General features: G+C 67.2%; 54 protein-coding genes, 1 tRNA gene and 1 riboswitch (1 of these 56 only partly in view). Of the genes, 24 read left to right on the top strand and 31 right to left on the bottom strand.

What is annotated here, in order from left to right; translation table 11 throughout:
* Positions 1–1,346, top strand: the 3' portion of a protein-coding gene (locus VFY73_RS03990; protein WP_329716617.1) for a M3 family metallopeptidase. The gene continues 685 nt to the left of window position 1, outside the view; the window shows 1,346 of its 2,031 coding nt (coding positions 686–2,031); the start codon falls outside the window, past its left edge; it ends in the stop codon at positions 1,344–1,346.
* A gap of 45 nt (positions 1,347–1,391) precedes the next feature.
* Positions 1,392–2,036, top strand: a complete 645-nt coding sequence (locus VFY73_RS03985; RefSeq protein ID WP_329716616.1) for a glutaredoxin family protein — start codon at positions 1,392–1,394, stop codon at positions 2,034–2,036.
* A 6-nt stretch (positions 2,037–2,042) separates the two neighbouring features.
* On the opposite strand, the gene VFY73_RS03980 is transcribed toward VFY73_RS03985, so the two are convergent.
* The 6 genes from VFY73_RS03980 to VFY73_RS03955 form a co-directional block, all read right to left on the bottom strand.
* Positions 2,043–3,161, bottom strand: coding sequence for an MFS transporter (locus VFY73_RS03980; protein WP_329716624.1), 1,119 nt, complete (start codon positions 3,159–3,161; stop codon positions 2,043–2,045).
* 71 nt (positions 3,162–3,232) lie between these two features.
* A complete protein-coding gene (rmuC, locus tag VFY73_RS03975) occupies positions 3,233–4,585 on the bottom strand; it encodes a DNA recombination protein RmuC (protein WP_329716615.1) in 1,353 nt (450 codons plus the stop codon).
* 81 nt (positions 4,586–4,666) lie between these two features.
* Entirely contained in the window at positions 4,667–5,653 is a 987-nt protein-coding gene (locus VFY73_RS03970) for a D-glycerate dehydrogenase (protein ID WP_329716614.1), read from the bottom strand.
* A gap of 120 nt (positions 5,654–5,773) precedes the next feature.
* On the bottom strand, positions 5,774–6,475 hold the full coding sequence (locus VFY73_RS03965; protein ID WP_329716613.1) for a nitroreductase: 702 nt from the start codon (positions 6,473–6,475) through the stop codon (positions 5,774–5,776).
* 4 nt (positions 6,476–6,479) lie between these two features.
* A complete protein-coding gene (locus tag VFY73_RS03960) occupies positions 6,480–6,938 on the bottom strand; it encodes a thioesterase family protein (RefSeq protein ID WP_329716612.1) in 459 nt (152 codons plus the stop codon).
* Entirely contained in the window at positions 6,935–7,897 is a 963-nt protein-coding gene (locus VFY73_RS03955; RefSeq protein ID WP_329716611.1) for a histone deacetylase, read from the bottom strand. The genes VFY73_RS03960 and VFY73_RS03955 overlap by 4 nt, the downstream gene beginning before the upstream one ends.
* A 255-nt stretch (positions 7,898–8,152) precedes the next feature.
* Between VFY73_RS03955 and VFY73_RS03950 the strand changes: the two genes are divergently transcribed.
* On the top strand, positions 8,153–8,713 hold the full coding sequence (locus tag VFY73_RS03950) for a phasin family protein (RefSeq protein WP_329716610.1): 561 nt from the start codon (positions 8,153–8,155) through the stop codon (positions 8,711–8,713).
* A 279-nt stretch (positions 8,714–8,992) separates the two neighbouring features.
* Here the strand turns inward: VFY73_RS03950 and VFY73_RS03945 are convergent, their stop codons facing one another.
* On the bottom strand, positions 8,993–9,892 hold the full coding sequence (locus VFY73_RS03945; protein WP_414654388.1) for a patatin-like phospholipase family protein: 900 nt from the start codon (positions 9,890–9,892) through the stop codon (positions 8,993–8,995).
* Positions 9,893–10,053: 161 nt separating this feature from the next.
* Here VFY73_RS03945 and VFY73_RS03940 point away from each other — a divergent pair, with 161 nt between their 5' ends.
* The 8 genes from VFY73_RS03940 (at position 10,054) to VFY73_RS03905 (ending at position 18,291) form a co-directional block, all read left to right on the top strand.
* Positions 10,054–11,796: a nitrite/sulfite reductase gene (locus tag VFY73_RS03940; protein WP_329716608.1), complete on the top strand. Its 1,743-nt coding sequence runs from the start codon at positions 10,054–10,056 to the stop codon at positions 11,794–11,796.
* A 2-nt stretch (positions 11,797–11,798) separates the two neighbouring features.
* A complete protein-coding gene (locus VFY73_RS03935) occupies positions 11,799–12,287 on the top strand; it encodes a DUF934 domain-containing protein (RefSeq protein WP_329716623.1) in 489 nt (162 codons plus the stop codon).
* Positions 12,284–13,090: a phosphoadenylyl-sulfate reductase gene (locus tag VFY73_RS03930; RefSeq protein WP_329716607.1), complete on the top strand. Its 807-nt coding sequence runs from the start codon at positions 12,284–12,286 to the stop codon at positions 13,088–13,090. The genes VFY73_RS03935 and VFY73_RS03930 overlap by 4 nt, the downstream gene beginning before the upstream one ends.
* Before the next feature lie 12 nt (positions 13,091–13,102).
* Positions 13,103–13,873, top strand: a complete 771-nt coding sequence (gene cobA / locus VFY73_RS03925) for a uroporphyrinogen-III C-methyltransferase (RefSeq protein ID WP_329716606.1) — start codon at positions 13,103–13,105, stop codon at positions 13,871–13,873.
* Positions 13,874–13,994: 121 nt separating this feature from the next.
* Entirely contained in the window at positions 13,995–14,318 is a 324-nt protein-coding gene (gene fdxA / locus VFY73_RS03920; protein ID WP_329716605.1) for a ferredoxin FdxA, read from the top strand.
* 160 nt (positions 14,319–14,478) lie between these two features.
* Positions 14,479–14,587, top strand: a riboswitch (TPP riboswitch).
* A 62-nt stretch (positions 14,588–14,649) separates the two neighbouring features.
* Complete coding sequence (locus VFY73_RS03915) at positions 14,650–16,764, top strand: TonB-dependent siderophore receptor (RefSeq protein WP_329716604.1); 2,115 nt, start codon at positions 14,650–14,652, stop codon at positions 16,762–16,764.
* A 37-nt stretch (positions 16,765–16,801) separates the two neighbouring features.
* Positions 16,802–16,877 (top strand) — tRNA-Asn (locus VFY73_RS03910).
* A 493-nt stretch (positions 16,878–17,370) separates the two neighbouring features.
* Positions 17,371–18,291, top strand: coding sequence for an acyltransferase (locus tag VFY73_RS03905; RefSeq protein WP_414654390.1), 921 nt, complete (start codon positions 17,371–17,373; stop codon positions 18,289–18,291).
* Positions 18,292–18,375: 84 nt separating this feature from the next.
* Here the strand turns inward: VFY73_RS03905 and VFY73_RS03900 are convergent, their stop codons facing one another.
* The 5 genes from VFY73_RS03900 to VFY73_RS03880 all read right to left on the bottom strand — a co-directional run bounded on the left by VFY73_RS03900 (position 18,376) and on the right by VFY73_RS03880 (position 22,610).
* Positions 18,376–18,765: a copper-binding protein gene (locus tag VFY73_RS03900; protein WP_329716602.1), complete on the bottom strand. Its 390-nt coding sequence runs from the start codon at positions 18,763–18,765 to the stop codon at positions 18,376–18,378.
* Positions 18,762–19,262 (bottom strand): cupredoxin family protein, encoded by a 501-nt coding sequence (locus VFY73_RS03895; protein ID WP_329716601.1) that lies wholly within the window; start codon positions 19,260–19,262, stop codon positions 18,762–18,764. Before VFY73_RS03895 ends, VFY73_RS03900 begins: the two co-directional genes overlap by 4 nt.
* Before the next feature lie 12 nt (positions 19,263–19,274).
* Positions 19,275–20,642, bottom strand: coding sequence for a copper oxidase (locus tag VFY73_RS03890; RefSeq protein ID WP_329716600.1), 1,368 nt, complete (start codon positions 20,640–20,642; stop codon positions 19,275–19,277).
* Positions 20,643–20,656: 14 nt separating this feature from the next.
* The gene (locus tag VFY73_RS03885) at positions 20,657–22,099 is read right to left on the bottom strand and encodes a TolC family protein (protein WP_329716599.1); all 1,443 of its coding nucleotides are present in this window, start codon (positions 22,097–22,099) and stop codon (positions 20,657–20,659) included.
* Positions 22,100–22,196: 97 nt separating this feature from the next.
* Entirely contained in the window at positions 22,197–22,610 is a 414-nt protein-coding gene (locus VFY73_RS03880) for a DUF2946 family protein (RefSeq protein WP_329716598.1), read from the bottom strand.
* A 125-nt stretch (positions 22,611–22,735) separates the two neighbouring features.
* On the opposite strand from VFY73_RS03880, the gene VFY73_RS03875 reads away from it, so the two are divergent.
* The 3 genes from VFY73_RS03875 to VFY73_RS03865 all read left to right on the top strand — a co-directional run bounded on the left by VFY73_RS03875 (position 22,736) and on the right by VFY73_RS03865 (position 24,037).
* Positions 22,736–23,119 carry a hypothetical protein gene (locus VFY73_RS03875; RefSeq protein ID WP_329716597.1) on the top strand — a complete coding sequence of 128 codons (384 nt, stop codon included), beginning with the start codon at positions 22,736–22,738 and terminating at the stop codon, positions 23,117–23,119.
* Between the two features lie 160 nt (positions 23,120–23,279).
* On the top strand, positions 23,280–23,543 hold the full coding sequence (locus VFY73_RS03870) for a heavy-metal-associated domain-containing protein (protein WP_329716596.1): 264 nt from the start codon (positions 23,280–23,282) through the stop codon (positions 23,541–23,543).
* Positions 23,531–24,037: a hypothetical protein gene (locus VFY73_RS03865; RefSeq protein ID WP_414654389.1), complete on the top strand. Its 507-nt coding sequence runs from the start codon at positions 23,531–23,533 to the stop codon at positions 24,035–24,037. The genes VFY73_RS03870 and VFY73_RS03865 overlap by 13 nt, the downstream gene beginning before the upstream one ends.
* Positions 24,038–24,278: 241 nt before the next feature.
* Here VFY73_RS03865 and VFY73_RS03860 read toward each other — a convergent pair whose 3' ends face one another.
* The 9 genes from VFY73_RS03860 to VFY73_RS03820 form a co-directional block, all read right to left on the bottom strand.
* Positions 24,279–24,662, bottom strand: a complete 384-nt coding sequence (locus VFY73_RS03860; protein ID WP_329716594.1) for a hypothetical protein — start codon at positions 24,660–24,662, stop codon at positions 24,279–24,281.
* A 165-nt stretch (positions 24,663–24,827) separates the two neighbouring features.
* The gene (locus tag VFY73_RS03855; protein WP_329716593.1) at positions 24,828–27,134 is read right to left on the bottom strand and encodes a hypothetical protein; all 2,307 of its coding nucleotides are present in this window, start codon (positions 27,132–27,134) and stop codon (positions 24,828–24,830) included.
* Positions 27,135–27,220: 86 nt separating this feature from the next.
* Entirely contained in the window at positions 27,221–29,794 is a 2,574-nt protein-coding gene (locus VFY73_RS03850) for an ATP-binding protein (RefSeq protein WP_329716592.1), read from the bottom strand.
* A 110-nt stretch (positions 29,795–29,904) separates the two neighbouring features.
* Positions 29,905–30,285, bottom strand: a complete 381-nt coding sequence (locus VFY73_RS03845) for a cupin domain-containing protein (protein WP_329716591.1) — start codon at positions 30,283–30,285, stop codon at positions 29,905–29,907.
* A 25-nt stretch (positions 30,286–30,310) separates the two neighbouring features.
* Positions 30,311–30,514 carry a hypothetical protein gene (locus tag VFY73_RS03840; protein WP_329716590.1) on the bottom strand — a complete coding sequence of 68 codons (204 nt, stop codon included), beginning with the start codon at positions 30,512–30,514 and terminating at the stop codon, positions 30,311–30,313.
* Between the two features lie 158 nt (positions 30,515–30,672).
* Positions 30,673–31,470 (bottom strand): YoaK family protein, encoded by a 798-nt coding sequence (locus VFY73_RS03835; protein WP_329716589.1) that lies wholly within the window; start codon positions 31,468–31,470, stop codon positions 30,673–30,675.
* Positions 31,471–31,558: 88 nt separating this feature from the next.
* Positions 31,559–31,801 (bottom strand): CopG family transcriptional regulator, encoded by a 243-nt coding sequence (locus VFY73_RS03830; protein WP_329716588.1) that lies wholly within the window; start codon positions 31,799–31,801, stop codon positions 31,559–31,561.
* 78 nt (positions 31,802–31,879) lie between these two features.
* Complete coding sequence (locus tag VFY73_RS03825) at positions 31,880–32,632, bottom strand: fused MFS/spermidine synthase (RefSeq protein WP_329716587.1); 753 nt, start codon at positions 32,630–32,632, stop codon at positions 31,880–31,882.
* Positions 32,633–32,774: 142 nt separating this feature from the next.
* Positions 32,775–33,335: a hypothetical protein gene (locus VFY73_RS03820; RefSeq protein WP_329716586.1), complete on the bottom strand. Its 561-nt coding sequence runs from the start codon at positions 33,333–33,335 to the stop codon at positions 32,775–32,777.
* 155 nt (positions 33,336–33,490) lie between these two features.
* On the opposite strand from VFY73_RS03820, the gene VFY73_RS03815 reads away from it, so the two are divergent.
* A complete protein-coding gene (locus VFY73_RS03815) occupies positions 33,491–33,850 on the top strand; it encodes a PilZ domain-containing protein (protein WP_329716585.1) in 360 nt (119 codons plus the stop codon).
* A gap of 29 nt (positions 33,851–33,879) precedes the next feature.
* Here the strand turns inward: VFY73_RS03815 and VFY73_RS03810 are convergent, their stop codons facing one another.
* The 3 genes from VFY73_RS03810 to pssA form a co-directional block, all read right to left on the bottom strand.
* The gene (locus tag VFY73_RS03810) at positions 33,880–34,413 is read right to left on the bottom strand and encodes a hypothetical protein (protein WP_329716584.1); all 534 of its coding nucleotides are present in this window, start codon (positions 34,411–34,413) and stop codon (positions 33,880–33,882) included.
* A 27-nt stretch (positions 34,414–34,440) separates the two neighbouring features.
* Positions 34,441–34,659, bottom strand: coding sequence for a DUF1161 domain-containing protein (locus tag VFY73_RS03805; protein WP_329716583.1), 219 nt, complete (start codon positions 34,657–34,659; stop codon positions 34,441–34,443).
* A gap of 558 nt (positions 34,660–35,217) precedes the next feature.
* Positions 35,218–35,835 carry a CDP-diacylglycerol--serine O-phosphatidyltransferase gene (pssA, locus tag VFY73_RS03800; protein ID WP_329716582.1) on the bottom strand — a complete coding sequence of 206 codons (618 nt, stop codon included), beginning with the start codon at positions 35,833–35,835 and terminating at the stop codon, positions 35,218–35,220.
* Positions 35,836–35,987: 152 nt separating this feature from the next.
* On the opposite strand from pssA, the gene VFY73_RS03795 reads away from it, so the two are divergent.
* Complete coding sequence (locus VFY73_RS03795) at positions 35,988–36,590, top strand: DUF938 domain-containing protein (RefSeq protein ID WP_329716581.1); 603 nt, start codon at positions 35,988–35,990, stop codon at positions 36,588–36,590.
* A 5-nt stretch (positions 36,591–36,595) separates the two neighbouring features.
* A complete protein-coding gene (locus VFY73_RS03790; protein WP_329716580.1) occupies positions 36,596–37,513 on the top strand; it encodes a pseudouridine-5'-phosphate glycosidase in 918 nt (305 codons plus the stop codon).
* Positions 37,514–37,519: 6 nt separating this feature from the next.
* Here VFY73_RS03790 and VFY73_RS03785 read toward each other — a convergent pair whose 3' ends face one another.
* Positions 37,520–37,915, bottom strand: a complete 396-nt coding sequence (locus tag VFY73_RS03785; RefSeq protein WP_329716579.1) for a VOC family protein — start codon at positions 37,913–37,915, stop codon at positions 37,520–37,522.
* Positions 37,916–38,126: 211 nt separating this feature from the next.
* Here VFY73_RS03785 and VFY73_RS03780 point away from each other — a divergent pair, with 211 nt between their 5' ends.
* A complete protein-coding gene (locus tag VFY73_RS03780; RefSeq protein WP_329716578.1) occupies positions 38,127–38,537 on the top strand; it encodes a hypothetical protein in 411 nt (136 codons plus the stop codon).
* Positions 38,538–38,921: 384 nt separating this feature from the next.
* On the opposite strand, the gene VFY73_RS03775 is transcribed toward VFY73_RS03780, so the two are convergent.
* Genes VFY73_RS03775 through VFY73_RS03760 form a run of 4 tightly spaced genes read right to left on the bottom strand, consistent with a single transcriptional unit; the run spans position 38,922 to position 45,741 of the window.
* Positions 38,922–40,355 (bottom strand): efflux transporter outer membrane subunit, encoded by a 1,434-nt coding sequence (locus tag VFY73_RS03775; protein WP_329716577.1) that lies wholly within the window; start codon positions 40,353–40,355, stop codon positions 38,922–38,924.
* Positions 40,352–43,600 (bottom strand): efflux RND transporter permease subunit, encoded by a 3,249-nt coding sequence (locus VFY73_RS03770; protein WP_329716576.1) that lies wholly within the window; start codon positions 43,598–43,600, stop codon positions 40,352–40,354. Before VFY73_RS03770 ends, VFY73_RS03775 begins: the two co-directional genes overlap by 4 nt.
* A 28-nt stretch (positions 43,601–43,628) precedes the next feature.
* The gene (locus VFY73_RS03765) at positions 43,629–44,867 is read right to left on the bottom strand and encodes an efflux RND transporter periplasmic adaptor subunit (protein ID WP_329716575.1); all 1,239 of its coding nucleotides are present in this window, start codon (positions 44,865–44,867) and stop codon (positions 43,629–43,631) included.
* Positions 44,868–44,889: 22 nt separating this feature from the next.
* Complete coding sequence (locus VFY73_RS03760) at positions 44,890–45,741, bottom strand: alpha/beta hydrolase fold domain-containing protein (protein ID WP_329716574.1); 852 nt, start codon at positions 45,739–45,741, stop codon at positions 44,890–44,892.
* Positions 45,742–45,854: 113 nt separating this feature from the next.
* Here VFY73_RS03760 and VFY73_RS03755 point away from each other — a divergent pair, with 113 nt between their 5' ends.
* The 5 genes from VFY73_RS03755 to VFY73_RS03735 all read left to right on the top strand — a co-directional run bounded on the left by VFY73_RS03755 (position 45,855) and on the right by VFY73_RS03735 (position 52,037).
* Positions 45,855–46,850 (top strand): LysR family transcriptional regulator, encoded by a 996-nt coding sequence (locus tag VFY73_RS03755; protein WP_329716573.1) that lies wholly within the window; start codon positions 45,855–45,857, stop codon positions 46,848–46,850.
* 128 nt (positions 46,851–46,978) lie between these two features.
* Positions 46,979–47,485, top strand: coding sequence for a pyridoxamine 5'-phosphate oxidase family protein (locus VFY73_RS03750; RefSeq protein ID WP_329716572.1), 507 nt, complete (start codon positions 46,979–46,981; stop codon positions 47,483–47,485).
* A gap of 84 nt (positions 47,486–47,569) precedes the next feature.
* The gene (locus tag VFY73_RS03745) at positions 47,570–49,972 is read left to right on the top strand and encodes an ATP-dependent DNA helicase (protein ID WP_329716571.1); all 2,403 of its coding nucleotides are present in this window, start codon (positions 47,570–47,572) and stop codon (positions 49,970–49,972) included.
* Positions 49,969–50,943, top strand: coding sequence for an amino acid ABC transporter substrate-binding protein (locus VFY73_RS03740; protein ID WP_329716570.1), 975 nt, complete (start codon positions 49,969–49,971; stop codon positions 50,941–50,943). The genes VFY73_RS03745 and VFY73_RS03740 overlap by 4 nt, the downstream gene beginning before the upstream one ends.
* Positions 50,944–51,050: 107 nt before the next feature.
* Positions 51,051–52,037 carry a hypothetical protein gene (locus VFY73_RS03735; protein ID WP_329716569.1) on the top strand — a complete coding sequence of 329 codons (987 nt, stop codon included), beginning with the start codon at positions 51,051–51,053 and terminating at the stop codon, positions 52,035–52,037.
* 63 nt (positions 52,038–52,100) lie between these two features.
* Here the strand turns inward: VFY73_RS03735 and VFY73_RS03730 are convergent, their stop codons facing one another.
* Both VFY73_RS03730 and VFY73_RS03725 read right to left on the bottom strand, forming a co-directional pair.
* On the bottom strand, positions 52,101–53,435 hold the full coding sequence (locus VFY73_RS03730; RefSeq protein WP_329716568.1) for a sigma-54 dependent transcriptional regulator: 1,335 nt from the start codon (positions 53,433–53,435) through the stop codon (positions 52,101–52,103).
* A complete protein-coding gene (locus VFY73_RS03725; protein ID WP_329716567.1) occupies positions 53,428–55,293 on the bottom strand; it encodes a sensor histidine kinase in 1,866 nt (621 codons plus the stop codon). Before VFY73_RS03725 ends, VFY73_RS03730 begins: the two co-directional genes overlap by 8 nt.
* A gap of 306 nt (positions 55,294–55,599) precedes the next feature.
* Here VFY73_RS03725 and VFY73_RS03720 point away from each other — a divergent pair.
* On the top strand, positions 55,600–55,794 hold a 195-nt coding region (locus tag VFY73_RS03720; RefSeq protein ID WP_414654385.1), incomplete at its 3' end, for an ABC transporter permease subunit.

Below are 55,794 nucleotides of genomic sequence, written 5' to 3'. Positions count from 1 at the left end.
ATCGGCCGCTGCGCGAAAAGCTCTACACGGCCTACGTCACCCGCGCCAGCGAGCAGGGCCCGACCGAGCTCGACAACTCGCCGGTGATGGCCGAGCTGCTGACGCTGCGCCAAGAAGAAGCTCAGTTGCTGGGTTACGCCAACTACGCCGAGGTGTCACTGGCCCCCAAGATGGCCCGCACGCCGACCGAGGTGATGGCCTTCCTGCGCGACCTGGCTACCAAGGCACGGGCCAGCGCAGAGCATGACCTGGCCGAGTTGCGCGAATTCGCCGCCCGCGACCTGGGCCTGGCCGACCTGCAGTCCTGGGACATTGCCTACGCCAGCGAGAAGCTGAAGGAGGCCCGCTATGCCTTCAGCGATCAGGAGGTGAAAGCCTATTTCCCGCTGCCCAAGGTGCTGCAGGGCCTGTTCGGCATCATCGAGACGCTGTTCGAGGTCACGATCCGCCCGGCGGATGCGCCGGTCTGGAACGAGTCGGTGCGTTTCTTCCGCATCGAGCGGGCCGGCCAACTGGTGGGCGAGTTCTACCTCGACCCGCACGCCCGCGCCGGCAAGCGCCCGGGCGCCTGGATGGACGACGCGCGCGAGCGTTGGCTGCGCCCGGACACCGGTCACCTGCAGACGCCGATCGCACACCTGGTGTGCAACTTCGCGGCGCCGGTTGGCGACAAGCCCGCCCTGCTGACGCACGACGACGTCATCACCCTCTTCCACGAATTCGGTCATGGTCTGCACCACCTGCTGACGCGCGTCGACGACCTCGGCGTGTCGGGCATCGCGGGCGTCGAGTGGGATGCAGTCGAGCTGCCCAGCCAGTTCATGGAGAACTTCTGCTGGGAGTGGGAGGTCGCCAGGCACCTGACCGCCCATGTGGAGACCGGCGAGCCCATGCCACGCGCGCTGTTCGACAAGATGCTGGCGGCCAAGAACTTCCAGAGCGGGCTGCAGACGCTGCGCCAGGTTGAGTTCGGCCTGTTCGACATGCGCCTGCACACCGAGGCCGACGCGCCTCAGCGCATCCAGGCGATCGCCGGCGAAGTGCGTGACGAGGTGGCCGTGATCAAGCCGCCCGCCTTTGCGCGGACCGCTCACACGTTCTCCCACATCTTCGCCGGCGGCTATTCTGCGGGGTATTACTCATACAAGTGGGCAGAGGTGTTGTCCGCCGACGCCTTCAGTGCGTTTGAGGAAGAAGGCGTGCTCAATGCCGCCACCGGCCGCCGCTACCGCAGCGAGATTCTGGAAATGGGCGGCAGCCGGCCGGCGCTCGAAAGCTTCAAGGCCTTCAGGGGCCGCGAGCCGACCATTGACGCTTTGTTGCGTCATCAAGGCATCGCCGCCTGAGTTCTTCCGCTAGATTGCCAACTTGCACGACAGGGTTTGATCACCATGACCACCATTCGCCTCCCGCTCGTTCGTTCGTTGGGATTGGTTACCGCCGCGCTGACGCTCGCTTCGCTGACCCTGCCCGCCCACGCGGTCTACAAGATCGTCGGGCCGGATGGCAAGGTGACCTACTCCGACACCCCGCCGCCGGCTGGCAGCGACGCCAAGGTGAAGCCGGTATCGGTCAGCTCGGGCGGCGGTGCGCCAAACCTGAGCGGGTTGCCGGTCGAGTTGCGCGAGGCTGCGACCAAATACCCGGTGACCCTGTACTCCGCCACTGGCTGCCGCCCGTGTGACACTGGCCGGCAGTTGCTGCAAACGCGCGGCGTGCCATTTGCCGAGAAGATGGTGGGCAACACTTCAGCCGACACGGCGGCCCTGCAAAGCCTGACGGGCGAGAGCACCCTGCCCGTTCTGACCATCGGCCAGCAACAGCTCAAGGGCGTCACCCCAAGTGAGTGGAACAGTTATCTCGATGCAGCGGGATACCCCGGCCAGTCGAAGCTGCCGGCCAACTACCGTGCCCCGGGCCCCACGCCGCTGGTCCAGCCGGCAGCTGCCCCGACAACAGCGGACGCCACACCTGCAGCGCCGGCCGACGCCGCAGCTCCCGCACGCGCGGCCAGCGGCCCAAACATCCGCTTCTGAGCCCCATCAAGCCTGCGGCCGCACGATGCGCGCCGCGGGCATCTGGGCGGCCAGCACCAGTGAGCCCATTAGCCACAGCGGCGCCGCGGGCACCGTGGCTGCGGCCAAGGCCCCAAAGCTGACCGGCATCACGATCGTGGCGGCATTGGTGGCCAGCATGCGCAAGCCCAACGCCTGGCCGTGGCGGTCACCCGGGGTGACCTGGTGCAGCATCGCCAGGATCATCGGCTGCACCGAACCCAGCGCCAGCCCGAGCAGCGCCGAGCCGAGCATCATGCCGGCGGCACCGGGCAGCCAGTAGTAGACAGCGCAGACGACGGTCGCGAGCGCCATCGCGGCGCGCAGGGCCCGCTTCTCGTCCAAGTGGTCGGCCCAGCGCGAAATGGCCAGGCGCACCACGGTCGCGGCCAACGCAAACGAGCCGAGGATCAGCCCGATGCTCGACGCGCTCAAGCCCCGCGCGTGGCCCAGCACCGGCACCGCAAAACTGTGCGCATCCCAGCAGGACGACAGCGCCAGGTTCACCAGCAACAGCTGGCGCAGCGGTGACACCCGCAGCAGGCTCAACGCGCCGCGCGGCCGGCCACGGCTGTCCTCGTCGGGTTTCCAGACCGCGCTCGACGGCCCCTTTGGCACCCGCTGCCCCAACCACCAGGCCAGCAACGGCAGCAAGGCAGCGAAAACAAAGCCCGAGCGGAACCCGATGTGGTCGATCAGCAAGCCCACGACCACCGGCGCCACGGCGTTGGACAATGCCGGGCCGAGCGCGATCCAGCTGAACACGCGCTTCAGGTCGCTGGCGTCGCGTGCCATCAAGCCCGCCTCGCGCTGGATGCCAACCGCAGCCACCGCCACCGCGCCACCGGTCGCCAACGCGGCAATCGCCAACGCGACCGGGTGCTGCGTCAACACCGCCACCAGCGCGCCGGCCAGGCCCATCGCGACGCCCACGCTCAAGGGGCGGTGCAGGCCATGGCGGTCAGCCAACCTGCCGGCCCACAACGACAAGCCGATCGGCGCCACCGCGAACAGCGACAGCAGCACGCCAACAATCCATTCCGGATAACCCCGCTCCAACACCAGCAAGCTGGCGGTGACACGTGTGGCCGCCATGCTGGCGTGCACACAGATCAACGAGCCAACCACCGCCGGCAAGGCGGCGCGCAGGTTGGGCGCTGGCGGCGAGCCCGCCCCGCTCAAGCCTCGCCCTCGGCGCCGGTGTCTTCTTCCGCCAAAGCGCCAAGCAACGCCTGGGCCCGCCCTTCGGGCAAGGTCTCTACCGTTTTCAACCTGGTCGCCATCACGCGCGTGCGCCTCTCGGCAAACTCGATCTGGTTGCTGGCCTCGTCGAGCTTTTTCTTGGTCTTGGCCAGCACGTCCCCGAATTTCTGGAACTCGCTCTTGACGGCGCCGAGCACCTCCCAAACCTCGGCGCTGCGCTTTTCCAGCGCCAGCGTGCGAAAGCCCATCTGCAGGCTGCTCAACGTGGCCAGCAAGGTGGTCGGGCCGGCCAGTGTGATGCGGTGCTCACGCTGCAGCGCTTCCACCAGGCCCGGACGGCGCAAAGCCTCGGCATACAGCCCTTCCGTCGGCACGAAGAGGATGCCAAAGTCGGTGGTGTGGGGCGCGGCGATGTACTTTTCGCGGATCGAGCGCGCTTCTTCGCGCAGCTTGCTCTCGATCGCCTTGCCGGCGGCCTCCACGCCCGCCTTGTCGGCCTGATCCTGGGCGGTCAGGAGCCGCTCGTAGTCTTCACGCGGGAACTTCGCATCGATCGGCAGCCAAAGCGGTGCCCCATCATCGCGCCGGCCCGGCAGGCGAATGGCGAAGTCGACATAACACTTGGAACCCGGCACGGTCTCGACGTTGGCGCCGTACTGCTCGGGCGTGAAGACCTGCTCCAGCAGGCCCGCCAATTGCACCTCACCGAACATCCCGCGCGTCTTCACGTTGGTCAGCACACGGTTCAGCGAGCCGACGTCACGGGCCAGCGACTGCATCTCGCCCAGGCCTTTGTGCACCTGCTCCAGCCGTTCGGCCACCTGCTTGAAACTCTCGCCCAGGCGCTGCTCCAGCGTCGCGTGCAGCTTCTCGTCGACCGTGGCGCGCATTTGCTCGAGCTTGCGCTCGTTGCCCTCTTGCAGCGCGGCGAGCTGGGTCTGCACGGTGCCGCGCACCTCTGCTAGCCGGTTCGCGTTGGCTTCGCCCAGCACACGCAGTTGGTCGGCAATCAGCTGCTGCATCGAACCCAGTTGGGCGCGAAACGAGTCGATCTGCTCGTTCTGCGTCCGGGCCACGTCGCCCGACTGGTTCAACAGCATCTGCTGGAAGTTGCCCAGGTCCGAGCGGGCCATTTGGGCGTTGCGGCCGAGTTCGTCGCGCAGTTCGCGCTCGAGCCGGTCGCTGTCGGCCCGGGCCGCATCGCGAAGCGTGGTGAGCAACGCCTGGGTTTGTGTGTTGTCGTCGTTGCGCCGCCGCAAGCGCAGGCCGATGAAGATCAACACCGTCAGGTTCAGCGCGGCCAGCGCCAACAGCATCCATTCAGTCATGGGTCGATTGTCTCAGCCCATGATCAGCCCTTTGCCCCGCTCAGGCTCGACCTCGCGGATCCGCCGCCCAGGATCGATGGCTCAGGCCACCGCTTCGGGGTTCAGCGGCGTCGGCGGCTGCCCGCCCGTCAAGGCAGCGATCAGGTTGGAGGCCGCCAACTCGGCCATCGCGCGACGGGTGGGCAAGCTGGCGCTCGCGATGTGAGGCGTCAGCACCACGTTGGGCACCGTCAGCAGGCCAGGGTGCACGGTGGGCTCGCCCTCGAATACATCCAACCCCGCTGCGGCGATGCGTCGCTCTCGCAAGGCAGCGGCCAGGGCGGCATCGTCGACCACGCCGCCGCGGGCGATGTTGGTCAACGTCGCCGTCGGTTTCATCAGGGCCAGCTCATTGGCGCCTATCAAGTGGTGCGTCTGCGGCGTGTACGGCACCACGATCACCAGGTGGTCGGCCTGACGGAGCAGATCATGCAGGCTCAGGTAGCGAGCGCCCACCGCAGCCTCGTCGGCCTGAGAGAGCCGGCTACGGTTGTGATAGGCCACCTTCATGTCGAAGCCGAGCGCACCGCGCTTGGCAATGGCCTGGCCGATGCGGCCCATGCCCAGAATGCCCAATGTCGCGCCGTGCACATCGGAGCCGGCGAACAGGTCGTAGGACCACTGCTTCCAGTGGCCGGCGCGCAGCCAATGCTCGCTCTCGGCCATGCGGCGGGCCGTGGCCATCATCAGCGCGAAGCCGAAGTCGGCGGTGGTCTCTGTCAGCACGCCAGGCGCGTTGGTGGCCAGCACCCGGCGCGCGGTGCAAGCGGGCACGTCGATGTTGTTGAAGCCGACCGCCATGCTGCAGACCGCGCGCAATTGCGGACAGGCCGCCAGCAACGCGGCATCGATGCGCTCGGTGCCGGTGATCAATGCCCCCGCGCAGCCTTGCAGCCGCTCGGCCAGTTCTTCGGCCGACAATGGCTCGGTCAATTGGTGGGCATCGACCTCGAAATACTCGGCGAGCCGCTCGCTGATTTCAGGGAAAAGGCGGCGTGCCACCAGCACGCGTTGTCGTTCCTGGGCCATGACTGCGAACACTCCATGAATGGCTTCAAACGCCGTCGCGACAGACGTTTCCCGGGTGGGGGCCGATCATCGCCGCTGTTGATGCGCCCGGCCCCGCCACGACGCGCCGGCCCCGCCCCTTCAGCCATGGAAGCGCGTGAAGCCAGCCACCGGCTCGCGCTCGGTGATCAACGTGTTCTCCACCGCATTGGGGTCGGCATGGCCGAGCGACATGCCGCAGACCACCATTTCGTCGGGCCCCAGCCCCAGTTCAGCCGAAATGACGCGGTGGAACTGCGTGAACGCGGCCTGGGGACAGGTGTCCAGCCCGCGGGCACGGGCGGCCACCATCACGTTCTGCAGGAACATGCCGTAGTCGAGCCAGCTGCCCTGCTGCATCACACGTTCGATCGTGAAGATCAGGCCGACCGGCGCGTCGAAGAACTCGTAGTTCCGGCCATGCTGGCTGTGCATGCGGGCCTTGTCGGCCTTGCCGATGCCGAGCAGGCCGTACAGATCCCAGCCGACCTTGCGTCGGCGATCGATGTACGGCGCGCGCCACTCCGTCGGGTAGTAGGCGTATTCCTCGGTGTGCTGCGAGCGCGCGGCCGGGTCGTCGTAGACCGAGCGCAAGCGCTGCGACAACCTCTGCCGCGCCTCCCCCATCAGCACATGCACATGCCAGGGCTGGGTGTTGGTGCCGGACGGCGCACGTGCGGCCACGGCCAGGATCTCTTCCACCGTGCCGCGTGGCACGGGCGTGGGCAGGAAAGCACGGATGGAGCGGCGCGACGTGATGGCGGCGTCGACGGCCGCAGTCGATTCGACGGTGATGAGGCTCATGGGGTCACACCTTCAAGGGCGCGAGGGCCGCCAGCAGCGCCGGCGGCAGCGGCGTGGGCCGGCGGGTGGCGCGGTCCACGTAAACATGAATGAAATGGCCGGCGGCGGCGGTCAGCGGCTCATCGGCGCCGAACAAGCCCACTTCGTAGCGCACGCTGGAGCGGCCGACGTGTGCCACCCGCAGCCCCGCCTCGACGGCTTGGGGAAAGGCCAGCGGCGCGAAATAGTTGCAGCGTGTCTCGATCACCAGGCCGATCACTGGGCTGGTCTCGATCTGCAGTGCGTCGGCTTCGATCAGGTAGCCGTTCACAGCCGTGTCGAAAAAGCTGTAGTAGACGACGTTGTTGATGTGGCCGTAGGCGTCGTTGTCCATCCAGCGCGTGCCGATGGTGCGGAAGACGCAGTAGGCGCTGCGCGGCTCGGCCTGCACGCGGGTGGCCTCGGAAGTAACGCTGCTGTTCATGCGAGCGATTGTTCCATCGGCACGCGCGCTCGACGCTGCCAGGCGTGCCAGCTGTCGGCGGCCAGCTCCAGCGTGTGCGCCTGCAGCGCCACGGTCTCATGGATGTCGCGCCCGTAGCCACCCGCCATGCTCAGCGCCACCGGTATGCGGCGCTCACGCAACGCAGCGAGCACGCGCCGATCGCGCTCGGCCATGCCGGCAGCGGTCAGCTTGAGCCGGCCCAACCGGTCGTTCTCGTGGGGGTCGGCACCGGCCAGATAGAAGGCCAGTCCCGGCAAGCGACCTTCGTGGTGGCGCCAGACCTGCTCCAGCGCTGCATCGAGCGCCGCCAGGTACGGCAGATCGCCGCATCCGTCGGGCAGTTCGACATCGAGGTCGCCAGGCACCTTGCGGAACGGGAAGTTGCGCTCGCCGTGCATCGAGAAGGTGAACACCGTCGGATCGTCGGCAAAGACGGCCGCCGTACCGTTGCCCTGGTGCACGTCAAGGTCGATCACGACCACCCGCAGCAAGGCCTTGTGAAGGCGGTGCCATTCCGCTTGCATCAGGCGTGCCGCCACAGCCGTGTCATTGAACACGCAATAGCCCGAGCCCTTGTCCGCGCTCGCGTGGTGGGTGCCACCGGCCAGATTGGCTGACACGCCTTCGGCCAATGCCGCTCGCGCGGCGGCGATGGTGGCGCCGACCGAGCGCCGTGCGCGTTCGGCCATCCGCGGCGACCAGGGAAAGCCGATTTCGCGCTGAGCGGCCGCACTGAGCAGCCCTTCGGACACCGCCGCTACATAGACCGGCTCGTGCGCGAGTGCGAGCTCGCCGTCGGACGCCGGCGGCGCCTCCTCGAGCCGGATGCCAGGCAATTGCGCCGCCACCCGGTCGCGCAACAAGCGGTACTTGGGCATCGGGAACCGGTGCCCTTCCGGCAGCGGCAGCACGAAGTGGTCGGAGGTATAGGCCCGCATGGTGCGCAGGCACTTTGCCACAGCGTTCGACCGGCTTGCAGGGTCGATCCGCAAGGACACGGCGCACCGCCGCTTGTCAGGGCCGTGACAGCGCCCGATCCTAGGGCAATGACCCTACTATGCTGCACTGCAACAAAAACAGCTTGCAAAGCTCGGCCAGAACCCCAATACTTCGGACCATGTTGCAGCGCACCATTGGTTTTTGGAACGGCTGCAGTCCCTGCCCCCACCCCACTGATCCGATAGGAGATTCCCATGCTGACCGCTGAACAACTGCTGGCCGCTCAAAAAGCCAACGTCGAAACCCTGTTCGACCTGACCAACAAGGCCTTCGAAGGCGTCGAGAAGCTGGTTGAACTGAACCTGCAACTCGCCAAGGCTTCGCTGGGTGAAGTCGCCGAGACCGCCAAGGCCACGCTGTCGGTCAAGGACGCCCAAGAGCTGCTGTCGCTGCAAGCCGGCCTGCTGCAACCCGCCGCCGAGAAGGCCGCCGCTTACAGCCGCCACCTCTACGACATCGCCGCGTCGACCAACGCCGAAGTGACCAAGGTCGCAGAAGTGCAACTGGCCGACGTCCAGAAGAAATTCATGGCCACCGTCGACAGCGCCGTCAAGAACGCCCCGGCCGGCACCGAAAGCGCCGTGGCCCTGGTGAAGTCGGCCATCTCTGCCGCCAACAACGCCTACGAAAGCGCGCACAAGGCAGCCAAACAAGCTGCTGAAGTGGCCGAGGCCAACTTCCAGGCCGTGACCAACACCGCCGTCAAGGCCGCCCAATCGGCCCCCAAGGCCGCTCGCCGCGCCGCGACGGCTTGATGTGGTCAGACTGGATGCCTGAAGCTCTCTGAAAGAGAGCCAGCCGGGGAACGACGCACCTGCGTGCGCGACCAAATAGCAACGCGACGGAACTTCCGCCGCCTGCCGGTTGTCTCTCAGAACGCCACGCTCGTGCCTGAGCGGCGTGGCCTTCATGGAAGGTTGTCTCCTCGGTACCTTCTGAAAGTTCGGCTTTCCAGGTACCTTCCAACCCGGCTGGTCCTCGCGGACCACCGGGTTTTTTATTGCCTGACGCGCACTTGGCGCAGCTTTCGCCGCTCAGCGCGTCAATGCCGCAATCCGCTGGCGCAACTGCGGCAACGCGGCCAATGCGGCATCGCGGCCCGACTGGACGACCTTCATGCGGGCCGTGAAGTCGGCGCCTGACACGCCGTTCAAGCCCGGGCGCAACACCACGTCGGCCTCTTTCAGCTCGAAACGGTTGATGCTGCGGCTCATGATCGCGAAGGTCTGCAGCAGCATGCGCAGCGCGTCACCGGTGGCATTGCCGTCGGGCGGCGACGAGATGTCGACCGCGATGACCAACTCGGCCCCCATCTGCCGGGCAAATCGCACCGGCACCGGCGACACCAACCCGCCATCCACATATTCCTTGTTGCCGATCTTCACCGGCTGGAACACCGCCGGCACCGCGCTGGATGCGCGCACCGCCACGCCAGCATCGCCGCGCTGGAACAGGATCGGCGTGCCATCGCCCAGATCAGTGGCCACGATGCCCAGCGGCATCTTCATCTGTTCGATATTCAGGCCGCCCGTCTGGCTGCGCACGTAGCGTGCGAGCGCCTCACCGCGGATCAGACCGCGGCCCGGGAATGACCAGTCGGTCAGGCCGGATTCGTCCATCGATTGGGCCAGCGAACCCATTTCGACGCCGCTCTTGCCCGAGGCGTACATCGCGGCCACCAAGCTGCCGGCCGAGGTGCCCACCACCAAGTCGGGCCGGATCCCCTGCTCCTCCAGCACCTGGATCACACCAATGTGGGCGAAGCCGCGCGCCGCGCCGCCCCCCAGCGCCAGCCCGATCCGGGGAGGCCGCGGTGGCGCAGGGGGCACGGCGGGCGGCGGAGGCGATGCCACGGGTGGCTCGGCCACCACAGGTGGGCGCGGCGGCGCCGTCTGGCAGGCCGCCAGCGGCAAGCCGGCTGCGGCCGCCCACATCAGGCGCCAACACAGGGCCCGACGACCCGCGTCAGGGCCCTGGGCACCCTCTTTAGATTCGAAAGAAATATTCAAGTGAAATTTGTGTTCTTTTAAAGCATATAACGAATCCGTAGAGTGCCTTCCAAGCCCTGTTTCACTCGGGGCAACTCCATAGAACCATGTACCAATACACCTCGTTCGACCGCCAGTTCGTGCACCAGCGCGCTGCGCAGTTCCGTGACCAGCTCACCCGCAATTTGGCTGGTGAGCTGGCTGACGACGACTTCCGCCCGCTGCGGCTGCAGAACGGCTGGTACATCCAGCGCCATGCGCCGATGTTGCGTGTGGCCGTGCCTTACGGTGAATTGTCGTCGCGCCAGCTGCGCCAGCTCGCCCGCATCGCACGCGAATTCGACCGCGGCTTCGGCCATTTCACCACCCGTCAGAACCTGCAATACAACTGGATCCCGCTGCCGAAGTCGGCGGACGTGATGGACTTGCTGGCCGAAGTGGACATGCACGGCATCCAGACGTCGGGCAATTGCATCCGCAACATCACCAGCGATGCGTTCGCCGGCATCGCTGCGGACGAGATCGTCGACCCGCGCCCCTACTGCGAGATCCTGCGCCAGTGGAGCACGCTGCACCCCGAGTTCGCCTTCCTGCCGCGCAAGTTCAAGATCGCCGTCAGCGGCACCGTCGAAGACCGCGCTGCGATTGCCTGGCACGACGTCGGCCTGCAGTTGGTCAAGAACGACGCGGGCGAGGTGGGCTTCAAGGTCTACGTCGGCGGCGGCATGGGCCGCACGCCCATCATCGGCACCATCACGAACGCCTTTGTGCCGTGGCAGGAGATCCTCATCTACCTCGAAGCCGTCGTCCGCGTCTACAACCGCTACGGCCGGCGCGACAACGCCTACAAGGCGCGCATCAAGATCCTCGTCAAGGCCGAGGGCCAGAAGTTCATCGACGCGGTGAATACCGAGTTCACCAAGATCCTCGAGCAGGACGTGGATGGCCGCGAACACATCATTCCGCAGTCTGAGCTGGAGCGCGTGTCGCGCCACTTCCAGGATCCGAACGGCGTGCACCCTGCCACCAATGGCTTCGATCCGAACCGCACCGGCCCGGCGCCAGCCGCGTTCCTGCGCTGGCTGGAGCGCAACGTGCACGCCCACCGCGTGCCGGGCTACCGCGCGGTGACGCTGTCGCTCAAGCGCGCGGGCCAGGCCCCGGGCGATGCCACTTCCGAGCAAATGGAAGCCGCCGCCCAGCTGGCCGACCGCTACTCGCTGGGCGAGTTGCGCGTCTCGCACGACCAGAACCTGGTGCTGCCGTGGGTGCGTGAAGCCGACCTGTTCTCGGTCTGGCACGCCGCCAAGGAAGCCAGCTTCGCGACGCCAAACATCGGCCTGCTGACGGACATGATCGCCTGCCCCGGCGGTGACTTCTGCGCGCTGGCCAACGCCCGCTCGATCCCGGTTGCCGCCAGCATCACCGAGCGTTTCGACGACATCGACGCGCTGTACGACATCGGCGACATCGACGTGCACATGAGCGGCTGCATGAACTCCTGCGGCCACCACCACACCGGCCACATCGGCATCCTCGGCGTCGACAAGGACGGCAGCGAGTGGTACCAGATCTCGGTTGCGGGCTCCGACGGCTCGACGCTGAGCGGCGCTGCCGTCCCCGGCAAGGTGATCGGCCCGTCGTTCTCGGCCGACGAAGTGCCCGATGTGGTCGAAGCGCTGATCGACGTCTACCTGCGCGAGCGTCAGGTGGGCGAGCACTTCATCGACACGGCCCGCCGCCTGGGCGTACCGCCTTTCCGTGCCGCGGCCGACGCCGTGCGGCGCGACACCGCCGCGCCGGTGGCGGCCAAGCCGGTCGCCGTGGTGGAAACCGCCGAGGCTGTGTGACCATGAAGTTCATCCAAGCCTCCCAAGACCCGTGGCGTGCGCCGGTGGGTGAATTTGGCCCCCACGCGGTACCGCCAGCAGCAGCCCACAGCCTGCTGACCCTCGAGCAGTGGTTGGCCGTGCGAGACACCTGGCCCGAGGGCTTGCCGGTCGGTTTGACGCTGGTCAACACCGCCACGGTCGAAGACTTGGCCGACGATCTGCCGCGTTTGGCTTTGGTTACACTCCAGTTCCCCAAGTGGATCGATGGCCGCGCCTATAGCCAGGCTCGGTTGTTGCGTGTTCGCCTGCGCTATCTCGGCGAAGTGCGTGCCGCAGGCGATGTGGTCGTCGACATGCTGCCGCTGCTGCAACGCACCGGCTTTGACGCCGTGCAACTGCGCGATGGCCAGAGCGAAGCCAGCGCCCGCCGCGCGCTGCAAATCGTCACCGAACATTACCAGGGCGATGTCCATAAGACCCGCCCGTTGTTTTCGAGGGTTCCTTCATGAGCGTCCAATCGACTTTGTCCTTGCTGCCCGGCGGCGCCCCGGTGTCTAGCGCAATCTCGCTGTACGCCCGCCATACCCAAGGTTACGAGGAGCGCGTCGAAGCGACCATCGCCCAGCTTCGCCAGGCGGCCTTGGAGCACCCCGGCTCCATCGTGCAGGCCACCAGCCTGGGCGCCGAGGACATGGTGCTGACCGATCTCATCGCCAAGCTGAACCTGCCGATTGCGGTGGGCACGCTGCAAACCGGCAAGCTGCACACAGAAACGCTGGCACTGATCCCCGAGATCGAAGCACGCTACAACCTCGATGTGGAGGTCTACAGCCCGCGTGAGGAAGCTGTCGTGCACTTCGTGCGCCGCAACGGCGAAGACGCCATGTACCAGAGCATCGAGCTGCGCAAGGGCTGCTGCCAGATTCGTAAGCTCGAACCGCTGTCGCGCATGCTTCAGGGGCGCCAAGCCTGGGTCACCGGCCTGCGCCGCGAGCAGAGCGCCAACCGCGGCGCCGTGCCGCCGCGGGAGGTCGAGGCGAACGGCCGCGTCAAGTTCAACCCCTTGGCCGATTGGAGCTGGAACGACGTCTGGCACTACATCGAGTCGAACGACGTGCCCTACAACGCGCTGCATGACCAGTTCATGCCCAGCATCGGCTGCGAACCTTGCACGCGAGCCATCGCGGTGGGCGAGGAATTCCGCGCCGGCCGGTGGTGGTGGGAAGACGAAAAGGCCAAGGAATGCGGCCTGCACGTGGCGCAGCCAGTGGCTTCGTCCGCGCAGGAACGCAGCAAAGCCGTCACGGCCTAACGCAACGTTCCCATGGCACGCGGCCACGTTATCTTCATTGGCGCCGGTCCCGGTTCGGCAGACCTGATCACGCTGCGTGGCGCTCGTGCGCTGGGCCGAGCCGGCATCGTGCTGCATGACGCGTTGACGGACCCCGCGCTGCGCGAGTTTGCACCCCACGCCGACTGGATCGATGTGGGCAAGCGCGGTTTTTCCACTTCCACAGCGCAGACGCGTATCAATGCCCTGCTGGTCCAGCAAGCTCTGACGGGTACGGTGGTTGCGCGCCTGAAAGGCGGTGACCCCAGTGTCTTCGGCCGCCTCGAAGAAGAGCTGCAGGCATTGGCCGAAGCAGACATCTCCAGCGAGGTGGTGCCGGGCGTGACTGCTGCGCTGGCAGCCGCAGCGTCCTCAGGGCGCCCGCTGACACGGCGCGGCAATGGCCGCAGCGTGTCGCTCACCACTGCAATGACGCAGGAGCGTGAGCTTCACGCCGGCCGCCGCGCCGACACCGAAGTCTTCTACATGGCGGGCCGCCAGCTGGCGATGCTGTCACGCCGGCTGGTCGAATCCGGTTGGCCGGCCGAGACGCCAGTCTGCGTGGTCTCGCGCGCGGGTTGGCCCGACCAGTTGATCAGCCACCACGAGGTGGGCAGCCTGCCCACCGCCTGCGTGCTGCACGCCGGCCGGCCGGCGGTGGTCACCGTGGGCGTCGGCGCCGGCGAGGTGACGCCAACCTTTCACGCGGGCGAGGATCCGCTGGCCTCGGCCACGTCCTCGCGCGAGGGTCATCCCGCCGCCTGAAGGCTCCCAGACCCTAAAATCTCATACTTTGCTGCGCGGCGTCATGCGCAGTGCCAGGCTTCGAAGCCTTCCGCCGCACGGAGCTTCACGCCAAGCCCTACTTCTCACTTCTCACCGCACCATGACCCACGTCGTCACCGAAGCCTGCATCCGCTGCAAGTACACCGATTGCGTCGACGTCTGCCCTGTCGACTGCTTCCGCGAAGGCCCGAACTTCCTGGCCATCGATCCCGACGAGTGCATCGACTGCGCGGTATGCATCCCCGAGTGTCCGGTCAACGCAATCCTGCCGGAAGAAGACGTGCCGGCCGATCAGCAAAAGTTCATCGCTATCAACGCCGAGCTGGCCAAGGGCTGGCCGAGCATCACCAAGCGCAAGCCGGCCCTGCCCGATGCCGACGAGTGGAAAGACCGCACCGGCAAGCTGGACCAGCTGATCCGCTGAACTCCTGATCCACGTCAAGCCCGCCCGGCCCTCAGTCGCGGCGGGCTTTTTGGTTCCGGCGTCACGTCGCTTCGCGACATGAGCCTGCACCGCAAACCGGGTCTTGCCGGTTTGTCATTCGCGCGATAATCCGCAGCGCTGCCAGGCGCTGAGCATGGCGGCCATTCGCTAGGGGTGTTGGCAGGCCTTTCGGGGCTGACGCCGACTGAGAAAAACCCTTTGAACCTGATTGAGGTAATCCTCGCGCAGGGAAGCAGCTCAGACGGCGCCTCGCCTTCGCGTGGTGGCCCCTCCCGAACTTGCCGACCTGCCATCGACTGTCGAGTCCCTGATGGCACTGCCGTACCGCACCCGTTTCACCTTGCATGCGCTGGCCCTGGCCGCGCTCCACGCCACCAGCACCGGCCAGACGGCCGAGCAGGTCACCATCACCGGCCGCCTCGAGCCACTGCCCGCCAGCGTGGCCGGCTTCGGCGACACGCCGCTGGTGAAGTCGCCCTTTCAGGCGCTGAGTTTGAGCCGCAGCCTGCTCGAGGACCATGGCGCTGACGCCTTGTCTGCACTGACCCGGCTCGATGCCAGCATCACCGACGCCTACAACGCCCCCGGCTACTGGAGCGCGTTGACAGTACGAGGCTTCGTGCTCGACAACCGCTACAACTACCTGCGCGACGGCCTGCCGATCAATGCCGAGACGGCGATCGCGCTCGAAAACAAGGAGCGCATCGAAGTGCTCAAGGGCACCAGCGGCGCGCAGGCCGGCACCAGCGCACCGGGTGGCTTGGCCAACCTCGTGGTCAAGCGGCCGCGGGGCAGCGATCAATCGGTCGTCTTTCTTGGCTGGTCCGGCCGCGGCAACTTCAAGGCCGCCACCGACCTGGAGCGCCGCCTCGGCGATGGCGACGCACTGGGCCTGCGGCTGAACGCCGCCGTCGAGTCGCTTGACCCGCAGGTGCGTGACTCGAAGGGCCGGCGGCACCTGCTGGCATTGGCGGGCAGCGCACAGCCAACAAGCGATCGCCGCTTCGACGCCGAGATCGAAATCAGCCACCAATCGCAGCCCAGCATGGCGGGCTTCAGCCTGCTGGGCAACCGTGTGCCCTCGGCACGCGACATCGACCCGCGGCTGAACCTCAACAACCAGGCCTGGTCGCAACCGGTCGTCTTCAATGGCACCACCGCGAGCCTGCGCTGGACCGAAACGCTTGGCGCCGACTGGCAACTGCAGGCCCACGTGATGAGCCAACGCCTGCGCACGGACGACCGCATCGCGTTCCCCTATGGCTGCAGCGCCGAAGAGCAATGGGATCGCTATTGCAGCGACGGCAGCTTCGATCTGTACGACTACCGCAGCGAAAACGAACGCCGCGACACGCTGGCCGGCGCGTTGACGCTCAAGGGCCGCGCCCAGTGGTGGGGTCTGTCACACGAGTTGTCGACCGGGCTGTCGTGGAGCGACTTCCGCCTGCACCCGAACGAGCAGATCTACCAATGGGCCGGCATCGGCCAGATCGACGGCAGCGTGCAGGTTGGCGAGCCGGCACCCGATCCCTACATCGCCGCCGGCCGTCATGAGCGCAGTACCGAGCTGCACCTGCGTGACCACCTCGCGATCACCCAGGATACCGGCCTGTGGCTGGGCCTTCGCCACAGCGCGCTGGACCGGTCGAGCGAAGCCACCGACACGGACTACCGCCAGTCATTCACCACACCGTGGATCGCCCTGAGCCATCAATGGACCGACGCGCTCCTCGTCTACGGCAGCTGGGGCCAGGGGGTTGAAAGCGACGTGGCGCCGAACCTGCCCCACTTCACCAACGCCGGTCAGCCATTGCCGGCCTTGAAGAGCGAGCAGGTCGAGCTGGGTCTGAAATTCTCGCAGGCGCACTGGAATGCCAGTCTTACCGCCTTCGACATCCGCCGGCCGCAGTCGCTGGATCTGTGCGACGACACCGCCGCCACCTGCACGCGGCTCATCGACGGCAACGCCCGCCACCGCGGTGTCGAAGCCAGCGGTGAACTTCACTCGGGTCAGCTGACTCTGCAGGCCAGCGGGATGTGGCTGCGAGCGCGCCGCGAAGGCGCCAGCAATGACGCGACCAACGGCCTCATCCCGCCGAACGTGGCCGAGCGCAGCGCACGCCTGATGGCCGGCTGGCAGTTCACCGCCATCACGGGCCTCAGCGCCCATGCCAGCGTGAGCTACGAAGGTCCGCGCTATGTACTGCGCGACGACAACAGCATCAGCATCCCGGGTTGGACCACCGTCGGCCTGGCCACACGCTACGCGACGCGCGCCCTCGGCCACGAGTGGCTGCTGCGCGCTGGTGTCGACAACCTGTTCGACCGCCGCGCCTGGCGCGAAAGCCCCCACCAATTCGGCCACGCGTACCTGTATCCCTTGGAGCCGCGCAGCTTTCGCATCTCTTTTCAGACCAGCTTGTAAAGCACCCCAAAATCTGTCTATAATCTGAGGCTTCACTTCCCCGATAGCTCAGTTGGTAGAGCGCCGGACTGTTAATCCGTAGGTCCCTGGTTCGAGCCCAGGTCGGGGAGCCAGAATGAAAAAGGGGCCCAATCGCAAGGTTGGGCCCCTTTGCCGTTTCCGGCGTGGTGATGCTCACGGCGACCCCAAACCGCATTCGAATCGCCGCGAAAGGTCGACGTGCCGCGGCGCAGCAGGACGCGACGCGGCCAAATTACATCAACATACCTGGTTATGTGAACTCATGATGTCGCTCGATCCTCTCGATCCCCTGCCGTGCATGGCATGCGGCGTTCGAATCGGATGCCTCGAACGGCCCTCGAGGTCAACTGCTGCCGGCGGCGGATCAGTGACGCGGTACGCCATGCAGCGAACGCCCATTGAAGGGGCCATCCAGAACTGCAGCTATCCTTGCCCCGGTCCAATCCGGATGGCTTCCTGCTGGCTTCCATCGAAGCACAGCCACTTTCTCGTGCTCAACAGCACTTCCGTACACACTGCCCTGCCGCGGCTCTCGCTTGGCCAGCACCGGCCGCACACCCTTGCAATGCGGGAGCCGCGATGACAATGGCCTGGTTGCGCGGGACCCTGACCGGCCTGCTCCTGGCGCTGAACACGGTGGTCATCTTCACGTTGATGGTGCCGGCGGCCCTGGTGAAACTGCTGCTGCCGGCTGGCGCCGTGCGCCTGGTTTGCGACAAGGCCTTGAACGGGCTGGCCTCGTGCTGGGTGGCCGTCAACAACGCCTGGCTGGCCGTGGCCTGCCCCCAACCCTGGCAGGTGGAGGGCGTTGACCAACTCAACTCCCGCGGTTGGTACCTGGTGTCCAGCAACCACCAGACCTGGGTCGACATCCTGGTGCTGCAGCGCGTCTTCCATCGCCGCATTCCCTTCCTGAAGTTCTTCCTGAAGCGTGAGCTGATCTGGGTGCCCGTGATCGGCCTGGCTTGGTGGGCGCTGGACTTCCCGTTCATGCACCGCAGCCGCGGCTCCGGCCGCGACGACCTGGCCACCACCCGCCGGGCATGCCAGAAGTTCAAGCGCATTCCGACCGCCGTCATCAACTTTGCCGAAGGCACCCGCTTCACCGCGGCCAAGCACGCCGCACAGCGCAGCCCCTATCGCCACCTGCTGGTGCCCAAAGCCGGCGGCCTGGGCGTGGCGCTGGCGACGATGGGGGAACAATTCGAAGCCCTCCTGGACGTGACCATCATCTACCCGGACGGTGCGCCTCGCTTCTGGGACTTGCTCTGCGGCCGAGCCGGCGCAGTGGAGGTGCACGTCCGCCACAGCCCCGTGCCGGCCGACGTGGTGGGCGGCGATCTGGTGCGTGACAAGGCCTATCGCCAGCGCGTGCGTGCATGGGTCGACGCGCAGTGGGCTGACAAGGACAAGCTCATCGAAGCCCGGCTCAACCAGCGCCATCCCGACCCGACATCCCACGTGCCCGATCCGTTGCAGCCGCCGGGCCACCCCGCCTCGCACTGAGACGGCGTCGTTCAGTCAAACAGGCCACTCCGGCCCGGTCGCCGCCGAGGCTATGTCGCGGCCGGGCGCTGGCGACCTTTCAGGCTACTTGACGACTTCGATGGCCGTCACGGTGATCGCGCCGTTGACCCTGTCTGCTGCGAACCGGACCTTGTCGCCGGGCTTCACGCCGTCCAGCATCTTGGCGTCGGCAACCTTGAAGACCATCGTCATGCCCGGCATCTCGAGATTGGCGATCGGGCCATGCTTGAGGGTGAGCTTGCCCTGCTCTTTGTCGACCTTGCGGACTTCACCGTCTGCCAACGCGCTGGCGGGCGCAGACGCCGCAGCCACCGGATGGTGCCCTGCGTGCTCGGCGGCGTTCGTCTGCGCATAAGCCGGGGCAGACAGCATGAGGATTGCGAAGGAGGCGGCGGGGAGAACGGCGGTGATGTTCATCGGAAAAGCCTTTGACGCTTGGAGATCGGTGTTCATTTGACAACCAGCTTGCCGACCATGCCGGCTTCGAAGTGGCCGGGGATCAGGCAGGCGAACTGGTACTCGCCCGCCTGGGTGAACTGCCAGACGATCTCACCCTTCGCACCAGGCTTCACGTGGGCCATGTTCGCGTCGGCGTGTTCCATGTCCGGGAATTTCTTCATCAGATCCGCGTGCTCCTTGAGCTCCTGCGGGGTACCGAGCACCATCTCATGCAGCTGCCGGCCGCTGTTGCTGACGACGAACTTCACCGTCTCGCCGCGGCGGATGACCACGTCCGACGGCGTGAAGCGAAATGCGTCGTTCATGTCGACCTTGATCGTGCGGCTGACCTGCTTCGGGTCACCTTCGCGACCGAACGCACGCTGCTCGACCTTCGCAGCGTCGTAGCCGGGCTTCTGCTGCGGATGACCGGCATCGCCGTGCGCGAAGGCACCGCTGCCGACCAGGGCGGCCAGGGCGAAGGCGGCGCCGCCCCGTTTGTCGATCTTCATTGATGTGCTCCTTCAATGGCCTTCGTGGCCGGTGGGTTTGCGAACCTTCAAGGTGTTCGCATCGGCTTTCGCGGCCGGCGCGCGAACGGCAGCCGGCATCTCTGCCGTGTACTCGCTGGCCACCGTGCCGGGCGGGTGCTTGTACGGGCCCGGGTCCTTGTAGTCGCCACGGGCCACGTCGTCACGCACCTTCACAACGCTGAACATGCCTCCCATGCCGACAGGGCCGAACGGCCCCTGCCCAGTCATCATCGGCAAGGTGTTGTCCGGGATCGGCATTTCCATCTCCGCCATGTCGTGCATGCCCTTGTCGCCCATGACCATGTAGTCGGGCACGAGCTGGGTGATCTTCTTCGCGACATCGCGGTGGTCGACGCCGATCATCGTCGGCACGTTGTGTCCCATCGCGTTCATCGTGTGGTGCGACTTGTGGCAGTGGATCGCCCAGTCGCCGGCCAGCGCGTTGAACTCGATCGCGCGCATCTGGCCGACGGCGACGTCGGTCGTCACCTCGGGCCAGCGGGCACTCTTGGGTACCCAGCCGCCGTCGGTGCCGGTCACCTCGAAGTGCGGCCCGTGCATGTGGATCGGGTGGCTCGTCATCGTCAGGTTGCCGATGCGGATGCGCACGCGGTCGCCCGTTCGGGCAACGAACGGGTCGATACCTGGAAAGGCGCGGCTGTTCCAGGTCCACAGGTTGAAATCGAGCATCGTGTTGACGCGCGGCGTGGCGCTGCCGGGTTCGACGTCATACGCGTTCAGGATGAAGCCGAAGTCACGGTCGACCTTGCGCTCTCGCGGGTCCTTCGGGTGGACGATGAACATGCCCATCATCCCCATCGCCATCTGCACCATCTCGTCGGCGTGCGGGTGGTACATGAAGGTCCCCGAGCGCTGCAGCACGAACTCGTACATGAAGGTCTTGCCGACCGCGATCGGCGGCTGGGTCAGGCCGGTCACCCCGTCCATCCCCGACGGCAGCAAGATGCCGTGCCAGTGCACGCTGGTGACCTCGGGCAGCTTGTTGGTCACGAAGATGCGCACGTGGTCGCCCTCAACCGCTTCGATGGTCGGGCCCGGGCTGGTGCCGTTGTAGCCCCAGAGGTTCGCCTTCATGCCCGGGGCGATCTCTCGCACCACGGGTTCAGCCACGAGGTGAAACTCCTTCACGCCACCCTTCATGCGCCACGGCAGCGACCAGCCGTTGAGGGTCACCATCGGCAGGTAAGGCCGGCCGTTCGGCGGCGGGGGCGGCAGCTGCGTTGCCGCCGAGGTCTGGAGCACGGCCTCGGGCAAGGCGGCGGCGCCAACCCGGCTGACGGCGGCAGCACCCAACAACGTGGCACCCGCCGCATGGAAAAAACTTCTGCGATTGGTCATGGTGGTTCTTGCCTTCAATGGCCGGCCGGCGATGCGGCAGCCGGCTTGGAGGACGACATGGCTGGCGATGCCCCCGGCGAGCGGCCGGTCAACGCCGTCTGCAGGCGGGTCTCGGCCACCCAGTGGTCGCGCAGGGCCTCGACGGCACCGGTCACGCCGGCGATCTGGTCTCGCGCGTCGGCCAGCAGGTCGAAGACGCTGGTCAACATGCCGTTGTAGCGCAGCAGGTTCTCGTCGGAGATGCGCTTGCGCAGTGGCACGACCTCGTCGCGGTACTGCCGGGCCAGCTCATACGCCGTCCGGTAGGCCGAGTAAGCCTCGCGGACCTCGGAACGCGCATTGACCGCCACGGCCGCCGTGCGGTTCACGGCCTGCATGTAGGTCGCCTCGGCACGCGCCACGCGGGCCGAGCCGAAATCGAACAGCGGCAGCTCGAGCTCGATCTCGTAGCCTCGCTTGGCGGGCTCGCCGGTGCTGGCCTGATTCAGATAGCCGACGTGCAGCACGTTGACGAAGCGCGTCGCCTTCGACAGCCCGAGCGACCTGGCCGTGGCTTCGGTGGCGCGCCTGGCCATCAACACGTCCAGACGCTGGTCCATCGCGGTTTGTTCGGCGTCTTGGGCCTGCGCGGGCGCGGCGGGAAGGTCCGGCAACCGCTCGGGCAGTTTGAAATCGAGTTGGTCGCCGCTGAGGCCCAGCACCCGGACGAACTGCTCGCGGGCGGCCACCGCCTGGTGCTTCACGCGGGCCAGCTGCATCGTGGCGTCCGTTGAGAAGGACTGCTCGCGCATCTGCGCGAGCGGACTGAAGTTGCCGGCCGCCAGCATGCGTTTGGCCAACTCGCTGGAGGCATCGGCCGCTTCTTTGACCTGCTCGTGGTAGCCGACCAGTTGCTCGGCCGCGACGGCCTCGAAGAACGCTGTTCTGGCCTCGGCGGCGACCCCCACCGTATCGTAGGCTGCCTGCAGCTGGGCCTGCTCGAAACGCTGCTGTTCCACCTGTCTGGCCAGCGGCATCGTGATCAGAGCCAGCACGTCGAAGACGACGGCGCGCTCGATCTCGACCACTCCGCCGCCGCTCAAGCGGCCGAAGCTGAACGACGGGTTGGCGAGGCGGCCGGCGCGAACCAGATCCGCCTCGGCGATGCCCAGCTCGGCATACCCGGCCTGCAGGCCACGGTTGTTCAGCAGCGCAATCTCGACGGCGCTGCCGGCCGTCAAGGGTTGCTTCAACAGCTCGGCCACGCGCGCCTTGGCGGCATCGGCCTGCTCACCCGTGCGTTGGTATGCCGGTGTCTGGCCGATGCGGTCCTTCGTCAATCGTTCTACGGGGCCGAAACCGCCGTCTGGCGAGAACGAGGCGCAACCGGCAAGTGACAAGCCGGCCAGCGCCATCGCCGTCAGGCGAACAATGTGCGGCACGCTGGCGGGCGCCTGGCCTTGGAGAAGTCTTTTCATGGTTCGAAGTCATCTGACGCGCCGACCGCGGGGCGGCCAGCCACGGCCCGTGCGGACGCACGGGCGCCATCAGGCCTCACGCAGAGGCCTTGCGGGGTCAGATGCTTCGGGGGGGCCGCTCCTGCCCGTCCGACAAGAAGTTCGGGGCAGGTGCACAGACATCGGGGAACGATACCGCCGCCTGGTCATGCGGCTGCGGCACGCTGGGCATCGCGCTCAGCAACGGGGTGGTCGAGCAGCAGGCCGAGCACAGGTTGCACTTGTCGTGATCCATCGCCCCTTGGCCGTCGTGGCCGCTGCCATGATGCGCCGCTGCCGGATGCTCTTGCGGCCCATGGTCGTGGATCACACTGGCTGCATTGCCACGGTCGCCGGCATGGTGATTGGCCAGCCGCATCTCGCTGTGTGCACCGGCCCCGGCGTGCGGGCACAGCATGGCCGCCGCGATTGCACCCCGAACCGGGAGCAGCGCAGCCAGCAGCAGCAGGAGCCAGAGGCGAAGGACTTTCACAGCGCGCAGCGTAGCAGAAGGAGTCGATACGGACGGAGAACGCAGTCTGAAGCTTGCCCCCATGGCAAGGTCAAGCGGGAAGATCCGAAAAGCCCATGAACCGCCTCGCCCATACAGTGCCTGCCATGAAGATCCGTCATGCCCTCCCCCTGTTCCTGAGCTTGGCTGCCGGTGCCGTCGACGCGGCCGAAACCGATCTGGTGTCGATCAACTGGAGCCCGGAGGGCCGCTTCGTGCATGAAACAACGCTGCTGGCCTCGAGGTTCATCGAGGTCTGCGGCCAACTCGCCGCCGGCTCGCGCATCGATTGGGCCTTCGAGGCGGCCGCCCCGCTGAATTTCAACATCCACTTCCACGAAGGCAAGCAGGTCCGATTTCCGGCCAAGCGCGACCAGGTGACCAAGGCCGACGGCACGCTGCGCGCCGAGGTGGCGCAGGACTATTGCTGGATGTGGACGAACAAGACGGCTGCGGACGCGCAGATGAAGCTGACGCTCAAGCGCCAGTAGCCAGGTCGACACGCTGGTGGTGGAGGGCATTCCCCTGCCGCCCCGGCGACGCGCACGGCCCGCCGCGGTTGACCTGCATCAACATCGCATCGTCTCTCGCTTGACCTTCCCACGGCAGGAAGGTGGACATTGGGCGCATCGACCACCCTGGAGAACCGCGATGCTTGCCTACCGCGTTGACGACATGACCTGCGGCCACTGCGCCAGCACCATCACCAAGGCCGTTCGCGCCGTTGACGCCGATGCCACCGTGCAGGTGGACCTCGGCCAACACCTGGTGCGCATCGAGCCCACCGAAGCGGACGCCGAGACCTTGAGCGACGCCATCAAGGAGGCAGGCTACACGCCCGTGCCGGTGGAAGCACGACCGGACGCAACCGCCGCCACACCCAAATCGGGTGGTTGCTGCGGGTGCTGCCGCTGAGGGAAGTGGCCCCCCGGCAGTTGATGCAAATCAATCCGCGGATGGCGATGCGGATCCATCCTGGCGCCATTGATTTGGAGATTCGCATGAAGCTCATCTATGCCGTCACTGCTGCGTCGCTGATCTTGGGGGGCTGCGCGACCGGCCCCAATCGCGGCAATCACGCGGCACACCATTCCCCGGCTGCGCAAGCCCCCTCGCCCGCCCCTTCCGCATCTGCCCAGTCCTCCCAGATGGATGGACAGATGAGGGCGATGCGTGAGATGCACGAGAAGATGATGAATGCCAAGACGCCTGAAGCGCGGGCCGCCTTGATGAAGGATCACATGAAGGCCATGCAGGACGGCATGGCCATGATGGGCCGGATGAAGGACGGTATGGGCGGTGACATGCGCATGAGCCCTCAGATGATGGGCAAACGCATGGACATGATGGAAATGATGATGCAGATGATGATGGACCGCGACGCGGGCCGCCCTTCGGCCGGCAACTGACCCGCACCACGAAGGCTCCTCATGGTGCAGTGTTCGATGCTAGGCGAAACCAGGCCCTGCGGGCCTTGACGGCGGCCGGTGTGCCGCCGAAGTCGGCATTGCCATGGGGACCGCACGCTGTCGCACGCGACGATGAAGAATAGCCGCCAGGACCTCGTGCTCGGCTTCGCCCACAACGTCGCGGGCATCCCGTTGGTATCCGGTGTGCGCTACCCCGTGTTCGGCTGGCTGCCGTCGCCCGTCACAACGCCCGCCATGCGTCCAGGCAGTGTGCGGCCAGCGCCGTCACCCAGTGGTCGCTCGTCGGGTCGAAAGCCAGGCCGAATTTCGGGCTGACGACGAAACCGGCGCGCTCGAACATGCCGAGATCGTGGGCGCGGACATGGGCACGCAGCGCCCCGAACGGAATCACCTCGGCGCCCAACTGGACCGTCGCAGCCTGCAACGTGACCTCCTCCAGGCGCCCGGACGTCTGGAAACGATAGACGGTCGAGCCATAGTCGAGCTCGACCAGCCCGACGACGTTGAAGCCCTCGTCCGCCGGCCGCCCCCACAAGCGCAGCACCTGCTCGCGGGTCACAGTGAACGGCAGGTCATTCACGCTGACGAAAGGGTCGAGCTTCATCGGTAGAGGCGGCGCAGCCAAGGACTGCCGGATCCTACCGGTTCGCCCCGCGTCCGGGCCCGACGGTTTGCGCTGGCCGCCAGGCGCTGGCCGTGCCACAGCCAGAATCCTCGCCAAAGGCGCAGACGCGGTTGGCCCTCTTCAACGCGCCCTGGAAGCGTCAGGTCACCGCCCTTGCCCCGCCTTCCACTTCACCAGCAAATCGGTCAGCGCCTTCGGCCGGTTCGTCGGCTCGGGGAAGCCGTTCTTCGTCTGGCTGTTCAGGCCGTGACAGGTGGTGCAGGTACGGATCTCGCCCGGGGCGAAGCTGACCCACACGCGCTCGCGCACCACCGGCTCGTTGGCCGGGCTCATCGTCTGCCAGGTCAGTGCGCGGCCGGCCGGCACGAAGGCGGCCATCGACCCATCGGCGCCGAGCTTGACGGTGCCTTGCGGTGCACCGGGGAACGCCGGCAGTTGGTCTTCCAGGTTCGGGTGCTGCTTGCTGTCGTGCATCGGCTTGACGTAGACGCGGCGGCCATTGCCCTTGTTGGCGTAGCCGCGCGTCAGGTCGGCCTGCAGCAGTTGCATGCGATCGATCGAGTAGACCTTACCGCCATCGGGCACGTTCTTCACGCCGCCCGGCACCTTCAGGTTGTACGGCTGCGAGATGTCGGCGCGGTCGCGCATCGTCACGTTGCGCGAAACGATCAGCGCCATCTTGTTTTGCACCAGCCAGTCGCGCAGCTGGCCGACCTCGACCCCCGCGTCGGCGATGGCAGCCCGCTCGATCGGATCGATCTGCATCGTGCGCGGCGTCGGCCGCGGGCGTGGCCGCACCTCGACCATGTCGACCTCGTTGAGCGGGCCGTTGTACTGGTGCGGTTGTGCCTCGTCCTGCCACCAGCGGATGTTCTTGGCCAGGCCGCCGGTGAGCGACGCGCCTGCGACCCAGTCGGGGCCGTTCTGGTTCTTCACCATCGGCTTCAGCTGGAAGACATAACGCGGCTTGTGGTGTAACCCATCGGTGGAGTCGTCGGCGTTGACGCGGTACTCGGGCGTGTGGCTGACGTAGAAGGTGCCATTGGAGGCTTTCACCGGGTTGCGATAGTGCCCGGTGTGCTGGGGCGTCGGCGGGCGGTCACCGTACGGGTCCGAGTCGAGCGAGGCGTTGGTGTAGTCGGTGATCGCCACGTCTTCCGGGTTGGCGCCCGGTGGCATCGTGAACTCCATCAACCGGCCCGCCGCCTGGCGGCTGAATTCCTGCGCGTAGACGCCGTAGTAGCGGCCCGGCTGCGACAGGTCCTCCTTCAGCTGGAACAGGCCGGCGTCGCCGCGCATCGTGGCCCGCATCGCGGCATTGGCGTCGAACGGCGGCAGCTGGTAGCTCAGGTTGGGGTCGTCGAGGAAGACGCCCTCCATGAAGGTACCGCCGAACTCGTGCCGCCCGACATGGTTCAGCGTCTCCTCGCCCGAGCCATCTTCGTTGATCTGCCAGATGAAGAACTGGTTGAAGTCCTGCAGCGCCTCTTTCGGGTTGCGCGTCGGGTCTTGCGCGACGCGCGCCTCGGGATAGACGTCGTACAGAACGCCCTTGTTGTCCGCGATGAGCTTGCCGCTGTCGTCGTACGGCGGATAGACCTTGCGCGTGGCCGTCGGGCTCTCGTCGGCGTAGTCGAAGGGGCCGTACTGTCCGCCGTTGTAGCGGTCGGTGTCGGCCTGCTGGTCGCGCTTCAGGTGGTCCCATTTGGTGAACAGCAGGCGGCCATAGCTGTCGAGGTAGAGGTCGAACACCCCGCTCGGCGCATGTTCGATCATCGTCAATTCGCCACTGACCGGTTCCAGCTTCCAGATGCCGGTGTTGGTGTTGGCGTTTTCGTACTCGTCGAGTTGCGGGTACGTGTGCTTCATGCCGAACAGCGGCTTGTCGCTGGTGAAGAGGATGCGGTCGTCGCTGCCGTAGATCGGCGACATGTTGTTGTACGACGGCTGGCGGGCAATCTTGCGGATCCTGGCCGTCTGGCCCTTCTTCAGCCCGCTGACTTCGTAGATCTGCCAGCGGCGCAGCGGGTTCTCGTAACGTGCGGTCGGCCCGCCGACCAGCATCGAGAACAGGGCCTTGTCGCCGGACCAATGCACCGTGGGTTGGCGCACCGCGATCGCTTTGGCGCCGCCCTGGATGCCGCCGCTGTCGACGCCCCAACCAGCCTCGCGCGTCAGGTTGCGCAACGTGCCGTCCGGGTAGCGGATGTACAGGTCACCACCCGGCACCGCGCTGCGGATGTCGGTGCCGAAATTGGCAAAGGTGTTCAGCTGGTAGGTGAAACTGGCGCTCGGCACCGCGGTGACGAACATCAGCGGGTGCGGCGTCGCCATCTGGCCCGCGGCGCGCGCGGGCGAGGCAGCCGCGGCCGACGCGGCCAGGGTGGGCGCCGTGCCCGCGAGCACGGCGGCGGCCACCAGGGCCGCAAGAAGCGTGAGCCTGAGTGTCATGGTCGAGAAGCGGTCAGCGCCGCCCCAGGTTCGTTGACGATGCGGCAGTGTTCCGCGCCCGGCGGGTGACGGCGGTCACGGAACGGTCAGGAAACGCAAGGTAACCCGTTGTAGTCCGATTCGCGCTCGGTGGCACGCAAGGCGATGCGGGCAACCTCACGCGCCGGCAGCCCACTGCCTTCCGCCCGCAATCGTGTGAACGCGGCGTCGCCCAGACGCTTGTGCGCCATCCGCTGCGCGCGCTCGAATGCGCGGGCCTCGTTCGGATCGCGCCGCACCGGGCGGCCCGTCGCACGGAAGGCATCGGCAGCACCCAGCAACCGGGCCGCATCGCCCGGCCGCGCTTCGACCGCGGCGAGCCACGCGGCGTGGTCACACAGCGATGGCAAGGTGCCTTCGTCGGCCAGCGGCCAGGCCTCGCCGGCGGCGATGCGGGCCTCTGCCGGGTCGCCGGCGACCAGCCAAGCGGCGGCCAGGTTGAGCCACACATAGCCGAGCTGGAAGCGGTGGCGCGTGCCGTTCAGCTGCTCGACCAGCCCGCGACACAGCGCAATCGACGCACGGGCGTTTCCGGCGGCGAGTTCGAGGTCGGCCAGGCCGATGCGCACATCGATGGCACCGACCGAGTCGCCGGCTTCGGCGGCGTAGGCCAGCGCCTGGCGATAGGCCGTGATTGCACCGGGCAAGTCGCCCAGGCGAAGCCGCCGGGCGCCGTCGCAGTAGTGCCCTTGAAAGAGCGAAAAGGCCGGCAGCGATGACCGCGCAATGGACTGCAGTTCTGCGAGCAGCGCCTGCGCCTGCGCGGACTCACCATCCGCCAGCGCGCTCAACGTCGCCCAGAGCGCGCGGTGCAGCCCCACGTGGTCGCCCACCGAGCGGCAAAGCGCCGCCGCCGCCGCGCCGCGACGCCCTGCCTCGGGGCCGCCGCCCCAGAAGCGGCAGGCACCGAGCGCCCAGCGCGCCCGCAGGGTGGGTGGCAGCTGGGGCGTGACATGCTCCTCGGTGCGCAGCCACAACCGCTGTCGCTCCGCCCAACCATCGCGCTGCGCGGCGAAGTTGAAGGCGGCCATCAGCGCAACCGCCGTGGCCGGCTCGTTCGCCAGCGCCCACGCCATCGCCTCACGGGCGTCGCCGAGTTCCGGGCGCAGGGTGGCCAGTGCTTCATCGATCAGGCGTTCGCCGGCGTAGGCCGCACAGGCGATGGTGTCGAAGCGGCCGGCCACGGCGCGAGCGTGCCGCGCACGCCATGCCTCGTCTTCGCCCGCCGCGGCCAACTGCTCCAGCGCAAAGGCGCGCGGCGACTCCAGCCAGCGAAACCGCCGTGGCACGCCCTCGGCCACCACCAGCGCACGATCGACCAGTTCGTTCAAGGCATCCAGCACCCGCCAGGGGCCGAGCGCGTCGTCGCTGGCCAGCTGTTGTGCCATCTCCAGCGTGAACGGGCCGACGAACACCGCCAACCGTCGAAAGACCACCTGCTCGATGGGCGCCAGCAAGCCGTGGCTCCATTGCAGCGCCGCCCGCAGCGTGTGTTGCCTCGGCGGCGCAGTGCGCGCCGCCAGCGTCAGCACCTGCAGCCGGTGGGCCAAGGCATCTGCCAGCGCAGCTGGGCCGAACATCGGCAAACGCGCCGCGGCCATCTCCAATGCGAGCGGCAGCCCGTCGAGACGGCGCGCAATGTCCACGATCGGCCCGACCACCTCGGCATTCCAATCGAACCGCGGGTCGATGGCGGTCGCCCGCCGCACCAGCAGATCCACCGCGCCGTAGGCCGTCGCCTGCGCCTGGTCGACGACATGCCCCACCGGCGGCACGGGCAGCGGGCCGACGGGCAACAGCTGCTCGCCGGCAATGCGCAGCGGCAACTGGCTGGTCACCACCAGACCCACCCGCGGGGCGCCGGCCAGGATCGACTGCGCCAGCCGCGCAACCGCGCCGACGAGGTGTTCGGCGCTGTCCAGCACGATCACCATCGCGAGCGGCTTCAAGGCTGCCACGAGCTCCTCTGCCGTGCCCCGGGAACCGAGGTTCAGCCGCAGCGAACGCGCCAGTTCCGATGACAGCAACGTCGGTTGGCTGATCGCCGAGAGGTCGCACCAGCCGATCCCGTCGGGCGGCGTCGTCGCCTGTTCAAACCAGCTCTGCACCAGGCTTGTCTTGCCCACGCCACCGAGGCCCACCACGGTGACCAGGCGGTGCTCACCAGCCCAATGCGCGAGGCGCTCCAGCTCGGTGTAACGGCCGATCAGGCGGCTGGCCGGCGCGTCGATCACGGGCGCTGGCTCCTGCGTTCTGGCGGGCATGGCGGCCCAGGGCTCGACGTGTGCCACCAGCCGGTAACCGCGTCGCGGCACCGTCTCGATATGGCAGTCCGCCGAGCGGACATCGTCACCCAATGCGTCGCGCACGGTATGGACCGTCGTCTTCAGGATCCCTGCGCTGACATGACGGTGGCCCCAGACCGCATCGAGCAAAGCCTCGCGACTGAGCAACTGGTTGGGGTGCCGCAGCAGGCAGCACAGCAAGGCGAATGGTCTGGGTGCCAGCGCGATGTCGTGACCACCGTGCAGCAGGCGCCCTTGGCGCTCATCCAGCGCAAAGGCGCCGAAGCGCACGGCCAGCGGCTCGGGTTGGTACGGCGGCTCTTGCGTGGGTCTCATGGCGAACAGGGCGGCGACGAGGCCGCCATTGTCACCACAGCCCCAACGCGACGGGCGATGCGCGGACTTTGTTTGCGATCACGCCGCGCGGCAACGCGCGCAGGGCCGACCTACCAGTGCCCGGGCACCGGCACCGCCTCGTCCTCGCCTGGCCATGGCGGCATCGTGATGCCGACCGCCGAGACCGGCAGCGTCGGCGCGGCGCGAAACTGGAAATGCGTGCCCACCGGAATGGTCAGGCACACCCCAGGCTCGAGGCGCACCACCTCCTGGTGCTCGCCTTGCCGGCGCCACATTTCGCCGCAGCCGGCCACGACGAACCAGATCTCTTCAACCGTTCGGTGCGAGACGGCTTGGGAGGTCTGGCCGGGCGCCAGTTCGAAGTGCGCCATGCTGCCCCCGGCCAGGCTCAGCAGCACCCGCACAGCCGAACCGTCCGGCGCCGTCACCGTCGGGGCCGCAGGCAGCGGCATGGTGGCGAAACGGCTCATGCGTGTCGGGCCCGCACGCGGGTTGTCAGCCTCGATGCCCCAGCAGGCGCGCCGGCAGGAAAAGGATGGCGCGAAGCAGCGCGAACACGCCCTCGACGGCGATGCCCAGCAGGCGGAACGGCAATGCGATCAGCCAGACGAAGGGAAACAGCAGCAGGGCCAACAGGGCCACCGGCCAGGCCACCACGAACAGAATGCACCAGCCGACGAACAGGATCAGTGCGCTCACAAGGTCCTCCACAGGCAACAAAGGCGACCTGCCGATGCGCGGCAGCCAGGCACCGGCGATCGGGACTCGCTAACGCCATTCTGCATCCCGCCGACCGGACCGCGGCCGGAACGCGATGGGCCGTCGTTTGGGCGGCATCAGCTGCGCCCTGCGGGGCTTCAGAGGCTGCCCTTGTGCCCTTCCGATGTCTGGCCCGCCCGCCGCGAGCGGGCCAGGCGCCCCAGGTCATCGACAGCGGGCACGCAGGCCAGCCCGACCAGGATCACCGCGATGGGCACCGTGGAGAGATAGCCAGCCGTCTTGAAACCCTGGGCGCCCACAGTTGCCCCCACGAAAAAGGCCGCGGCCAGCATCGTCAGGGTCAACAGCCTGGCTCGGTTTGCCAGCACCTTGCCGATGTCGAGATCGGCCCGTTCGGCCCGATTCCAGTAGACGAGCTTGCCGAGTTCGATGCCGATGTCCGTCAAGGTGCCGGTGATGTGGGTCGTTCGGATCTCCGCCCGCGAGATCTTCGAGATGACGGCGTTCTGCAGGCCCATGATGAAGCACAGCAACATGACGGTCGCCGGCACGAAGAGCCCTTCGAAACCCTGCAGCGTCGTGCCCGCCAGGCCGAAACCCAGCAACAGCACCGACTCCAGCAGCAACGGCAATGCGTACTCGCTGGACAAGCGCCGCCGTCGGGCGAAATTGACCATCATCGCCGACGCCATGGCCCCGAACAGGAACGACAGCAGCCCCCCCACCCCGGCCAGCGCGATGTCGTATTCGCCGAGGACCAGCGCATCGGCCATCGACGACACGATGCCGGTCATGTGCGAGGTGTACTGATGCACGGCGAGAAACCCGCCGGCATTGATGGCACCGGCCACGAACGCCAGGACGACACCCAGACGGCTGTTGGCCTCTTTCGTTCGCTCGCGTCCGGTCAGCCCACGCGCAAAGTTCAACGGCATGCGCTCGTTCCTGCAGTGAATCTGCGAACCATGGGCATCGGCCCCGGCCCCGGCCCCGGCCGGGGCTGCAGCTGCGTGCCAGCCATGCTCAGCGGCTTCTCGTTGCCTTGGTGGCCTTGGCCGCGCCACCCCGGCCGGCGTCGGCCGCGCGAGCGTCCTGCATATCCTGGCCACTGGGCGTGTAGGTCATGCCGTGCTGTGCCAGATAGTCGCGTATCAGCTGCCGCACCACCTGCGACGGCGTGAGGTCGAGTTGCGAACACAGGTGCTCGAAGGCCGCCTTCTTGTTCGGGTCGATGAGCAGCGTCAACCGCGCGGTCTTGAGTTCCATGGGTTTCCCGGTTTGGCGGCGTGAGGGGTTCTCGGCATTCACGAACTGAAGGGCTGCGCCCGAAGACGGGCAGGCGGCTCAGGCGGGACGGCGAGGTTTCAGGGCACGGCGGATCATCTGGAACGCTTCCGCCAACTGGTCGGTGGCGCCCTGGCCGAGCTGCGGCGAGGAGTCTTCGCCCTTGGGCAGGTTCAGCGCGTGCCCTTTGCACGCAAAAACAATGCTGTTGCTCAGTTCGCCATCGTCCACCAGCAGCACGGCCCCATCAAAGCTGCGGCGAATGCGCTCGACGAACGCATCGCGCTGGCGATGGCCGTAGTGCAGGTTCACGACCAGGATGCCGTCGGGCTGGAGCATCTCGTAGCAGTCGTCGTAGAAACGCTGGGAAGCCAGCCGTGGCGGCTGGCCCTCGGTGTCGAACCCATCGACGATGAGCACGTCGGGACGGGTCACCCGGTGTCGCACGAACTGTGCGCCATCGGTCTTGATGACACGAAAACGCTCCCCGTCGGGCGGCACGTGGAACTCGTCGCGCAGCGCGATGACGTGGGGGTTGATCTCGGCCACCTGGATGGACGCTTGCGGCAGGTGGTGGTAGCAGAACTTGGCCAGCGACCCGCCCCCCAATCCGATCATCACGATCTGCCTGGGCTCAGGATTGAACAGCAGAAAGCCCATCATCGTCCGCGTGTATTCCAGGTCCAGCGCGTAGGGGTCGCGCAGTTTCATGCGGCTCTGGATCGCGCTGATGGAGAAATGCAGGGCTTTGGACGTCAGGCTCTCATAGACGAAGGGCCTGGCGTGGTCGGCGGCGTCGAGGGTTTCGGGCATGGGACTGGAAGGGTGAGGTAAGGCAGACTTACCAAAGACGATTCGTATTCGCTTTGGATGATACTCACATGTTAATGTAAGTGACATATCCCACACCCGCCCAAAGGCGCACCGCCGGCTTGGCGGTGCGCAAGATTCACGGCTACGGGGCGGCGGCCTGGTCCCAGACTGCCTCGACCAGCTCGCCGACTTCGAGCGGCCCACCGCTTTGCTGGGCCCTCTTCCACTCCGGTGGCAAAGGCGCCGGGCGCCGGGTTTCTTTGCCACCCCAGATCGCCACCTTCAGCGCAAACACCACCGGGCCCTTGCGGGCCTCAAAGGGCTTGACGGCCCGGGCCGCGGCGATGAGCTGCTTTCTGATTTCCAGGTCCAGCAGGGCATCGAAATCGAGCCAGACCCTGGACTGCTGGCCCGGCCGAACCGCGACGACCAGGTAGCCGCCAACCGCTTGCCTGGCCGGGCTCGCCGCCACCGCTTGGCGCGAAGCGGCTTCGATCGCCTTGATGTAGTCGGCCATCTCGTCGACGCTGACGACGCGCTCTTCCAGCACCGAACTCGACTGCAGCAGCACGACGTTGAAGTTGGTGAAGGGCTCCGCCGCACGCACGCTGAACGCGGCCAGGAGGGAAACAACCAGCAAGACGAGAAAACGCATGGGCGAGGCCGTGGAGAAAGATTCCTGAAAAGCGGGGCGGCTTTCCAAATGCCACCATGCCTTGGGCCTTCGAATCCTAACGAGGCTCGCCCCCGGCCGGGCCAGCCGCGCCGATGACCGCGGGCACATGAATTGCTCATGCACCGGCGACAGACCGCTCGTGCCCGATGGTGGGCCGCCCACATCGCCAGTGAGACACCGCCATGTCCATCGACTTTGTCGACCCCGCCCTCCGGATTGCCGCCAATGACCTTCGCTCCGAACCGCGCAAGCCCTTGTGCGCCGCGGCAGCGGTAGTGCCGGCCAGTGGCGCGGCAATCCAGGCCACGACGGCCAACGTCAGCGTCCACGGCGTGGACCTGATCAGTGAGATCGAGTTGCGCCCCGCCACCCGTTGCGAGGTGGCCTTCTCACTGCCGATCGCCGGTCAGATGCGGCCGGTCCAGCTGCAGGCTTGCGTGGTGCGCAGCACACCCGGTGTCGACAACTTCAGCCTCGGCCTGGTCTTTTTCGGCATGCCCCCACGCACCCAGGAACTGCTGGAGTCGTTCGTCTACAACTGACGGCGCCCCGGCGGGAAGCGCCACGTGCCTCAATGCGCCTGCCGTTGGGCATTCGTGGCCAGGCGCGATGCCGCGGCACCCAGCAACACCCGCGAATACAGCTTGTGAAACCCGAGCAGCGCGCGAAAGACAAGGCCCATCCGCGCCTTGCCCGAGCGCCTGTCCCGGATGGGCACCACGGCTGAACCGAAATACAGCAGCGTGCCGCCGCCCGGACCGCCCGCTGCCGGCACGCTCATCAGCCAGGACCGCGTGCGCTGGTGCATGTCGGACATCAGCAACTGGCCCGAGACGCGGGCTTCGACGTTCCAGGCGGCGAAGCTGCTCAACCTTTCGTGGGCCAGGTCGCGCACCTGCTGGTCGGTTGAAGGTCTTGCCGCGAACCAGGCCAGCAGCCGGCGCTCGAGCTTGAACACAGCGGTCGTGTAGAACGCCTCGACGAACTCGGCCTGCGAGACAGATTGGGCGACATCGACGCGGTAACAGTCGGCGTAGGCGCCCTCATCCAGGTACCTGCGCAGCAGCGCGTTGGCGGGAAGTTCGCAGGCTTGGATGGGGGGCATGCTCGATCCGATGAAGAGCGCGGTGCGCTACTTCTTGCTATAGACGATTTTCTTCTCGCCGCCTTCGCAGCTGCCGACCACCTTCTGTTCGCCGACCTGGTCGGCCGGGACGATCTCGAGCACGTAATCGGTGACGCCCTTGCCTTCTATCTTGGCGGCGATCTCGCTCTTCAACTCTTCGCATGGCTTGCCGGCGAATGCGACAGGGGACATCAATGCAACTGCCAAGAACGACACCAGCTTCATGACCGATCTCCTGGATTGACGGGACCATCGAAAAAAACGCGGTGCGATGGTAGTCGACCCATGCGACCCGGCAAGGCTTTCTTGAGCCGTGTGGGGCCTTGGCGACGTCGCCGGCCCGAATGCGCGGCTCGGCACAAAAAAGTCAGCCCCGGCGCAGGCCGAGGCCGAGAAGCCCGGCGCCTGTCGTTGCGCCGAGCCCTGCTCAGGGAGGAAAAGCAGGGGGCGGTTGAGGCCGCCCAATGGCACTGTAGCCCCCCGCCCTCCGGGCGCTGGGGCGGAGGAACCCTCATGAAGCGAAACTCGTCGCGACAGGGGCGCCGGCGCGCCAGCGCGTCGAGCCAGTCTGCGGCACGCGTGACGCGTCGCCCGGGTGCAGATGGCGCCCCGACCGTGCCAGGCAGTCGTCGTGCGGCACGCGGACGATCTCGGCCGCGCGGGCTCACGTACACGACGGCCCCGGTGTCCTCGCTGCTGCCGATGCCCACGGTCGGCAGATCGGCCAGTCATGCGCCACCATCGCCTCGTACTCGGCTCCGCCCGGAAGCGGCCTGTTCGGCCTCAGAGCTTGGGAATCCGGATCCGGCTGATCATCAGTGAGCCCGACAGCGCGAACATCAACACCAGGGGATGCAAGGTGTAGCCACCGATCTTCGTGAAGCCGAACCACAGCTGGTCGCCGATCGCGCCTTGAGCAGCGGCAGCGGCCAGTATGAGCACCAGCACCAGCGAAGTCGGGATCGGCGTGCCTTCGAAGTACTTGACCTTGCCGGCATCGTCGGAGAGCGACTCGGCGGTCACGTTGTAGCGCGCCAGGCGAGAGACGCCACAGGCGACGAAGAAGCCCAGCACGATGCGGTCGTACAGGCCTTGCATGCCGCAACCGTAGGCGATGACGGCTGGCGCGACACCGAACGAAATCACGTCCGACAGCGAATCCAGCTCGCGGCCCATGGCCGAGCTGCGCTGGCGCCAGCGTGCCACGCGACCATCGAGCACGTCGAACACCAGTGCGGCCGAGATCAGCGCGCAGGCAATGTAGACGTGGAAGACCCCGCGTGTCTGCAGAAACGACATGACGGAGAACAACGCCCCCACGCCACAAACGGCGTTGGCCAGCGTGAACCAGTCGGCGAGGTGGAACTCGCGGATCATCGAGAAGGGCTTGGGTCGGCTCATGCAGCAAGCTTAGTGCAATCCACGTGCCCGGCGCACGGTAGCTCAGCCGGCATCTCTGGTTTGCGAGCCATGCAGTGCCGGCGTGGCTGGCATCACTCCGCTTCGCCGTACATTGCGAGTTCGGCATCTTCTGCCTGCCCACCACCTCGACCGTGCACACAGACCCGCCCTTCAGCCCCGCCGCCGAGCGCAACAAGGCGCCGATCCTCGACGCACTGGCTGCCCTGCTGCCCAGCGAGGCCCGGGTGCTCGAAGTGGCCTCGGGCACCGGCCAGCATGCCGCGCACTTCGCCGCCCACCAGCCGGGCTGGCAATGGCAGCCGACCGATGTCGACACCGCCACGCTGCCCGGCATCGCCGCCCATTGCGCCGGCCTGCTCAACGTCCGCCCGCCGCTGCTGCTGGATGTGCTGGCGCCCTGGCCGGCAGTGCTCGGCATGTTCAATGCCGTCTATTGCGCCAACATGCTGCACATCTCACCATGGGTCACCTGCGCTGCACTGATGGACGGCGCGGCAAACCGCCTCGTCGCCGACGGCCACTTGGTGCTCTATGGCCCCTTCATCGTCGAGGGCGAGCCCACGGCGCCGAGCAACCTTGCGTTCGATGCCGACCTTCGGGCCCGCGACCCCCGCTGGGGAGTACGCCGCTTGGCAGACGTCGTCGACGCCGCGGCGGCGGCCGGCCTGAGCTTCGAACAACGCCTGCCGATGCCGGCCAACAACCTGCTGCTGGCGTTCCGGCGCCTGCCCTGACACCGATGGTCAACCCCCTGCTCGACCTGCACCCCGACGTCGCCGCCGCGCTGGCCGACCAGCGCCCGGTGGTGGCGCTGGAATCGACCATCATTTCGCATGGCATGCCCTGGCCGCAAAACGCCGAAACCGCGCTTGCCGTCGAAGCCGAAGTGCTGGCGCACGGCGCGGTGCCGGCGACGATCGCGGTGATCGACGGCCGCCTGAAGGCCGGCCTGTCTCGCGATGACATCGAACGCCTGGGCCGCACTGGGAACGAGGTTGCCAAGGTCAGCCGGCGCGACATGGCGCTGCTGGTGGCCCGCGGCGGCACCGGCGCCACCACGGTGGCCGCAACGATGATCGTCGCCGCGCTGGCCGGCATCCGGGTCTTTGCCACCGGCGGCATCGGCGGCGTGCACCGTGGTGCCGAGACCAGCTTCGACATCTCGGCCGATCTGCAGGAGCTGTCGCGCACGCCGGTGGCGGTGGTCTGCGCGGGCGCCAAGTCCATCCTCGACCTGCGCCTGACGCTCGAATACCTGGAGACCCACGGTGTGCCGGTGCTCGGCTACCGCACCCACCGCCTGCCGGCGTTCTTCACCGTCGACAGCGGGCTGAACCTCGATGCACGGGTGGACGAGCCTGCCGACATCGCGCGGGTGATGAAGGCGCAATGGGCGCTCGGCTTCCATGGCGGTTTGGTGGTGGCCAACCCGATCCCGGCCGAGCATGCGTTGCCCGCGAAGGCGGTGGACCGTGCTATCGAGCAGGCGTTGGCCGATGCGCAGCTTCAGGGCTTGGGCGGCAAGGCGGTGACGCCGTTCCTGCTGGCTCGGGTGAATGCGCTGACCGGCGGCGTCAGCCTGGCGGGCAACATTCAGCTGGTGCTGAACAACGCCCGGCTGGCGGCTGCGGTGGCCGTGGCCTACGCCGCGCTGTAGAAGCCGTCATCGCGGAGTTGGCGCTTCGTACAGCTCCAAGGGCAGACCATCCGGATCGGCAAGAAAGGTGAAACGCCGGCCGGTGTATTCGTCGACGCGGATCGACTCGACGAATACACCCTGGGCCTCGAGGGTTTGCTTGCACAGCGCCACATCGTCGACGGCGAACGCCAGGTGGCGCAGGCCTTGCGCCTCGGGGCGAGACGGGCGTGCAGGCGCGCCCGGAAATGAAAACAGCTCGACCTGCGAGCCGTCGGGTAGCCCCAGGTCGAGCTTGAAGGATTGCCGCTCGACGCGGTAGTTCTCGGCGAGGACCGCAAGCCCCAGCGTCTGGGTGTAGAAGCGCTTGGAGACCTCGTAGTTCGAGCAGATGATCGCGGCGTGGTGGATGCGTCGCAGCATGGGGATCGGTCGGTGCAATTCGGGCGGCCATGCCCGGCCCACATTGTGCGGCCCCGGGTAACGGCGCCACGAGCGTTGGCGGCGCCTCGCTTCAGGCCGTCCCACGCCTCGGGTCGGACAACGCCCACAAGGATCGTCGCCGCCAGCCGACGCGGCGCCAACCACTTCTCGCCGACGATGCAGGTCAATTTGCAACGCAGGAGAGAACCCGATGTCAGATGTCGCCTTGGAGACAGTGCCCACGTCGTTCGGCAACCTCAAGCCGGTGGGCCACGTGCTGGTGGCCCTGCGCACAGCGCAGGCCGAGGACCGGCTGGCCGTCGCGCTGCAATCGGCGGGCATTGCGCGGCAGAACATTCAGCGCATCGCGCCCAAGGAAGCCGAAGACGAACTGGCCGAGCTGATCGACAAGGCCAGCGGTGCCTCGGGCTTCGGCTACGAGATCGTTCTGATGCGGCGCTATCTGCAGCTCGCACGCGAAGGCTGCAAATGGCTGCTGGTCAAAGTGGGCAGCGGCGACCAGGCGCAGCGCGTCGGCGAGTTGGCGGCCGAGCACGACGCCGCGAGCGCCGTTCACTACCGAACCTTCGTCGAAGAAGACCTGCTGAAGTACGGGGATTGAACCGGCTCGGCAGCTGACGGGCCGCATGGCAGCCCGGCGACTGACGCGCCGGGTCTTCGCCATGCGGCTCGGACAGACCCTCCACAACCTGACACTCTGTTCGGTGGCCACGCATCGGGCGTGCCCGCTGCATGACGGCTGTGTTCGGCGGTTGGGTGAGTCGCCTGGGGTTTGTCGAACCCCCATGCTCCTTCTGCAACCGCGCTGGTCTGCATGATCGCGGCCGTGCCCGCGCGCTGGCGATCACCCATTCGGGGGGGGTTGCGCGAAAGCGACGGATCGTGGTGATCTATTGCCGGTCTGTGCCCGGCGCGGCACCGCTGTCCTGCGACCGGGCCCGTGCCGGAGCCGGCAGACACCGGATCCGGCGGCTCGGCGCCGCGTTCACAACGCCGCGACCTTTCGCTCCGGCTCCCAGCTGCCGCCGAGTGCGCGGATCAGGCCAACGGTCGACTGGAACTGCGCCACGCGCACCTGCACCTCTTGCCGGCGGCTGCGCAGCTCACTGCGCTGGGCATCAAGCAGCTCGAGCTGGCTGACCAAGCCGTTGCGGTAGCGCGATTCGGACAGCGTCGTCGCACGGGTGGCCGACTCGACCGCCCTCGCCTGCGCCTTGGAGCGCTCATCCAGCGAGCGCAGCAGCGCCAGTTCGTCCTCGACCTCGCGGAAGGCCGCCAGCACCTGCTGCCGGTACTCCGCGAGACTCAGCTCCAGCGCGCCCTGCGCGGCATCGACACCGGCCTGTCGCCGCCCCCCATCGAACACCGGCAACGACAGCAGTGCACCGACGGCCCAGCTGCGCGCCGACCACTTGAATACATCGGACAGCTCGGGCGAGGCATAACCGCCCGACGCCGTCAGCGACAGGTTCGGGAACCAGGCCGCCTGCGCCACGCCCACGCGAATCTGCGCCGCCTGCATCTGGCTCAGGGCCGCGGCCACATCGGGCCGACGGGCCAGCACAGTGCTGGGCACACCCGCGGGCACCGCGGGCACGGTGCCGCGCCAAGGCGCCGGCTCGATCGCAAAGCCGGCCACCGTGTCACCCACCAGCACGGCGATCGCATGCTCCAGCAGCGCGCGACGGGCATCCAGCGCCAGCGCTTCCGATTCGGTCTCGGCCAGTTCGGTGCGCACCCGCGCCACATCCAGCTCGGCCACGTCGCCGGCACGCCGGCGGCTTTCGACCAGCCGCAGCGTGTTGCGATGCGCCGTCAGTGTGTCGCCGACGATGCCACGCTCCACGTCCAGTGCACGCAGCAGGAAGTAGCTCTGCGCCACATCGGCCTGCGCCATCAACCGCGTGCTCTGCAGCAGCGCGTCGCGTGCCTGCGCGTCGAGCGTGGCGGCCTGGGCCGAGCGCGACAGGCGGCCGAACACGTCGGCCTCGTACGACACGCTGGCGCCGGCGCTGCCCAGGTTGGCAGGCTGCCATCCGGTGTCCGGGCCGGACAGGCGTTGCACGCCGGCTGACACGCCGATCTGCGGCCAACGCTCGGCGCCGGCGCGCCCGAGCAGCGCCCTCGCCTGCGCCAGGCGCGCCGCAGCGGCCTGCACGCTGGTGTTGCGCTCGCCAGCCCGCTCGACCAGCTTGTCGAGCACCGGGTCGGCAAAGGCTTGCCACCAGGCCCCCCGTGGCTGCGCCTCGGCGGGCGCGGTCGGCACCCACTGGGCACCTGGAGCAGCCGCCTCCTTGAAAGCGGCCGGCACCACCGGCAGCGCCGCGGGGTCGATGGCCGGGGCGCTGGCGCAGCCCGCCATCAACAAGGCCAGCGCCAGGGTCGACACGGCCCAGGAAGGTTTCAGCGTCTTCTTCATGTTTCATGCCTCGAGATCGGGGCGGCCGGCGCTGGTTTCAGCGGCCCGCCACCATGGGGTTCAGAGCTGCCGGCAAAACCGTCGAGGTGCGGCACCTCGCCGTGCAGCTTCAGCGGCCGATTGCCACTCAGCGCCCGCAGCGCGACGTAGAACACCGGCGTCAGGAACAGGCCGAACGCCGTGACGCCGATCATCCCGGCGAAGACCGCAATGCCCATCGCCTGCCGCATCTCGGCGCCGGCACCGCTGGACACCACCAACGGCAGCACGCCCATCACGAACGCCAGTGAGGTCATCAGGATCGGGCGCAACCGCAGCCGGCTCGCCTCGATCGCGGCTTGCACCGGCGTGCGGCCGGCAAACTCCAGCTCACGGGCGAACTCGACGATCAGGATCGCGTTCTTCGCCGACAAGCCGACCAGCACCATCAAGCCGATCTGCGTGAAGACGTTGTTGTCGCCCTTGGACAGCCACACGCCGGTCATCGCCGCCAGCAGCCCCATCGGCACGATCAGCACGATCGCCAACGGCAGCGCCAGGCTTTCATACAACGCCGCCAGCACGAGGAACACCAGCAGGATCGCGAGCGGGAAGACCCACACCGCCGAGTTGCCGGCCAGGATCTCCTGGTAGGTCAGCTCGGTCCATTCGTAGCCGATGCCGGGTGGCAGCGTCTCGGCCGCGATGCGCTCGACCGCGTCCTGCGCCTGGCCCGACGAGTAACCCGGCGCCGGGCCGCCGTTGATGTCGGCCGACAGGAAACCGTTGTAGCGCATCGCCCGCTCCGGCCCGAAGCTGGGCTTCACGTTCATCAGCGCCGACAACGGCACCATCTCGCCGCTGGCCGAGCGCACTTTCAACAGGCCCACGTCTTCGGCGCGTGCGCGGTGCGGCGCATCGGCCTGCACGCGAACCGAGTAGGTGCGACCGAACTTGTTGAAGTCGTTGACGTACAGGCTGCCGAGGTAGATCTGCATCGTGTCGAACACATCGGTCACCGCCACGCCCAACTGCCGGGCGCGGGTGCGGTCGATGTCGGCGTACAGCTGCGGCACGTTGACCTGAAGGCTCGAGAACATCCCGGCCAGTTCCGGCGTCTGGTAGGCCTTGGCCATGAAGGCCTTGGTGGCACCGTCGAGCGCCTCGTAGCCGAGCGAGCCGCGGTCTTCCAGCTGGAGCTTGAAGCCGCCGGTGGTGCCCAACCCCTGCACCGGTGGTGGCGGGAACATCGCGATGAACGCGTCCTGGATCGCACCGAACTGCTGGTTCAGCGCACCGGCGATCGCCGCGCCGTGCAGCTCGGGCGAACGACGCTCGTCAAACGGCTTCAGCGTGACGAAGACGATCCCCGAGTTCGAGCTGTTGGTGAAGCCGTTGATCGACAGACCCGGGAAGGCGATGGCGCTTTCGATGCCCGGCTGCTTCAGCGCGATCTCGCCCATGCGGCGGATCACCTCTTCGGTGCGGTCGAGCGTCGCCCCATCGGGCAACTGCGCAAAGCCGATCAGGTACTGCTTGTCCTGCGCCGGCACGAAGCCGCTGGGCACGCTGCGGAACAGCAGCCCGGTCAGCAGCGCGAGCACCAGGTACATGCCGATCATCAGTGCCTTGCGCGAAACGACGCGCTGCACGCCACCGCTGTAGCGCTCGGCGCTGCGGCCGAAGAACCGGTTGAAGCCGCGGAACAGCCAGCCGAACCAGCGGTCCATGCCGCGTGTCAGCGCGTCCTTTGGTGCGCCGTGCTGTTGCAGCAGCAGGGCCGACAAGGCTGGCGAGAGTGTCAGCGAGTTGATCGCCGAGATCACCGTCGAGATCGCGATCGTCAACGCGAACTGGCGGTAGAACTGCCCCGTCAGGCCGCTGATGAAGGCCAACGGCACGAACACCGCGATCAACACCAGCGCGATCGCAATGATCGGGCCGGACACTTCGCGCATCGCGCGGTAGGTCGCGTCGCGTGGGCTCAAGCCGGAGGCGATGTTGCGCTCGACGTTCTCGACCACGACGATCGCATCGTCGACCACGATACCGATCGCCAGCACCAGGCCGAACAGGCTCAGCGCGTTGATCGAGAAACCGAACAGGTGCATCACCGCGAAGCTGCCGATCACCGACACCGGCACCGCCAGCAGCGGGATGATCGACGCCCGCCAGGTCTGCAGGAACAGGATCACGACCAGCACGACCAGCGCGATCGCTTCGAGCAGCGTGTGGATCACCGACTCGATCGATGCTCGCACGAACTGCGTCGGGTCATAGACGATGCGGTAGTCCACGCCTTCGGGCATGGCCTTCTTCAATTCGGCCATCGTCGCGCGGACCTGGTTCGAGATCTCGATCGCGTTCGAGCCCGGCGCCTGGAAGATGGGGATCGCGACTGCCGGCTTGTTGTCCAGCAGCGAGCGCAGCGCATATTCCGACGCACCGAGCTCCAACCGGGCTACGTCGCCCAGCCGCGTCACAGCGCCGTCGGCACCGGTCTTGACGATGATGTCGGCGAACTCTTCTTCGGTCTGCAAGCGGCCTTGCGCGTTGATCGACAGCTGCAGGTCGACACCCGGCAAGCCCGGAGAAGCACCGACGACACCGGCTGCTGCCTGCACGTTCTGCTCGCGGATCGAGCGCACCACATCACCGGCCGAGAGCCCACGCTGCGCGACCTTCTGCGGGTCGAGCCAGACGCGCATCGAGTAGTCGCCCGAGCCGAACAGCAGCACCTGGCCGACGCCCTGCACGCGCGCGAGTCGATCCTTGACATTGAGCACCGCGTAGTTGCGCAGGTAGGTCATGTCGTAGCGCTCGTTCGGCGACATCAGGTGCACGACCATCGTCAAGTCAGGTGCGCTCTTGACGGTCGTCACCCCGAGCCGGCGCACCTCCTCGGGCAGCCGCGGCTCGGCCTGCGAGACGCGGTTCTGCACCAGTTGCTGCGCCTTGTCGGGATCGGTGCCGAGCTTGAAGGTCACGGTCAGCGTCATCAGGCCATCGGTCGTGGCCTGGCTGCCCATGTAGAGCATGCCTTCGACACCGTTGATGGCCTCTTCGAGCGGCGTCGCCACCGTCTCGGCAATCACCTTCGGGTTCGCGCCCGGGTACTGCGCCCGCACGACGACCGAGGGCGGCACGACCTCGGGGTACTCGGAGATCGGCAGGGCCTTGAGCGCGATCAGGCCGGCGATCAGCATCAGCAGCGAGAGCACACCGGCGAAGATCGGCCGGTCGATGAAGAATTTGGATAGGTTCACGGGAAGGCTCCCTTGTTGTTCTGTTCGTTCAAGATGGCTTGGCCTCGCTGCGGGCAGCTTGCAGCTCGGGCTTCGCGTCCATCGCCACGTTCTGCGGCGCGAGCAAGGCCCCCGGGCGCACCCGTTGCACGCCGTTGACGACGATGCGCTCGCCCGGCTTCAAGCCGGCGGTGACGATGCGCAGGCCATTGACCGATGCGCCCAGCGTCACCTCGCGGTAGGCGGCCACATCGCCCTTGTCGACGACGATCACGAAGCGCTTGTTCTGGTCGGTGCCGACGGCACGCTCGTTGATCAGCAGGGCCGCCGCCGTGCTGGCCTGGCCCATGCGCAGCCGCGCAAACTGGCCTGGCATCAGCGCGCCGTCGGCGTTGTCGAACTTGGCGCGCACGCGCACCGTGCCGCTCTTCGCATCGACCTGGTTGTCGACCAGTTGCAGCTGGCCGCGGTACGGCAGATCGGTGCTGCCGGCCGTTCCCAGCTCGACCGGGATGCGCTCGATATGGGCGCGCGCACTGGCACCACCCGGCAGGTCCTTCAACGCACGGGTGATCAGTTGCTCGTCGGCGTCGAAGCTGGCGTAGATCGGGCTGACCGAGACCAGCGTCGTCAGCACCGGTGCGCCCGGCCCGGCCGCGACCAGGTTGCCGACAGTGACCTCGATCTTGCCGATGCGGCCCGAGATCGGCGCTCGCACCTGGGTGTAACCGAGGTTCAGCTGCGCCGTTTGCAGCGCGGCTTGCGCCGCGCGAAGGTTGGCCTGAGCCTCGCGCAGCGCATTGGTGCGTTCATCCAGTTCGCGCTGTGCGATGGCCTGCTCTTCCCACAGGCGCTCGGCGCGGGCATGTTCGCTTTGCAGGTGGGTCACGCGGGCTTGCGCGGCCGCGGCTTGGGCCTCGGCGCGCTCCACGTCGGCCTTGTAGGGCGCCGGGTCGATGGTGGCCAGCAGGTCGCCGGCCTTGACCAGCGAGCCTTCGCGGAAGTGCAGCGCCTGCACCGTGCCGGCCGCGCGCGAGCGGATCTCGACCCGCTCGACCGCTTCGAGCCGGCCGGAGAATTCTTCCCACGCCGCGACCTGGCTCTGCGCCACGGTGGCCACGGAAACCGGCGTGGCCGGCGGCGCCGCGGCCGGTGCGTTGGCCACGGCCGGGCCGCCCTGCAGGCCGAAGATCGTGATCGGAACCGCGGCCACCGCAGCGAGCGCCGCGCTGATCGTCCAGGCGGTGGTCTTGCGGGAACGCGTGGGGTTGGAAGTGGGCGAGGTCATGGGGTTCTCCTTTGGATGTCGTTCAGTTCTTCAGGGGTTCGGTCGGCAGCCCTTGCATGAAGAAGCGCAGGCGCTCGCGTGCGACAGCCACCCAGGCCGGGTCGCATGGCGGCGGTGCCTCCATGAAAGGCGTTGGAAAGTGGGTCGGCGGCGGCAACATCAGGCGCACGACCGGCACGCCCTCGCCCCGCAGGCGGCTGGCGTAGACCGTGGTTTCGTCGCGAAATGGGTCGTCGGCCGCGCTGAACAACAGGGTCGGCGGCAGACCGGCCAGGCGCGCGGCGGCCCCGGGTGTGGCGTAGGGGTGCAGTGCGTCGTTGGCGTGTGGCAGGTAGTCGTGCCAACCATCGGCCCAGCGACATCCCACCGGGCCGGCTTGCGCCCGCCGCAGTGAGGCCGTGGCCACGCAGACATCGAGCATCGGCGAGAACAGGATCTGGCCGGCCAGCGGCGGGCCCGCGCGGTCGCGCGCCATCAAGCTCGCCGCGGCGGCCAGATTGCCGCCAGCCTCTTCACCGGCTACGAAAATTCGTGACGCCGCACCGGCCCAGGCGCGGCGGCGCTTGTGCAGATGCGCCAACGCCGCATGAGCGGCCTCGGCGGCCTGGGGGAACGGATGTTCGGGTGCCAGCGGGTACAGCAGCGACATCACTGCAGCACCCGCGCTGTGCAGCAGGCGCACGACGCAGGGCACACCTTCGCCCGGTGCACTGACAAATGCCCCGGCGTGCAGGTGCAGCACCAGCGGCGCGTCGGCATCCGTGGCGCGGTACAGCAGCGCGGGGCAATCGGCTCCGTCACCCATCGGAATCGACAGGCGTTCGGGGGTGATCAACAAGGGATCGGCGGTGCCGGACATTGCGTGGGTGCTCATGCTGAAGACAGTGCACGGAAGATAGGGCGCTCTCGCTGGCCAACAAATAGCCCCGCAGCTCAAGGACTATTTCAAGCCGAAGAACAATGCGCCGCAGACCGACTGGAGATCGAATGGACAAGCTGGCCGCCATGCAGGCTTTTGTGCGTGTCGTTGAAGCGGGCACCTTCACCAAGGCCGCCGACACGTTGTCACTGCCCAAGCCGACCGTCACGCGTTTGGTGCAATCACTGGAAGCCGAACTCGAAACCCAATTGCTCAAGCGCACGACCCGGCGCGTGACGGTGACGCCCGACGGTGCTGCCTACTACGACCGCGCAGTGCGGTTGCTCGGCGAAATCGACGAGCTGGAATCGAGCATGACGCGCGCCAAAGTCAGCCCACGCGGGCGGCTGCGAATCGATGTCGGTTCGACCGTGGCGCAATTGCTGGTGATCCCGGCGCTGCCCGATTTCTACGCGCGCTATCCGCACATCCAGATCGACATGGGCGTCAGCGATCGCCCGGTCGACCTGATCGGCGAAAACGTCGATTGCGTGTTACGGGGTGGCGAGATCACCGACCAGTCGCTGGTCGCGCGCCGCATCGGCGACTTTCACCTGATCATCTGCGCGTCGCCCGATTACCTGAAGCGCCACGGCACGCCGCAGCACCCGAACGATCTGGAGGACGAAAGCCATGCCGTCGTCAACCATTTCGCTCACCGCACCGGCCGCATCTACCCCTTCGTCTTCGGCAAGGACGGCGAAAAGCTCGAGGTTCATGGCCGGCATGCCCTGTCGGTCAACGACTCGAACGCCAACCTGGCCGCCGGCCTGGCGGGCCTGGGCATCGTGCGGCTGGCCACCTTCCAGGCCGCGCCCTACCTGGCCTCCGGTGCGCTGCAGCCACTGCTGCTGGACTGGTGCGCCGATTCGGTGCCGCTGCACGTGGTCTACCCGCCCAACCGGCACCTGAGCGCCAAGCTGCGCGTGTTCGTGGACTGGGTGGCTGAGCTGTTCGCCCGCAGCGACCTGATCCACCGCAAGTGCAGCCTGCCCAAGCCAAAGCCCGAGGCGTTGAGAGCGCCGGCGCCGCAGCCAGCCGATGCGCTGGCCACGGTCGACTGACCAAGCCGCGCAACAGGCTGCCCGCCCGGGCAGCACTTTCCGACCCTGGGTTGCGCCGTTGCCCTACAGCACCGGCGGCGCCGTTGCGCCACCCTTGAAGGACTCGACCGTCCAACAAGGAGATTCGCATGCACTCGCCCGAGATCGACAACATGGCCAAGTTGTGGGACCTGATCGGCGACATCCGCCTCGCGATGTTCACCACCCGTCACCACAACGGCCACCTGCATTCGCGGCCGATGACGACCCAGAATTCGCGCGCCGACCACGACACCAAACTCTGGTTCTTCATGTCGCGCCATGGCAGCCCGGTGGCCGAATTGACCGGCGAGGCCAGCGTCAACGTGGCCTACGCCAACCCGGGCAAGGACACCTACGTCTCGGTGTCGGGCAACGCCACCGTCGTCGACGACGTGGCCAAGAAGCGCCAGTTGTGGTCGAAATCGGCCGAGGCCTGGTTCCCCGGCGGCCCGACCGACCCCGACCTGGCGCTGGTGCGCGTGGACATCACCCACGCGCACTTCTGGGACGTGCACGAGAACAAGCTGGTCCAGCTGTTCGAGATGGGCAAAGCCGCGGTGACCGGCCACCCGGCGCCGAAGCTGGGCCGCCAGGGCGAGGTACGGATGGCGTAGCTTTCACGCGCCGCGCGGCCCGCAGGCGGCGCGGCCAGGGCGCATACTGTATAAACATACAGAATCGCACCTGGCCCTGGTTTGATGCCCGACGCACCACCTGGCGACCCCCCTGACGCCCGCCCCGCCGCCGCCCCGCCCCTGACCGTTGCCGTTCGCACCCTGTGCGAATTTGCGGCCAAGCACGGCGACCTGGACGCGCGCTTCACGCCGGCACCCACCGCCGAGCAAGGCCAGGCGGGACACCGCACCGTGGTGCAGTCTCGCGACGCCGGCTACCGCGGCGAGGTGAGCCTGCAGGGCACGTATCGGCATTTGCAGGTCCGCGGCCGTGCGGACGGCGTGCACGTCGAACGCCAGCTGGTCGAGGAGATCAAGACCTATCGAGGCGCTCTGTCACGCATGCCGGCCAACCAGCGCGACCTGCACTGGGCCCAGGCCAAGGTCTACGCGTGGCTGCTTTGCGAGAAGCACCAGGCAGACGCCTGGAACGTGGCCCTCGTCTATTTCCACGCCGACCGGCAACAGGAAGCGCCGCCACTGGTGCAACGGCTGGAGGCCGCCGAGTTGCAGCGCTTCTTCCAGGCGCTGTGCGAGCGCTACATGGCCTGGGCCGAGAGCGAGGCCGCGCACCGCGCGCGGCGCGACGCCAGCCTGACCCGGCTGGCCTTCTTGCACGGCACGTTCCGCGAAGGTCAGCGCGCGTTGGCCGAGGCGGTGTTCCGCGCGGCTCGCCACGGCCACTGCCTGGCGGCCCAGGCGCCTACCGGCATCGGCAAGACCGTCGGCACGCTGTTCCCGCTGCTCAAGGCCATGCCCGAGCAGGCGCTGGACAAGGTCTTCTTCCTGACCGCCAAAGGTTCTGGGCGTCGCGTCGCGCTGGATGCCGCCGACTCGATCTGTGCGTCCGGCGCCAGGCCCTTGCGCGTGGTCGAGCTGGTGGCGCGCGACAAGGCCTGCGTGCACCCCGACAAGGATTGCCACCCCGAGTCCTGCCCCTTGGCCCGCGGCTTCTATGACCGGCTGCCGGCTGCGCGCAGCGAGGCCGCCGGGCACGCTGGCAACCTGTCGAAGCAGGCGCTGCAAGAGATGGCCGAGCGCCATGCGGTATGCCCCTACTACCTGGGGCAGGAGATGGCACGCTGGGGCGACGTGGTCGTCGGCGACTACAACCACTTCTTCGACATCAGCGCGTCGCTGCATGCGATGACGCTGATCCATGGCTGGCGCGTCGCCGTGCTCGTCGACGAGGCGCACAACCTGGTCGAGCGCGCCCGCAGCTGCTACACGGCCGAGCTGGACTGGGCCTGGTTCGCCGCGGCACGCGCGGTGGCGCCGGCCGAGCTGAAAAAGCCGATCGAGCGCGTGGCGCGCGCCTGGCGTGCGTTGGCGCGTGAACAACCGGCGCCGTACCAGGTCGTGCCTCAGCCGCCCGCGGCATTGGGCGCGGCGCTGGCCGCCTGTACCCAAGCGATCGGCGACTTGTTGGCAGACGGCATCGACGGCCCGCACGCCCTGCCCAGCGCGCTGCTGGAATTCCATTGGGCGGCGCTGCACTACCTGCGCCTGTGCGAATCGTTCGATGCCTCGCATTCGCTGGTCGATGTGGCGACCCGCGCAGCCCCAGGCACAAGCCGACACAAGGCTGGGCAGTCGACGCTGTGCGTGCGCAACGTCACCCCGGCGGACTTCCTGCAGCCGCGCTTCACCGCGGCCCGCAGCGTGGTGCTGTTCTCTGCCACGCTGGCGCCGACACGCTTTTATGCCGATACGCTCGGCCTGCCCGAGAGCACGGTGTGGCTCGACGTCGCTTCCGCCTTTTCAGCCGACCAGTTGAAGGTGCGCATCGTGCCCACCGTGTCGACGCGCTTCAACCGGCGCGCCGACAGCATCGCGCCAATCGTCGAGCTGATCCATCGCCAGTTCGAACAGGAGCCCGGCAACTACCTCGCATTCTTCAGCAGCTTCGACTATCTGCAGCAGGTGGCCGCCGCCTTCGAGGCTCGCTACTGCGAGGTGCCCATCTGGCAGCAAACCCGGCAGATGGACGAAACGGCGCGGCAGGCCTTTCTCGACCGCTTTGTTCCGCAAGGCCACGGCGTCGGTTTTGCCGTGCTCGGCGGCTCTTTTGCCGAAGGCATCGATCTGCCCGGATCGCGGTTGATCGGTGCCGTGATCGCGACCATCGGCCTGCCGCAACTGAACCCGGTCAACGAGGCGTTGCGCGAGCGGCTCGAGCTGCGCTTCGGCGCGGGCTTCGAGTACGCCTACCTCTACCCCGGCCTGCGCAAGGTGGTGCAGGCCGCCGGACGGGTGCTGCGCACACCCACCGACCGCGGCAGCGTGCACCTGATCGACGATCGCTTTCGGCGCGCCGACGTGCGGCGACTGCTGCCAAGTTGGTGGCGCGTGGAGACGCTCGCGCCGCCACCGCCGAATCCCCGGAATACCCCTACAGCCACTGTCGATATCATTGCCCCCCGATGACTATCCTGGCCCGAAGATCCCTCAATGCGGCGCTGGCCGCCTTGGCGGCACTGTTCACCGGCCACGCCGGGGCGGCACCGGCTTCGGCCCCGCAAGCAACGGCGCCTGCGTCATCGGTCTCGTCGGCGCTGGCCGGCTCGGCGGTGCTGCGCAAGATCCGCGACACCGGCGTCATCGTGATTGGGCACCGGCTGACATCGGTGCCTTTCTCGTACCTCGATGCCAAGCTGCGGCCGGTCGGGTATTCGGTCGACCTGTGCCAGAAAGTGGTCGACGCGATCCGCGCCAAGCTCGAGCTGCGTGACCTCGAAGTCAAGATGGTCGCCGTCAGCTCAGCCACCCGCATGCCGCTGGTGGCCAACGGCACGGTGGATCTCGAATGCGGCGTGACCACCAACACGGTCGAGCGGCAAAAGACCCAGTCGTTCTCGGTCACCACCTTCGTCGCGGCCAGCCGGCTGCTGGCGAAGAAGGAAAGCGAGATCCACACGCTCGACGACCTGCGCGGCAAGGTCGTTGCGTCGACCATTGCCACCACCAGCATCCGCTACCTGAACAACCTCAATGAGGCGCTGAAGCTGGACATGAAGATCGTCGCCGGACAGGACGACACCGACGCTTTCCAGATGGTGCAAGCCGACCGTGCCGTGGCCTTTGCCATGGACGACGTGCTGCTGCGCAGCCTGATCGCCACCGCGCCGAACCCGTCCGACTACACCGTCTCCGACGACACCTTGTCGATCGAGCCGTACGGCATTGGCCTGCCGCGAGAGGACCCCGCGTTCAAGCAATTGGTCGACGACACGTTGATGAGCCTGTACCGCAGTGGCGAGGTCTACTCGATCTACAGCAAGTGGTTCCTGTCGCCGATCCCGCCCAAGGGCATCAACCTGCGCATGCCGATGAGCGAGCCGCTGCTGCGCGCCATCCGGCAGCCGACCGACTCGCCGGATCCTCAGGACTATCGCTAGATATCCGCAAGGTGGCGCGCGAGCCTGCAGACTCACAATTACACACCACTAACTCGTTAGCAAGGCGCATACTGAGCGATCGGAACTTCGGTCCACAGGAGTCGCCCATGCTGATCGCACGCCTTCTCGTCGCCGCTCTCGGCGCCACCGGCCTTTGCTGCTCGGCCGCCACCTACCAGCTCGAGTACGTCTCGAAGGCCTACTCGGCCTTTTATGCCGGGCTGAACCGCCATGGCGCCGTGTCTGGCCAGACAGACATCGGCAACCTCACATTCCAGGCCCACGTCTACGAAAACGGCAGCATCCGCCTGCTGCAGGCCGTCGGCGACGGCAACACCGGCAAGGCGATCAACGACCGCGGCGATGTCGCCGGCGAGTGCCAGCAGAACGATCGCGTCAAGGCTTGCCTCTGGCGGGCCGACGGCAGCGTGCGCGCCTTCCGCGGACCCGATGGCCACAAGGACTACATCACCGTCGCGGATGTCAACAACGCCCAGCAGGTCGTCGGCTACGCGCAGAGCCGGCAGGGGCCGATGCGGGCCTATCTGTTCGACAACGGCGTATCGAAGGACCTCGGCGCCTTCGATGGCGTCACCTCCCGCGCCACCGGCATCAACAAGGCCGGGCACGTCTCGGGCTACTCAACCAATGCCAACGGCGTCTTTCACGCCTTCATCCACGATGGCACCCAGCTGAAAGACCTGGGAACGCTGGCAGACCACAGCTTCGCGGAAGACCTGAACGACGACGGCGTGGCCGTCGGCCGGGCCGACGTGAGCAATGGCGAGCGGCACGCGGTGATGTTCAAGGGCGGGCAGATCATCGACCTGAATCCGCTGGGCGGCGAAAGCCAGGCGATGGCCATCAACAACCACGAGGTCGTGGTAGGCCAATGGGGGCCGGTGGGTTCGAGCGCGGCCTTCGTCTACAAGCACGGCCGCATGATCAACCTGAACCACCAGCTGGATCCGGTCACCGGCGAAGGCTGGCGTCTGGTCAGCGCCGTGAACATCAACGACCGCGGACAGATCGCCGCGATTGCCAAACGCGAGCCCTACGACTTCCACGTGGTGCTGCTCACGCCGATGGACTGAACCCTTGCCGGTGATGCACCGGCCGGTTCGGCGGGCTTGAAGCGGCCGAACCCGCCGCGAGCGTCAGCGATAACGGTCGACGTCGATGTCGTGCCGGTGCAGCTTGTCGTAGAGCGTCTTCTTCGCGATGCCCAGCGACTCCATCACCTTGGGCATGCGGCCCTGGTGCTGGCGCAGGGCCTGTTCGATCAGCGCCTTCTCGACCTTGTCCATCTGCTGAGCCAATGTCACCGGAGCCACGCCGGTCGTGGCGGAGGTCAGGTCGCCGATCTCCAGCACGAAGCGGTCGGCCGCGTTGCGGATCTCGCGCACATTGCCGGGCCAGTCGTGCGCCATCAGCTCGCGCAGCTTCTCGGGCGTCATCTCGGGCGGGGCCAAGCCGTAGCGTGCGCTGGCCTGGCCGGCAAAGTGCTCGAACAACAGCGGGATGTCCTCGCGCCGTTCACGCAGCGGCGGCAATTCGAGCACCGCCACGTTCAGCCGGTAGTACAGGTCGCCGCGGAACTTGCCCTCGTCGCTGAGTGCGCGCAGGTCGCATTTGGTGGCGGCCACCACGCGCAGGTTGACCGGCACCTCCTCGTTGGAGCCCAGTCGCTCGATCTTGCGTTCCTGCAGGATGCGCAGCAGCTTGATCTGCATCTGCATCGGCATCGTTTCGATTTCGTCGAGCAGCAGCGTGCCGCCGTTGGCGTGTTCGATCTTGCCGATGCGGCGCTTGGCGGCCGAGGTGAACGCGCCCGGCTCGTGGCCGATCAGCTCGCTCTCGAACAGCGTCTCGGGCAGACCGCCGCAATTGATCGCGACGAAGTTGCGGTCGCGCCGGTTGCTGTGGTCGTGCAGGCAGCGGGCGACCAGCTCCTTGCCCGTCCCGGTCTCGCCGAGGATCATCACGTCGGCCGAGGTGTCGGCCAGTCGCACGATCTTGCGCCGCAGCTCCTGCATCACCGGCGAATTGCCCAGCAGCACCGATTCGATGCCGCTGCGCTTTTGCAGCTGGGCGCGCAAGTCGTCCAGGGCGACGCGCAGCACACGCTTGTCCAACGCGCGCACGGCCGTATCTACGAAGCGCTCGGGCGCGAACGGCTTCTCGATGAAGTCGTAGGCACCGGCGCGCATCGCCCGCACGGCCATCGAGACATCACCATGCGCGGTGATCAGCACCACCGGAATGCCCGGGTCGGTGGCGACCACATGGTCCAGAAGCGCCAGGCCGTCCATGCCGGGCAGGCGCACGTCGGTGACGACGATCAACTGGGCGCCCGCCGCGATGTGCGGCAACGCGTCTTCGGCCGAGCCGCAGGGCTGCACATCCAGCCCGGCCAGCTCCAGCGTCTGCGTCAGGCTCACCCGCACCGGCGGGTCGTCTTCGACAAAGAGGACCTTGAACCCCTCAAACATAGGCTTCCTTGCTTACTGCTTCCAGATCGAATTCGAACACCATGCCCTGCTCAGTGGGCAACGCGCGCAGCGTGCCGCCGAACTCTCGCACGATCTTCGATGAAATCACCAGGCCCAGGCCCAGCCCTTGTCCCGCCGGCTTGGTGGTGAAAAACGGCTCGAACAAACGTTCGAAGTTGGCCTCGGGGATGCCCTCGCCGCTGTCAGCCACCTGCACGGCGACGCGCTCGTCGTCGCCAACGCGGGCGCTGACCCGCAGTTGCTTGTCGGGCGAGCAGGCCATCGCGTCCAGCGCGTTGGTGCACAGGTTCAGCAGCACCTGCTCCAGCCGATTGGTGTCGGCCCGCACCTGCAGTCCGGCCGGCACGCTCACCTGCACCTGGATGCGTTCGGCGCGCAGGCGGTGCTCGAGCAGCAGCAACACGTTGGCCACGGCTGCCGCCAGGTCCACGGGTTGCGCAATGCTGCCGCCCTTGCGTGCAAAAGACTTCAGTTGCAGCGTGATGCGTCCCATGCGCTCGGCCATGTCGTCGATCAGCTTCAGGTTGTCGGCCACCGCCTGCGTCCGGCCACTTTGCAGCAGCAGCGCGGTGTTGCGCGACAGCGCCCGCAACGCCGTCAGCGGTTGGTTGATCTCGTGCGAAATGCCAGCCGACATCTGGCCCAGCACCGCCAGCTTGCCGGCCTGCATCAGCTCGTCTTCGGCCTGCAGGCGCTGCGCGATCTGGCGCTTCAACTCGTCGTTGGTCGTGCGAAGTTCATGGGTACGCTCGTCAACCTGACGTTCGAGTTGGTCGTGCGCCTGCTGCAGCGCATTGCGCGCCTTGAACAGCTGTTGCATCGCGCGCCGACGGTGCAACCAGTACAACGCCAACAGCCCCAGCACCGCGCCACCGGCGCCGCCGCCCCAGGCCGCGTAGCGCGCCTGGCGCCACACGTCCGACGGGTCGGACAAGGTCATCAAGCGCACCGCGAGCGGCACCACCGGCCGCTCTTGCGCCAGATGCAAGCTGTGCCCCGCGCTTTGCACATCTGCCAGGCGGACCACCGTCGACCCGGGCTGTGCGCTGCGCTCGACCGACATGCCCAGCGGCGCCAGCGTGGCGCCGGCATAACGGCCCTGCGCCTGCAGTGCCTCGACATTGACCGAGCCCAGCATGCGGTACTTCCACGCCGGCACCGACGACATGATGACCACGTCGTTCTGGTCGAGCACCAGCAACTTCTCGCTCAGCGAGCGCAGGCCCAGGTCGACCCAGGTGGCCTCCAGCGGCGCGAGGCTCACCTTGACGACGATGTGGCCGCGGTAGCTGCCCGCGCGGCGCACGGCGTGGACGAAGTAGTAATCGGTCGTGCCGTCGGATTCGTTGGAGGCGAAGAAGTCGGTCGCATCTTCGCCCAGGCTGCGCGCCGCTTCAGGCAGCGGCGTGCGCCCGCCGGGCACGTCGCCGCCATGGCGTTGGTAGCCGTTGCTGGCAGCCAGCGCTTCGCCATCGGCCGCGGTCACGAAGATCAGGATCGAGCCGGCGCGCACGTTCACGCGCGCCAGCTTCAAGCGCGCACGTTGCTGAACCTGCGCGTTGTGCGGGTCATCGAGCAGCGCCTGCACATCCTCGTCGATCGCGATCAGGCTGGGCAGATAGGCATAGCGGGCCAACTCGGTTTCGAGGTTCGACGCGTACAGCTCCAACCGCTCGCTCGCCACTGCCGCCAGGTCGGCCAGGCCGCTGCGTTCACTGATGCGATAGCCCATCACCATGCCGACCACGACGAGCGCCACGGTGAGCAAGGCAATCAGTTGGGGGGCCGCCCGCTGCAGCTGCAAAGCGTGGGGCGAAAGAGAGGCAGGGGTCGGCATCAGGCACCGTAGTGTGCCCAACTCGCGCCCGCCCGTGGGTCAAAGCCTGTGGCTTCGGTGCACTGTCGGCGGCCTCGAACGGCGCTCGAAAACAGCCGCCAGACACGGTGGGCGGAAATCCACACCGCCACTTTTGGCCCCAGTGCGGATTTCCGCCCTGTTTGCTCGTGGCCTCTGCGCTTCAGAGGCCGAAATGGGGTCCAACAGGCCTTTTTTGTCCGGGCTTACCCGCGGAAAAAACATGTTGGCACAACCTGTGCTCTATCAGCCGCGGTGGCCGGCAACGGCCGAAGCGAAAGCAACTCAATGGACATCTTCGTACAACAGATCATCAACGGCTTGGTATTGGGGAGCATGTATGCGCTGGTCGCGCTGGGGTACACGATGGTGTACGGGATCATCTCGCTGATCAACTTTGCGCACGGCGAGATTTTGATGGTGGGGGCGCTGACCAGCTGGACGGTGGTGCAGGCCTTGGCGGACTCGGGGCTGCCGGGCTGG

It is taken from the genome of Ideonella sp. (assembly GCF_036277275.1).
In the GTDB taxonomy this organism is placed as follows: Bacteria; Pseudomonadota; Gammaproteobacteria; order Burkholderiales; family Burkholderiaceae_C; genus Ideonella.
The sequence above is the reverse complement of the archived record's forward strand: the minus strand, read 5'-3'. Positions and strand labels throughout refer to the sequence as shown.

Excerpts from the sequence above, each read along its gene's own strand:
- VFY73_RS03750 (WP_329716572.1), top strand. The coding sequence starts at position 46,979 with ATGCACTCGCCCGAGATCGACAACATGGCCAAGTTGTGGGACCTGATC.
- VFY73_RS03885 (WP_329716599.1), bottom strand. The coding sequence starts at position 22,099 with ATGAAAAGACTTCTCCAAGGCCAGGCGCCCGCCAGCGTGCCGCACATT.
- VFY73_RS03850 (WP_329716592.1), bottom strand. The coding sequence starts at position 29,794 with ATGAGACCCACGCAAGAGCCGCCGTACCAACCCGAGCCGCTGGCCGTG.
- VFY73_RS03845 (WP_329716591.1), bottom strand. The coding sequence starts at position 30,285 with ATGAGCCGTTTCGCCACCATGCCGCTGCCTGCGGCCCCGACGGTGACG.
- VFY73_RS03790 (WP_329716580.1), top strand. The coding sequence starts at position 36,596 with ATGGTCAACCCCCTGCTCGACCTGCACCCCGACGTCGCCGCCGCGCTG.
- VFY73_RS03985 (WP_329716616.1), top strand. The coding sequence starts at position 1,392 with ATGACCACCATTCGCCTCCCGCTCGTTCGTTCGTTGGGATTGGTTACC.
- VFY73_RS03955 (WP_329716611.1), bottom strand. The coding sequence starts at position 7,897 with ATGCGGGCCTATACCTCCGACCACTTCGTGCTGCCGCTGCCGGAAGGG.
- VFY73_RS03785 (WP_329716579.1), bottom strand. The coding sequence starts at position 37,915 with ATGCTGCGACGCATCCACCACGCCGCGATCATCTGCTCGAACTACGAG.
- VFY73_RS03755 (WP_329716573.1), top strand. The coding sequence starts at position 45,855 with ATGGACAAGCTGGCCGCCATGCAGGCTTTTGTGCGTGTCGTTGAAGCG.
- VFY73_RS03810 (WP_329716584.1), bottom strand. The coding sequence starts at position 34,413 with ATGCCCCCCATCCAAGCCTGCGAACTTCCCGCCAACGCGCTGCTGCGC.
- fdxA (WP_329716605.1), top strand. The coding sequence starts at position 13,995 with ATGACCCACGTCGTCACCGAAGCCTGCATCCGCTGCAAGTACACCGAT.
- VFY73_RS03775 (WP_329716577.1), bottom strand. The coding sequence starts at position 40,355 with ATGAAGAAGACGCTGAAACCTTCCTGGGCCGTGTCGACCCTGGCGCTG.
- VFY73_RS03890 (WP_329716600.1), bottom strand. The coding sequence starts at position 20,642 with ATGACCAATCGCAGAAGTTTTTTCCATGCGGCGGGTGCCACGTTGTTG.
- VFY73_RS03855 (WP_329716593.1), bottom strand. The coding sequence starts at position 27,134 with ATGACACTCAGGCTCACGCTTCTTGCGGCCCTGGTGGCCGCCGCCGTG.
- VFY73_RS03875 (WP_329716597.1), top strand. The coding sequence starts at position 22,736 with ATGAAGATCCGTCATGCCCTCCCCCTGTTCCTGAGCTTGGCTGCCGGT.
- VFY73_RS03940 (WP_329716608.1), top strand. The coding sequence starts at position 10,054 with ATGTACCAATACACCTCGTTCGACCGCCAGTTCGTGCACCAGCGCGCT.
- VFY73_RS03965 (WP_329716613.1), bottom strand. The coding sequence starts at position 6,475 with ATGAGCCTCATCACCGTCGAATCGACTGCGGCCGTCGACGCCGCCATC.
- VFY73_RS03935 (WP_329716623.1), top strand. The coding sequence starts at position 11,799 with ATGAAGTTCATCCAAGCCTCCCAAGACCCGTGGCGTGCGCCGGTGGGT.
- VFY73_RS03745 (WP_329716571.1), top strand. The coding sequence starts at position 47,570 with ATGCCCGACGCACCACCTGGCGACCCCCCTGACGCCCGCCCCGCCGCC.
- VFY73_RS03970 (WP_329716614.1), bottom strand. The coding sequence starts at position 5,653 with ATGGCCCAGGAACGACAACGCGTGCTGGTGGCACGCCGCCTTTTCCCT.
- VFY73_RS03765 (WP_329716575.1), bottom strand. The coding sequence starts at position 44,867 with ATGACCTCGCCCACTTCCAACCCCACGCGTTCCCGCAAGACCACCGCC.
- VFY73_RS03830 (WP_329716588.1), bottom strand. The coding sequence starts at position 31,801 with ATGGAACTCAAGACCGCGCGGTTGACGCTGCTCATCGACCCGAACAAG.
- VFY73_RS03780 (WP_329716578.1), top strand. The coding sequence starts at position 38,127 with ATGTCAGATGTCGCCTTGGAGACAGTGCCCACGTCGTTCGGCAACCTC.
- VFY73_RS03735 (WP_329716569.1), top strand. The coding sequence starts at position 51,051 with ATGCTGATCGCACGCCTTCTCGTCGCCGCTCTCGGCGCCACCGGCCTT.
- VFY73_RS03825 (WP_329716587.1), bottom strand. The coding sequence starts at position 32,632 with ATGCCCGAAACCCTCGACGCCGCCGACCACGCCAGGCCCTTCGTCTAT.
- pssA (WP_329716582.1), bottom strand. The coding sequence starts at position 35,835 with ATGAGCCGACCCAAGCCCTTCTCGATGATCCGCGAGTTCCACCTCGCC.
- cobA (WP_329716606.1), top strand. The coding sequence starts at position 13,103 with ATGGCACGCGGCCACGTTATCTTCATTGGCGCCGGTCCCGGTTCGGCA.
- VFY73_RS03930 (WP_329716607.1), top strand. The coding sequence starts at position 12,284 with ATGAGCGTCCAATCGACTTTGTCCTTGCTGCCCGGCGGCGCCCCGGTG.
- VFY73_RS03805 (WP_329716583.1), bottom strand. The coding sequence starts at position 34,659 with ATGAAGCTGGTGTCGTTCTTGGCAGTTGCATTGATGTCCCCTGTCGCA.
- VFY73_RS03815 (WP_329716585.1), top strand. The coding sequence starts at position 33,491 with ATGTCCATCGACTTTGTCGACCCCGCCCTCCGGATTGCCGCCAATGAC.
- VFY73_RS03895 (WP_329716601.1), bottom strand. The coding sequence starts at position 19,262 with ATGAAGATCGACAAACGGGGCGGCGCCGCCTTCGCCCTGGCCGCCCTG.
- VFY73_RS03950 (WP_329716610.1), top strand. The coding sequence starts at position 8,153 with ATGCTGACCGCTGAACAACTGCTGGCCGCTCAAAAAGCCAACGTCGAA.
- VFY73_RS03760 (WP_329716574.1), bottom strand. The coding sequence starts at position 45,741 with ATGAGCACCCACGCAATGTCCGGCACCGCCGATCCCTTGTTGATCACC.
- VFY73_RS03900 (WP_329716602.1), bottom strand. The coding sequence starts at position 18,765 with ATGAACACCGATCTCCAAGCGTCAAAGGCTTTTCCGATGAACATCACC.
- VFY73_RS03870 (WP_329716596.1), top strand. The coding sequence starts at position 23,280 with ATGCTTGCCTACCGCGTTGACGACATGACCTGCGGCCACTGCGCCAGC.
- VFY73_RS03905 (WP_414654390.1), top strand. The coding sequence starts at position 17,371 with ATGGCCTGGTTGCGCGGGACCCTGACCGGCCTGCTCCTGGCGCTGAAC.
- VFY73_RS03835 (WP_329716589.1), bottom strand. The coding sequence starts at position 31,470 with ATGCCGTTGAACTTTGCGCGTGGGCTGACCGGACGCGAGCGAACGAAA.
- VFY73_RS03725 (WP_329716567.1), bottom strand. The coding sequence starts at position 55,293 with ATGCCGACCCCTGCCTCTCTTTCGCCCCACGCTTTGCAGCTGCAGCGG.
- VFY73_RS03945 (WP_414654388.1), bottom strand. The coding sequence starts at position 9,892 with ATGTGGGCGGCCGCAGCCGGCTTGCCGCTGGCGGCCTGCCAGACGGCG.
- VFY73_RS03730 (WP_329716568.1), bottom strand. The coding sequence starts at position 53,435 with ATGTTTGAGGGGTTCAAGGTCCTCTTTGTCGAAGACGACCCGCCGGTG.
- rmuC (WP_329716615.1), bottom strand. The coding sequence starts at position 4,585 with ATGACTGAATGGATGCTGTTGGCGCTGGCCGCGCTGAACCTGACGGTG.
- VFY73_RS03860 (WP_329716594.1), bottom strand. The coding sequence starts at position 24,662 with ATGAAGCTCGACCCTTTCGTCAGCGTGAATGACCTGCCGTTCACTGTG.
- VFY73_RS03740 (WP_329716570.1), top strand. The coding sequence starts at position 49,969 with ATGACTATCCTGGCCCGAAGATCCCTCAATGCGGCGCTGGCCGCCTTG.
- VFY73_RS03915 (WP_329716604.1), top strand. The coding sequence starts at position 14,650 with ATGGCACTGCCGTACCGCACCCGTTTCACCTTGCATGCGCTGGCCCTG.
- VFY73_RS03960 (WP_329716612.1), bottom strand. The coding sequence starts at position 6,938 with ATGAACAGCAGCGTTACTTCCGAGGCCACCCGCGTGCAGGCCGAGCCG.